The 57,183-nt window shown below is 45.2% G+C and carries 64 protein-coding genes and 1 tRNA gene (1 of these 65 cut by a window edge); 12 read left to right on the forward strand and 53 right to left on the reverse strand.

Going from position 1 to position 57,183, the window contains the following annotated elements:
- Positions 1-133: 133 nt before the first annotated feature.
- The 5 genes from leuB to ilvB form a co-directional block, all read right to left on the reverse strand.
- Complete coding sequence (gene leuB, locus BN1546_RS04185; protein ID WP_013370082.1) at positions 134-1,210, reverse strand: 3-isopropylmalate dehydrogenase; 1,077 nt, start codon at positions 1,208-1,210, stop codon at positions 134-136.
- A 200-nt stretch (positions 1,211-1,410) separates the two neighbouring features.
- Positions 1,411-2,952, reverse strand: coding sequence for a 2-isopropylmalate synthase (locus BN1546_RS04190; RefSeq protein ID WP_013370081.1), 1,542 nt, complete (start codon positions 2,950-2,952; stop codon positions 1,411-1,413).
- A 124-nt stretch (positions 2,953-3,076) separates the two neighbouring features.
- Positions 3,077-4,069, reverse strand: coding sequence for a ketol-acid reductoisomerase (gene ilvC / locus BN1546_RS04195; protein WP_013309387.1), 993 nt, complete (start codon positions 4,067-4,069; stop codon positions 3,077-3,079).
- A 163-nt stretch (positions 4,070-4,232) separates the two neighbouring features.
- A complete protein-coding gene (gene ilvN / locus BN1546_RS04200; protein WP_013370080.1) occupies positions 4,233-4,718 on the reverse strand; it encodes an acetolactate synthase small subunit in 486 nt (161 codons plus the stop codon).
- Between the two features lies 1 nt (position 4,719).
- Positions 4,720-6,465: a biosynthetic-type acetolactate synthase large subunit gene (ilvB, locus tag BN1546_RS04205; protein WP_090736083.1), complete on the reverse strand. Its 1,746-nt coding sequence runs from the start codon at positions 6,463-6,465 to the stop codon at positions 4,720-4,722.
- Between the two features lie 613 nt (positions 6,466-7,078).
- On the opposite strand from ilvB, the gene BN1546_RS04210 reads away from it, so the two are divergent.
- Positions 7,079-7,519: a GNAT family N-acetyltransferase gene (locus BN1546_RS04210; RefSeq protein WP_013370078.1), complete on the forward strand. Its 441-nt coding sequence runs from the start codon at positions 7,079-7,081 to the stop codon at positions 7,517-7,519.
- Positions 7,520-7,553: 34 nt separating this feature from the next.
- Here BN1546_RS04210 and BN1546_RS04215 read toward each other — a convergent pair whose 3' ends face one another.
- The 10 genes from BN1546_RS04215 to BN1546_RS27220 form a co-directional block, all read right to left on the reverse strand.
- Complete coding sequence (locus BN1546_RS04215) at positions 7,554-7,889, reverse strand: hypothetical protein (RefSeq protein WP_040101800.1); 336 nt, start codon at positions 7,887-7,889, stop codon at positions 7,554-7,556.
- 258 nt (positions 7,890-8,147) lie between these two features.
- Positions 8,148-9,107 (reverse strand): ABC transporter permease, encoded by a 960-nt coding sequence (locus BN1546_RS04220; protein ID WP_010349245.1) that lies wholly within the window; start codon positions 9,105-9,107, stop codon positions 8,148-8,150.
- A 1-nt stretch (position 9,108) separates the two neighbouring features.
- Positions 9,109-10,188 carry an ABC transporter permease gene (locus BN1546_RS04225; RefSeq protein ID WP_040101801.1) on the reverse strand — a complete coding sequence of 360 codons (1,080 nt, stop codon included), beginning with the start codon at positions 10,186-10,188 and terminating at the stop codon, positions 9,109-9,111.
- Complete coding sequence (locus BN1546_RS04230) at positions 10,181-11,719, reverse strand: ABC transporter ATP-binding protein (protein WP_058712024.1); 1,539 nt, start codon at positions 11,717-11,719, stop codon at positions 10,181-10,183. Before BN1546_RS04230 ends, BN1546_RS04225 begins: the two co-directional genes overlap by 8 nt.
- A 138-nt stretch (positions 11,720-11,857) precedes the next feature.
- Complete coding sequence (locus BN1546_RS04235) at positions 11,858-12,895, reverse strand: BMP family lipoprotein (RefSeq protein WP_013370073.1); 1,038 nt, start codon at positions 12,893-12,895, stop codon at positions 11,858-11,860.
- 367 nt (positions 12,896-13,262) lie between these two features.
- Complete coding sequence (gene rplT / locus BN1546_RS04240) at positions 13,263-13,622, reverse strand: 50S ribosomal protein L20 (protein WP_007429517.1); 360 nt, start codon at positions 13,620-13,622, stop codon at positions 13,263-13,265.
- 53 nt (positions 13,623-13,675) lie between these two features.
- Complete coding sequence (gene rpmI / locus BN1546_RS04245) at positions 13,676-13,876, reverse strand: 50S ribosomal protein L35 (RefSeq protein WP_007429516.1); 201 nt, start codon at positions 13,874-13,876, stop codon at positions 13,676-13,678.
- Positions 13,877-13,896: 20 nt separating this feature from the next.
- Positions 13,897-14,394, reverse strand: coding sequence for a translation initiation factor IF-3 (infC, locus tag BN1546_RS04250; RefSeq protein WP_007429515.1), 498 nt, complete (start codon positions 14,392-14,394; stop codon positions 13,897-13,899).
- Positions 14,395-14,715: 321 nt separating this feature from the next.
- A complete protein-coding gene (locus BN1546_RS04255; RefSeq protein WP_090736085.1) occupies positions 14,716-15,954 on the reverse strand; it encodes a glycosyltransferase family 2 protein in 1,239 nt (412 codons plus the stop codon).
- Positions 15,955-16,010: 56 nt separating this feature from the next.
- Entirely contained in the window at positions 16,011-16,148 is a 138-nt protein-coding gene (locus BN1546_RS27220) for a hypothetical protein (RefSeq protein ID WP_013370070.1), read from the reverse strand.
- A gap of 405 nt (positions 16,149-16,553) precedes the next feature.
- Here BN1546_RS27220 and BN1546_RS04260 point away from each other — a divergent pair, with 405 nt between their 5' ends.
- Positions 16,554-17,081: a phosphatase PAP2 family protein gene (locus tag BN1546_RS04260; protein ID WP_090736088.1), complete on the forward strand. Its 528-nt coding sequence runs from the start codon at positions 16,554-16,556 to the stop codon at positions 17,079-17,081.
- Positions 17,082-17,126: 45 nt separating this feature from the next.
- Positions 17,127-18,266: an MGDG synthase family glycosyltransferase gene (locus BN1546_RS04265; protein WP_176702319.1), complete on the forward strand. Its 1,140-nt coding sequence runs from the start codon at positions 17,127-17,129 to the stop codon at positions 18,264-18,266.
- Between the two features lie 44 nt (positions 18,267-18,310).
- On the opposite strand, the gene trmB is transcribed toward BN1546_RS04265, so the two are convergent.
- Complete coding sequence (gene trmB / locus BN1546_RS04270; RefSeq protein WP_090736093.1) at positions 18,311-19,024, reverse strand: tRNA (guanosine(46)-N7)-methyltransferase TrmB; 714 nt, start codon at positions 19,022-19,024, stop codon at positions 18,311-18,313.
- Between the two features lie 104 nt (positions 19,025-19,128).
- The gene (locus BN1546_RS04275; RefSeq protein WP_013370066.1) at positions 19,129-19,326 is read right to left on the reverse strand and encodes a hypothetical protein; all 198 of its coding nucleotides are present in this window, start codon (positions 19,324-19,326) and stop codon (positions 19,129-19,131) included.
- 307 nt (positions 19,327-19,633) lie between these two features.
- On the opposite strand from BN1546_RS04275, the gene BN1546_RS04280 reads away from it, so the two are divergent.
- The 4 genes from BN1546_RS04280 to BN1546_RS04295 all read left to right on the forward strand — a co-directional run bounded on the left by BN1546_RS04280 (position 19,634) and on the right by BN1546_RS04295 (position 23,354).
- Entirely contained in the window at positions 19,634-20,587 is a 954-nt protein-coding gene (locus BN1546_RS04280) for a tRNA modification radical SAM protein MnmL/YtqA (RefSeq protein ID WP_090736096.1), read from the forward strand.
- The gene (locus BN1546_RS04285; RefSeq protein ID WP_058829238.1) at positions 20,588-21,169 is read left to right on the forward strand and encodes a tRNA 5-(aminomethyl)-2-thiouridylate-methyltransferase MnmM; all 582 of its coding nucleotides are present in this window, start codon (positions 20,588-20,590) and stop codon (positions 21,167-21,169) included.
- A gap of 180 nt (positions 21,170-21,349) precedes the next feature.
- Positions 21,350-22,324 carry a type I phosphomannose isomerase catalytic subunit gene (locus tag BN1546_RS04290; protein WP_058829237.1) on the forward strand — a complete coding sequence of 325 codons (975 nt, stop codon included), beginning with the start codon at positions 21,350-21,352 and terminating at the stop codon, positions 22,322-22,324.
- 25 nt (positions 22,325-22,349) lie between these two features.
- Entirely contained in the window at positions 22,350-23,354 is a 1,005-nt protein-coding gene (locus BN1546_RS04295; protein WP_013370062.1) for an alpha/beta fold hydrolase, read from the forward strand.
- Positions 23,355-23,455: 101 nt separating this feature from the next.
- Here the strand turns inward: BN1546_RS04295 and BN1546_RS04300 are convergent, their stop codons facing one another.
- The 3 genes from BN1546_RS04300 to BN1546_RS04310 all read right to left on the reverse strand — a co-directional run bounded on the left by BN1546_RS04300 (position 23,456) and on the right by BN1546_RS04310 (position 28,326).
- Positions 23,456-23,986, reverse strand: a complete 531-nt coding sequence (locus tag BN1546_RS04300; protein WP_090736097.1) for a YfiT family bacillithiol transferase — start codon at positions 23,984-23,986, stop codon at positions 23,456-23,458.
- A gap of 141 nt (positions 23,987-24,127) precedes the next feature.
- Positions 24,128-25,423, reverse strand: coding sequence for a 2-oxoglutarate dehydrogenase complex dihydrolipoyllysine-residue succinyltransferase (gene odhB / locus BN1546_RS04305; RefSeq protein WP_090736100.1), 1,296 nt, complete (start codon positions 25,421-25,423; stop codon positions 24,128-24,130).
- 5 nt (positions 25,424-25,428) lie between these two features.
- Complete coding sequence (locus tag BN1546_RS04310; RefSeq protein WP_090736103.1) at positions 25,429-28,326, reverse strand: 2-oxoglutarate dehydrogenase E1 component; 2,898 nt, start codon at positions 28,324-28,326, stop codon at positions 25,429-25,431.
- Between the two features lie 590 nt (positions 28,327-28,916).
- Here BN1546_RS04310 and BN1546_RS04315 point away from each other — a divergent pair.
- Positions 28,917-30,188, forward strand: coding sequence for an MFS transporter (locus BN1546_RS04315; RefSeq protein ID WP_040101805.1), 1,272 nt, complete (start codon positions 28,917-28,919; stop codon positions 30,186-30,188).
- Between the two features lie 247 nt (positions 30,189-30,435).
- Here the strand turns inward: BN1546_RS04315 and BN1546_RS04320 are convergent.
- A tRNA-Pro gene (locus tag BN1546_RS04320) sits at positions 30,436-30,509 on the reverse strand.
- Between the two features lie 130 nt (positions 30,510-30,639).
- On the opposite strand from BN1546_RS04320, the gene BN1546_RS04325 reads away from it, so the two are divergent.
- Entirely contained in the window at positions 30,640-30,945 is a 306-nt protein-coding gene (locus BN1546_RS04325) for a hypothetical protein (RefSeq protein ID WP_040101806.1), read from the forward strand.
- A 91-nt stretch (positions 30,946-31,036) separates the two neighbouring features.
- Here BN1546_RS04325 and BN1546_RS04330 read toward each other — a convergent pair whose 3' ends face one another.
- Complete coding sequence (locus tag BN1546_RS04330; protein ID WP_040101807.1) at positions 31,037-31,843, reverse strand: barstar family protein; 807 nt, start codon at positions 31,841-31,843, stop codon at positions 31,037-31,039.
- Between the two features lie 95 nt (positions 31,844-31,938).
- Positions 31,939-32,427 carry a HEAT repeat domain-containing protein gene (locus BN1546_RS04335; RefSeq protein ID WP_058829233.1) on the reverse strand — a complete coding sequence of 163 codons (489 nt, stop codon included), beginning with the start codon at positions 32,425-32,427 and terminating at the stop codon, positions 31,939-31,941.
- Between the two features lie 205 nt (positions 32,428-32,632).
- Between BN1546_RS04335 and BN1546_RS04340 the strand changes: the two genes are divergently transcribed.
- Both BN1546_RS04340 and BN1546_RS04345 read left to right on the forward strand, forming a co-directional pair.
- Positions 32,633-33,391: a DUF2087 domain-containing protein gene (locus BN1546_RS04340; RefSeq protein WP_058829232.1), complete on the forward strand. Its 759-nt coding sequence runs from the start codon at positions 32,633-32,635 to the stop codon at positions 33,389-33,391.
- Positions 33,392-33,424: 33 nt separating this feature from the next.
- Positions 33,425-33,766, forward strand: a complete 342-nt coding sequence (locus BN1546_RS04345; RefSeq protein ID WP_058712465.1) for a GIY-YIG nuclease family protein — start codon at positions 33,425-33,427, stop codon at positions 33,764-33,766.
- Positions 33,767-33,768: 2 nt separating this feature from the next.
- Here BN1546_RS04345 and BN1546_RS04350 read toward each other — a convergent pair whose 3' ends face one another.
- The 12 genes from BN1546_RS04350 to BN1546_RS04400 form a co-directional block, all read right to left on the reverse strand.
- Positions 33,769-34,329 (reverse strand): GNAT family N-acetyltransferase, encoded by a 561-nt coding sequence (locus BN1546_RS04350; protein ID WP_090736105.1) that lies wholly within the window; start codon positions 34,327-34,329, stop codon positions 33,769-33,771.
- A 28-nt stretch (positions 34,330-34,357) separates the two neighbouring features.
- Positions 34,358-34,915 carry a hypothetical protein gene (locus BN1546_RS04355; RefSeq protein ID WP_090736107.1) on the reverse strand — a complete coding sequence of 186 codons (558 nt, stop codon included), beginning with the start codon at positions 34,913-34,915 and terminating at the stop codon, positions 34,358-34,360.
- Positions 34,916-35,193: 278 nt separating this feature from the next.
- Positions 35,194-36,138, reverse strand: a complete 945-nt coding sequence (locus tag BN1546_RS04360) for a methyltransferase domain-containing protein (protein ID WP_090736109.1) — start codon at positions 36,136-36,138, stop codon at positions 35,194-35,196.
- A gap of 114 nt (positions 36,139-36,252) precedes the next feature.
- Positions 36,253-37,464: a rhamnogalacturonan acetylesterase gene (locus BN1546_RS04365; RefSeq protein ID WP_090739125.1), complete on the reverse strand. Its 1,212-nt coding sequence runs from the start codon at positions 37,462-37,464 to the stop codon at positions 36,253-36,255.
- Positions 37,465-37,524: 60 nt separating this feature from the next.
- Positions 37,525-38,007 carry a ribosomal maturation YjgA family protein gene (locus BN1546_RS04370; protein ID WP_058829229.1) on the reverse strand — a complete coding sequence of 161 codons (483 nt, stop codon included), beginning with the start codon at positions 38,005-38,007 and terminating at the stop codon, positions 37,525-37,527.
- A 194-nt stretch (positions 38,008-38,201) separates the two neighbouring features.
- Positions 38,202-38,789, reverse strand: a complete 588-nt coding sequence (locus BN1546_RS04375) for a GNAT family N-acetyltransferase (protein ID WP_013370048.1) — start codon at positions 38,787-38,789, stop codon at positions 38,202-38,204.
- Positions 38,786-39,499, reverse strand: coding sequence for an HAD family hydrolase (locus BN1546_RS04380; protein WP_025676341.1), 714 nt, complete (start codon positions 39,497-39,499; stop codon positions 38,786-38,788). Before BN1546_RS04380 ends, BN1546_RS04375 begins: the two co-directional genes overlap by 4 nt.
- Before the next feature lie 34 nt (positions 39,500-39,533).
- On the reverse strand, positions 39,534-39,704 hold the full coding sequence (locus tag BN1546_RS27225) for a hypothetical protein (protein WP_013370046.1): 171 nt from the start codon (positions 39,702-39,704) through the stop codon (positions 39,534-39,536).
- Positions 39,705-39,759: 55 nt separating this feature from the next.
- Complete coding sequence (locus BN1546_RS04385) at positions 39,760-40,317, reverse strand: SMI1/KNR4 family protein (protein ID WP_013370044.1); 558 nt, start codon at positions 40,315-40,317, stop codon at positions 39,760-39,762.
- A gap of 59 nt (positions 40,318-40,376) precedes the next feature.
- A complete protein-coding gene (locus BN1546_RS04390; RefSeq protein WP_013370043.1) occupies positions 40,377-40,772 on the reverse strand; it encodes a hypothetical protein in 396 nt (131 codons plus the stop codon).
- Positions 40,773-40,902: 130 nt separating this feature from the next.
- On the reverse strand, positions 40,903-42,003 hold the full coding sequence (locus BN1546_RS04395) for a saccharopine dehydrogenase family protein (protein WP_090736112.1): 1,101 nt from the start codon (positions 42,001-42,003) through the stop codon (positions 40,903-40,905).
- Positions 41,990-42,805, reverse strand: a complete 816-nt coding sequence (locus tag BN1546_RS04400) for a class I SAM-dependent methyltransferase (RefSeq protein ID WP_090736114.1) — start codon at positions 42,803-42,805, stop codon at positions 41,990-41,992. Before BN1546_RS04400 ends, BN1546_RS04395 begins: the two co-directional genes overlap by 14 nt.
- A gap of 174 nt (positions 42,806-42,979) precedes the next feature.
- On the opposite strand from BN1546_RS04400, the gene BN1546_RS04405 reads away from it, so the two are divergent.
- Positions 42,980-44,071, forward strand: a complete 1,092-nt coding sequence (locus BN1546_RS04405; RefSeq protein WP_090736117.1) for a LuxR C-terminal-related transcriptional regulator — start codon at positions 42,980-42,982, stop codon at positions 44,069-44,071.
- Positions 44,072-44,150: 79 nt separating this feature from the next.
- On the opposite strand, the gene BN1546_RS04410 is transcribed toward BN1546_RS04405, so the two are convergent.
- From BN1546_RS04410 to BN1546_RS04495, 18 genes are all read right to left on the reverse strand, one after another.
- A complete protein-coding gene (locus BN1546_RS04410; RefSeq protein ID WP_013370039.1) occupies positions 44,151-44,330 on the reverse strand; it encodes a hypothetical protein in 180 nt (59 codons plus the stop codon).
- Positions 44,331-44,406: 76 nt separating this feature from the next.
- The gene (locus tag BN1546_RS04415; RefSeq protein ID WP_090736120.1) at positions 44,407-45,408 is read right to left on the reverse strand and encodes an NAD(+)/NADH kinase; all 1,002 of its coding nucleotides are present in this window, start codon (positions 45,406-45,408) and stop codon (positions 44,407-44,409) included.
- A complete protein-coding gene (locus BN1546_RS04420) occupies positions 45,405-46,466 on the reverse strand; it encodes an SPFH domain-containing protein (RefSeq protein WP_090736123.1) in 1,062 nt (353 codons plus the stop codon). The genes BN1546_RS04415 and BN1546_RS04420 overlap by 4 nt, the downstream gene beginning before the upstream one ends.
- Before the next feature lie 229 nt (positions 46,467-46,695).
- The gene (locus tag BN1546_RS04425) at positions 46,696-47,466 is read right to left on the reverse strand and encodes an alpha/beta hydrolase (protein ID WP_064963942.1); all 771 of its coding nucleotides are present in this window, start codon (positions 47,464-47,466) and stop codon (positions 46,696-46,698) included.
- Positions 47,467-47,584: 118 nt separating this feature from the next.
- Positions 47,585-48,607, reverse strand: coding sequence for a FecCD family ABC transporter permease (locus tag BN1546_RS04430; protein ID WP_013370034.1), 1,023 nt, complete (start codon positions 48,605-48,607; stop codon positions 47,585-47,587).
- On the reverse strand, positions 48,600-49,607 hold the full coding sequence (locus tag BN1546_RS04435; protein WP_013370033.1) for a FecCD family ABC transporter permease: 1,008 nt from the start codon (positions 49,605-49,607) through the stop codon (positions 48,600-48,602). The genes BN1546_RS04430 and BN1546_RS04435 overlap by 8 nt, the downstream gene beginning before the upstream one ends.
- A gap of 10 nt (positions 49,608-49,617) precedes the next feature.
- On the reverse strand, positions 49,618-50,598 hold the full coding sequence (locus tag BN1546_RS04440; RefSeq protein WP_013370032.1) for an ABC transporter substrate-binding protein: 981 nt from the start codon (positions 50,596-50,598) through the stop codon (positions 49,618-49,620).
- Positions 50,599-50,765: 167 nt separating this feature from the next.
- A complete protein-coding gene (locus BN1546_RS04445) occupies positions 50,766-51,449 on the reverse strand; it encodes an HD domain-containing protein (protein WP_090736126.1) in 684 nt (227 codons plus the stop codon).
- A 3-nt stretch (positions 51,450-51,452) separates the two neighbouring features.
- Positions 51,453-52,223, reverse strand: coding sequence for a HEAT repeat domain-containing protein (locus BN1546_RS04450; RefSeq protein WP_090736128.1), 771 nt, complete (start codon positions 52,221-52,223; stop codon positions 51,453-51,455).
- A 198-nt stretch (positions 52,224-52,421) separates the two neighbouring features.
- A complete protein-coding gene (locus tag BN1546_RS04455; RefSeq protein WP_013370029.1) occupies positions 52,422-53,456 on the reverse strand; it encodes an NAD(P)/FAD-dependent oxidoreductase in 1,035 nt (344 codons plus the stop codon).
- 153 nt (positions 53,457-53,609) lie between these two features.
- Entirely contained in the window at positions 53,610-53,843 is a 234-nt protein-coding gene (locus BN1546_RS04460) for a hypothetical protein (RefSeq protein WP_025676329.1), read from the reverse strand.
- Between the two features lie 98 nt (positions 53,844-53,941).
- Positions 53,942-54,391 (reverse strand): hypothetical protein, encoded by a 450-nt coding sequence (locus BN1546_RS04465; RefSeq protein ID WP_090736131.1) that lies wholly within the window; start codon positions 54,389-54,391, stop codon positions 53,942-53,944.
- A 25-nt stretch (positions 54,392-54,416) separates the two neighbouring features.
- Positions 54,417-54,938 carry a GNAT family N-acetyltransferase gene (locus BN1546_RS04470; RefSeq protein ID WP_090736134.1) on the reverse strand — a complete coding sequence of 174 codons (522 nt, stop codon included), beginning with the start codon at positions 54,936-54,938 and terminating at the stop codon, positions 54,417-54,419.
- A 54-nt stretch (positions 54,939-54,992) separates the two neighbouring features.
- Positions 54,993-55,484, reverse strand: a complete 492-nt coding sequence (locus BN1546_RS04475; protein WP_013370025.1) for an 8-oxo-dGTP diphosphatase — start codon at positions 55,482-55,484, stop codon at positions 54,993-54,995.
- 93 nt (positions 55,485-55,577) lie between these two features.
- Positions 55,578-56,039: a hypothetical protein gene (locus BN1546_RS04480; protein WP_040101824.1), complete on the reverse strand. Its 462-nt coding sequence runs from the start codon at positions 56,037-56,039 to the stop codon at positions 55,578-55,580.
- Positions 56,040-56,050: 11 nt separating this feature from the next.
- On the reverse strand, positions 56,051-56,479 hold the full coding sequence (locus tag BN1546_RS04485) for a GNAT family N-acetyltransferase (RefSeq protein WP_025676324.1): 429 nt from the start codon (positions 56,477-56,479) through the stop codon (positions 56,051-56,053).
- Between the two features lie 233 nt (positions 56,480-56,712).
- Positions 56,713-57,066 (reverse strand): FlxA-like family protein, encoded by a 354-nt coding sequence (locus BN1546_RS04490; protein WP_090736136.1) that lies wholly within the window; start codon positions 57,064-57,066, stop codon positions 56,713-56,715.
- A gap of 84 nt (positions 57,067-57,150) precedes the next feature.
- Positions 57,151-57,183, reverse strand: partial view of a hypothetical protein gene (locus BN1546_RS04495; protein ID WP_090736139.1) — the end only. Its footprint extends 804 nt past the window's final position; the window shows 33 of its 837 coding nt (coding positions 805-837); its start codon lies beyond the right edge, outside the window; it ends in the stop codon at positions 57,151-57,153.

Here is a 57,183-nt window from a genome sequence, read left to right on the forward strand (position 1 = left end):
AGAGCTTTCTGATATGCAAGTAGCTCCTGATTACTCAGGAGCTACTGTGTCAAACATTTGCTATAAAATTATACTGTATAACCTCACTATATAATAGGAAGCTTTTTTCAGAACAAATACGTTTCTGGGGACTTTAGCGAATAGCTGCTGCGATCAAATCGCCCATTTCAGTTGTCGAGATCGCTTGTGATTTATCCACCGCGATATCTGCCGTACGGTGTCCTGCATCCAGTACCTCAGCTACCGCCTTCTCGATAGCGTCAGCTGCTTTCTCGTACCCGAAGGTGAGGCGGAACATCAAAGCAACGGACAAAATCGTTGCAATGGGGTTCGCCAGTCCCTGACCAGCAATATCAGGTGCTGAGCCGTGCACCGGCTCGTACAGACCGAAGCTGCCTTCTCCCAGTGATGCAGAGGAGAGCATACCGATGGACCCAGTCAGCATAGCTGCTTCGTCACTAAGAATGTCACCAAACATATTTTCGGTTACAATGACGTCAAAACTGGATGGACGACGCAGCAATTGCATGGCACAGTTATCGACCAATACATGCTCAAGCTCGACATCTGGGTAATCTACAGCGACCCGGTTAACAACTTCACGCCATAAACGGGAAGTTTCCAGTACATTAGCCTTATCCACCGATGCGAGCTTTTTGCGACGCTTTTGTGCAATTTCGAAAGATTGGCGAACAATACGCTCTACTTCTGTTACATTATATGCGCAAGTATCGACCGCTTCTTCCCCCTGAGCACTCTCTCGTCTGTACTTCTCACCGAAATAAATGCCGCCCGTCAGTTCGCGCACTACGATCAAGTCCGTTCCTTCCAATACCTCTGGTTTCAATGTAGACGCGTCCTTGAGACAATCGAAAACGACAGCAGGACGAAGATTTGAAAATAGACCGAGCTCTTTGCGAATACCGAGCAATCCGGTTTCAGGACGAAGCTCCTTAGGATTGTTGTCCCATTGTGGTCCACCTACCGCTCCCAACAGCACGGCATCTGCAGATTGACATACGGCCAGTGTTTCTTGCGGCAATGGAGTCCCCTTCTTATCAATGGCAATCCCGCCGAACAGCGCATGCTCTGTTTCAAATGAGAGGCCAAACACTTCTTCCGTACGTTTCAAAATTTTCTCTGCCTCTGCGACCACTTCAGGTCCGATTCCGTCTCCCGCTATTACTGCAATCTTTTTAACGTCTGCCATCACGTACACTCCTCTTGTTATACAGCCATACAGCCGTATTTCTCATACCTTCTTTGTAACATATTTGGGAGGGCTTTGACCAAGATATAGAATCTATCAATTCAATAGGCTTAGCCTATAAGCTGATTTTTTCATCAGAGAATAAGAAAACAGGACCGATACCGATCCTGTCTATACTCATTCCTTGGGCCTGTATAAAATTAGGATTTATAGTCTACGCGATTGCTGTAATTTTTACGCTTGTCGATCAAACCGTTCAGTGCATCCACATAAGCCCGTGCACTTGCTTCCAAAATATCGGTGCTTACCCCACGTCCCTGTACAGATATTCCGTTCTGAGTCAGCACCACATGTACTTCCCCTAGAGCGTCCTTGCCATGGGTAACAGATTTAATGGAGTAATCAGAAAGTACAACACTCTCGCTGCTGGCTTGATCAATCGCGTTATAGATCGCATCGACTGAACCATTCCCTTCAGCTTCTGTCTCAATCACCTGACCTTCATCGTTAACCAGTCGCACTTGTGCGGAAGGCGTAGCCTTGTTCCCATAAGTTACGAAAATGGTTTCCAGCTTGAAGACTTCAGGTGCATCGGCCAATTTTTCTTCCAGCAATGCCAGGATATCATCGTCCGATACTTCCTTCTTCTTATCAGCCAAATCCTTAAACTGCCCAAAAGCGCGATTCAGATCTTCTTCGTTCAATTCGTAGCCCAACTCAACCAAACGCTCCCGGAAAGCATGACGCCCTGAATGCTTGCCCAGCACCAGCTTGCTTTCTTTCAGACCGATACTTTCCGGTGTCATAATTTCATAGGTCGTCTTTTCCTTCAGCATGCCGTCTTGGTGAATACCTGATTCGTGCGCAAAAGCGTTAGCACCCACGATCGCCTTGTTGCCCGGCACTACCATCCCCGTCAAACGGCTAACCAATCGGCTCGTGCGTGCAATTTCAGACAATTGCAGAGACGTTTTGGCTTGGAAAAATTCCTGTCTCGTCTCCAGTGCCATGGCGATTTCCTCAATGGCCGTGTTTCCAGCACGTTCACCGATACCGTTAATAGTCCCCTCGATCTGATCTGCACCGTTCAGGATCGCAGCAAGCGTATTAGCAGTAGCCATTCCCAAGTCATTGTGGCAATGTGCACTCAACTGAATCTTCTCCACATCAACCACATTTTGCTTGATATGTTTGAATATATTTCCGTATTCGTAGGGTGTTAAGTAACCTACCGTGTCTGGAATATTGACGACAGAAGCCCCTTCCTGTACAGCCATGGTGACCATTTCAACCACAAAATCAAGCTCCGTACGTCCTGCATCCTCCAATGAAAACTCCACTTTTGGCAAATACTTCAATCCATAACGAATGGCTGCACGGGCAGTTTCCAATACCTGTGCCTTCTCCATCCGTAGCTTATGCTGACGATGAATTGGAGAGGTTGCCAAAAAGATATGGATACACGGGTCCTGTGCTCCCTTAAGCGCCTCGCGAACCGCATCAATATCTTGTTCCCTTGCACGCGAAAGGCCAATAACGGTCGAATTTTTTACAGCTTTTGCCACTGCATTAACAGCCGCCAGATCACCCGGAGAAGCAGCCGGGAACCCAGCCTCCATACGATCGATTCCCAGCTTTTCCAACTGATGAGCGATCTCTACTTTCTCACGAGTATTCAAGTTCACGCCAGGTGACTGTTCTCCGTCTCTCAACGTTGTGTCAAATATATATATTTTGCGCAACCTAACGCACCTCCTCAGGATTTGGACCCTTAAATTACAATGCGGCTCACGCAATAAGCAGGGCCGCATTGTAATTAATATTTATAAATAATTCATGTTGTCGAGCTTATAGTACAAAAGGTTGTTACTTTTTGATCCAATGCATCATTTCACGCAATTGTCCGCCCACCACTTCAATCGGATGGTTAGCTTCATTACGACGAGTAGCCGTCAGGAATGCACGTCCAGATTGATTTTCAAGGATGAAGTCACGAGCAAATTTACCTTGTTGAATGTCAGTCAATACATCCTTCATGGCTTTCTTCGTATCTTCTGTTACCACACGTGGTCCAGTTACATAATCGCCATATTCTGCTGTATTACTGATGGAATCACGCATTGTTGCCAATCCACCTTCATACATCAGGTCAACGATCAGCTTAAGCTCATGCAAACATTCGAAGTATGCCATCTCAGGAGCATATCCGGCTTCAGTCAATGTTTCAAAGCCCGCTTTTACGAGTGCGCTCACACCGCCACACAATACCGCCTGCTCACCGAACAGGTCCGTCTCCGTTTCTTCACGGAAGGAGGTTTCAATTACGCCTGCACGTGTACAGCCAATGCCTTTTGCGTAAGCAAGACCGATTTCTTTGGCTTGGCCTGTTGCGTCCTGTTCAATTGCGATCAATCCCGGTACACCAAACCCTTCCACATAGGTACGACGTACCATATGTCCTGGGGATTTTGGAGCAACCAGCAATACATCGCTATCTTTAGGAGCTACGATTTGTCCAAAATGAACATTGAAACCATGGGAGAACAAAAGTGCTGCGCCTTTTTTCAGGTTAGGTTCGATTTCGTTTTTGTAGACAGAAGCTTGAGTTTCATCAGGCAACAAAATTTGAACCACATCTGCACGGCTTGTTGCATCAGCTACGTTCAGAACTTCAAAACCGTCGTTTCTTGCGACATCAGCTGATTTGCCTTCACGCAAACCAATAACAACATTTACACCACTGTCACGCAAGTTTTGTGCTTGAGCATGTCCTTGGCTACCGTAACCAATTACGGCCACTGTTTTTCCTTTCAATACGCTGAGTTCTGCATCTTTTTCGTAGTACGTTGTAACTGCCATGGTTAATTTCCTCCTTTTAATTGGACCCTTCATAATGAGCGGGTACTCCAAGAGACTTCGCCTCATGATTGGTATCTAAAAATCTCTTCGAGCACCCGCTCTTATGCGGGCGGTTCTTTAATGATGTAATGCGCTATAAGCGGTAAATCGTTAAAGCTTTATATTATGCATTTCCACGTATCATAGCTGTAACCCCGGTTCGGGTCAACTCGCGAATACCGTAAGGCTTCAACAACTCGATCATCGCATCGATTTTTTCAGTATCGCCAATGACCTGAACAATCAAGCTTGTCGTTCCAACATCAATTACAGCTGCTCTGAACGTTTCTACCACGCCCATAATTTCTGGTCGCTGAGGCGGTTCAGCCTTTACCTTAATCATTGCCAATTCCCGAGCAACCATCGGCTTGGAACTGAGATCGATGACCTTGATCACATCAACCAGCTTGTAAAGCTGCTTTTCAATCTGCTCCAGGTTGTTCTCATCTCCTACAGTCACAATGACCATACGGGATAATCCAACTTCTTCCGATTGACCCACAGTTATGCTCTCAATGTTGAAGCCACGGCGACCAAACAGTCCGGACACACGTTGCAAAACGCCGGGATGATCATTTACCAGTACAGCAATGGTATTTTTTGTCGTCATTTTACTCGTCCCCCATCAGCATTTGATCAATTGTCGAACCTTGCGTCACCATCGGATATACATTCTCTTCCTTGCTGACTACAAACTCGACAACGACCGGTCCGGGTGTATCAAGCGCCTCCTGCCAAGCCCGACGTGCTTCTTCCTTATTCGTAGCACGCAGTCCTTTGACACCGTATGCTTCGGCCAGTTTCACAAAATCCGGGCTTCCAGCCAGGTCAATGTGACTGTACCGATTGTTATAGATCAATTCCTGCCATTGGCGAACCATTCCAAGTACCTGGTTGTTGATGATTACGATTTTGACCGGAATGTTATTGATTGCACAGATGGCTAATTCCTGCGAACACATCTGCATGCCACCGTCTCCGTTAATCGATATTACCAATCTGTCGGGATTGGCCATCTGAGCGCCGATGGCAGAAGGGAAACCAAATCCCATCGTACCCAGTCCACCAGAGGTGACCCATGAACGTGGCTGATTAAATTTGTAATACTGTGCTGCCCACATTTGATGCTGTCCTACGTCCGTCGTAACGATTGCTCCGCCCTTGGTCGTTTTATCCAACAATTCAATAACCCATTGTGGTTTAAGCACTGTTTCAGAATCCTTATAAGAAAAAGGTTTCGCAGCTTTCCATTGCTGAATTTGCGCTCTCCATGCATCTGCCAGGTCCGCGCGTTGCACATCCTGATTCAGTAATTCCAATACTGCCTTCACGTCGCCTACGATTGGAATATCCGCGGCAACATTTTTTCCGATTTCAGCAGGATCGATATCAATGTGCACGATTTTGGCTTGAGGAGCAAATCCATCCAACTTGCCTGTCACCCGATCATCAAAGCGGGCACCGATACAGATCAGCAAATCCGACTGTTGAATCGCCTGATTGGAAGTGTATGTTCCGTGCATTCCCGGCATCCCTGTCCAGAGTTCATGTCCACTTGGGAATCCTCCCAAACCAAGCAATGTTGTTGCAATCGGAATTTCCGTTTTACGAACAAACTCGTAAAGTGCTTCATGTCCACCGGAGTATACAACTCCTCCACCTGCCAGAATGAATGGACGTTCTGCTTCGGCGATAGCTTGAGTCAGCTTGTCTAGTTGAATTTTGTTGGGCAACACATTCGGGTTGTAACCCCGCATGGTCACAGGTTCCGTCTGTGGAACAAACAACGTCTGGGCTGCGGAGACATCCTTCGGAATATCAATCAGTACTGGTCCTTTTCTACCTGTATTGGCAATATGAAATGCCTCATGGATGATTCGCGGCAGATCCTCTACATCTCTCACCAGATAGCTGTGTTTCGTAATCGGCATTGTAATTCCCGTGATATCAGCTTCCTGGAAAGCATCTGTACCGATCAGGGAAGATACAACATTACCCGTGATGACCACCAACGGCACCGAATCCATATAAGCTGTCGCTATGCCAGTTACCAGGTTTGTCGCTCCAGGTCCGGAAGTCGCGATACAGACACCAACTTTACCGCTTGCCCGTGCATAACCATCTGCCGCATGAATAGCTCCCTGCTCATGACGAGTGAGGACATGCTTGAAATCCTTGAAGCCGTACATGGCATCATAGATATAAAGCACTGCACCACCTGGATATCCAAAGACACACTCTACTCCCTCCAGCAAAAGGCTACGGAGTAAAATTTCCGAACCTGTAATCACCTCAGGCTTCATCCACTTTTGACGTAATTCATCGGTTGACCTAACTTCAGGAATTTGTGCACTCATTGGTCATCCTCCTTTACAAAATTTACATACAGCTGACATTTGTAAAAACAAAAAAACCTTTCATCCCTAGAACAGACTTGCTGTTACTGAGGGACGAAAGGCTGTAGCTTCCGTGGTACCACCCGTGTTTGCCCGATATTTCGCAATACCGAACCTTGGCAGGTACAGAAATCACAAAGGATCTCCATATCTGGCGTCTGTAACGTAGACCGTACGATTTTCCCTAATAGGCGATTCGGCGCACCGTTAATATCATGGGGCCCAAATACTTTTCAGGAAAACAGCTCCAAGGTGAGCTCGTTAAAAAGGGATTTTGGTGAAGCTTGCAGCTAATGCCTCACTCTCTGAACAAAAGAGCCCTAATCACTTCGTCCTCTTCATTGCCGTTGTGTTCATGTCATTCTTTCAAATGTTTAGACACATTATATGTCCCCCATCTGGGATAGTCAATACCCATATTTCATAAAAATTTATGTTTCTCCGCTTAAACACCTCTGGGTCGCACGCTTGTAAGAGGTACCCGCATATTATAAAAAAGACCGCACAGTGAGATTTTGTACTCCTTCAAAGACCAAGTCATATCTTGTTAAAAGGGTAAAAAGGAGGCCCGTTTATGATTCGCAAACGATGCGCCCAAGATGACAACATGATCTTTCGTCTAATCGAGCAAGAACTTGTCCCTCTATCGCATTTAAGTGCCCAAGAAATGGATCAAATACGTAAAGAATTACCCCGGCGCTTAAACCGGGGCATCACTTTTGTAGCTTGCAGACCGGATAATGCACAGGTTGTTGGCTTCATTCATGTTATGCTGCATGGAGAACTATTATACATTGATTTGATCGCAATCTCTTCGGCTCATCAAGGTAAAAGATACGGAAAAAAGTTGCTGGAGTATGCCGAGCAATACGGCCGATTGCGACGTTGCAAGCGGGCTAAAGTGATGGTGGACGAAGACAATGTGCGAGGGATCCATTTTTATCTACGTCATCAATATCACATGCTACGATATGTGGCTCTAAGCCGATGTCACGAACTCGAAAAGTCCCTGTGAAAAGTATGGTTTTCAGGGTCGTGATTTTGTAAAACTAAAAAAAGTTAGGGTAAAAAGGATAGCCTACCCCTGGGTAGCCCCCGTCTGTATACGGTCCATACTGTGGACCATATCCTGGCCCTCCATAACCTGGACCGTATCCACCGTAGGCACCAACGTATGGAGCTGTGCCAATGGCAAGCAAATCAAAAAGCACCAGAGGAATAATCGCCTTCGTGTTTACTTTTTTCTTACGGTTTGGTTGGAGAATCAGTCGGTTACCTGAAATGCGAATCAGCTTGCCACTGACCCGGGAGCCATCCTTACGTGTAGCGAAGATGACTTTGCCGACAAGCTTCTCCACCTGCTTTCTGGTTACTGCCTGTTTCATCGTATTTCCTCCTTCTTTCTCAACGGATGGACAGATTGAACGGCTCCTTGATAGCTTACCACCACCACAAAATAGACTGGAGCTGACAGGGGCCGAGCGTCCGTCCAATCTGCATAGCACAGTCTATTCCATTCAAGCCAGAAGCGTATGTTTAAATGCCTGCACAATGTAAAAAAATCTGGTACCTGCACATGCAGATACCAGATTTTCATATACACTAACGCGTATATTTAAAAACATTCAGCTGTCTATGAGTTATTAACGCTTGCTTGGATCATACAGTTGACCCAAAGCAGCCGGAGCGCGTGAACGTCCAACTGCCGCCACCAGCACAATAATCGTCAGGAGATACGGCAACATAAAAATAATTTCCTGGGGAATACTTTGCGACCATGCGAACAGCTGCACATAGTTGCGAATGGCTTGTGAAAAACCGAAAAACACTGCCGCGCCAAAAGCACCGAGCGGATTCCATTTACCGAAAATCATAGCAGCAATAGCAATATAGCCCTGTCCCGAAACGGTATTATGTGAGAACATATTGGTTGTAGTCAAAGTGATTGTTGCTCCACCAATCCCAGCCAACGCACCACTAATCATAACACCGATATAACGAAGGCGATTGACCTTGATTCCCACGGTATCGGCTGCACCCGGATGCTCCCCTACTGAACGCAAACGCAAGCCAAACGGAGTTTTATACAAAGTAAAGTAGCCAATAATAACTAATAGAATAGCTAGATATGTCGTTGGGTAGGCTTGGAAAAATGCTTTTCCTGCAATCGGAATATCCACAAGATAAGGGATGGATATCTCGTTAAAGCCTTGAATTCGACCGGTGTCACCATCACCCTCGAATAACAGCTTAACCATGTACAGTGTACTGCCTGCTGCCAAGAAGTTAATGACAATCCCGCTAATAACCTGATCGGCTTTAAACGTAATAGAGGCAACAGCATGAATGAGCGAAACCAGAATACCGAACACCGCAGCTGACAGCACACCTACCCAGGCCGCAGAGGTGCCTCCTAGTCCAGCTTGCTCGGCATAAAATCCGCCAACACCTGCCGCAAACGCCCCAAATACCATAAGTCCTTCCAATCCCAGATTCGTTACACCGGATTTTTCCGAAAAAACTCCGCCAAGAGACGCAAAAATAATCGCCGTCGCAAAAACGAGCGTTGTATGGATTAATTCACCAAGTGTTAACCAACTCATTTTACAACACCTTCTCTTTCTTCCGCTTGGAGTGGAGCGGCTTTACAACCCAACGCACAATGCCTTGGGCCGCAATGAAGAAAATAATCGAGCCAATGACTACTCGGATAATTTCTGGCGGTACATCCGCGCTAAAGCTCATCCCCGCAGAACCATACGTAAGTGTTCCGAACAAAACAGAACCGAGCAGTACACCGAACGGATTATTCATCCCGATCAAAGACACAGCGATACCGTCAAAGCCCGTTCCCGGTGACCCTGCCATGACAGATTGATAATGGAAAACCCCCAGCACCTCAAAAGCACCAGCCAATCCGGCAAAAACACCACTAATAAACATCGCTTTTATAATATTGCGATTTACATTCATGCCTGCATAACGGGATGCATCCTGATTAAATCCGACAGCCCGAAGCTCATAGCCCTGCTTTGTTTTCCACATAAAAATATAGAAAAACACTGCCGCCAGCACAGCAATAACTGTGCCCCAATGAACCCGAGCATTCCCCATCATCTGGGACAGCCAATCAATGGAAATGGAAGCGGAAGGTTGGATATCCACAGAGCGATTTTCGCCTTCCATAAGTGCAAACTGATTAATCACCAAATTAGCCAAATACAGGCCGATCCAGTTCATCATAATACAGGTAATAACTTCGTTCACGCCTCGCTTGGCCTTCAAATAGCCAGCAATCGCTGCCCACAAGCCTCCGAAAACTGCTCCTGCGATCACAGCCAGCGGTGCATGAATGATAGCAGGCAGTCCATGAAGTTTGATGCCCACAATCGAAGCAGCTGTCATACCGACCAAAAACTGCCCTTCGCCACCGATATTAAACAACCCGGCACGAGCCGCAAAAGCAAATGCCAATCCTGTTAGAATCAAAGGAGTCATCTCACGGATCGCTTCGCCAAAGTTGTAGGAATCTCCATACACACGGCTAAATAAAGCGGAATAAGCCACAATAGGGTCATACCCGCCAATCATCATCACGATAGCACCCAGAATGAGGCCAAAAATAATAGAGACTAGAGCCAGAACAAAGGAGTCTTTTGTGAATATTTTTAATAAGTTAGCCATTCTCTGCTCCTTTCTTCACTGCACTTCCTGCCATCATCAGTCCCAGTTCCTGGTCATTCGTTTCTTCAGGCAGCACTTCCCCGACAATCTTGCCTTCATAGATAACAGCAATTCGATCGGATACATTCATAATCTCGTCCAGCTCAAAAGAAATGAGCAGTACTGCTTTACCTTGATCCCGCTGGGCAATCAATTGTTTCTGGACAAATTCAATAGCCCCGACATCCAGCCCGCGTGTAGGCTGCGCCGCAATGAGAAGGTCTGGGTTTTTATCAATTTCACGCGCTATGATTGCTTTTTGCTGATTCCCACCAGATAGCGATCTTGCCTTGGTATGAATATCTGGTGTTCTAACATCAAACTTCTCGATAAGACTTTTTGCCTGCTTTTCTATAGCGTCCTTGTTCAAGAAGCCATTTTTACTGTAAGGCGCCTGATAATACGTCTCCAGCACCATATTTTCACTCATGGAAAAATCGAGCACCAATCCATGCTTATGGCGGTCCTCCGGTATATGTGAAACGCCTGCCTCTGAAATTTTGCGCGGTGGCTGATTTGCCAGTTCTTTTCCGAGCAAACGGATACTTCCGCTATCCACCTTGCGTAATCCTGTCAAAGCTTCTATCAGCTCACTCTGTCCATTGCCGTCTACTCCAGCAATCCCCAAAATCTCGCCGGCCTTAACCTGCAGGTTCAATTCATTCAGAACATGAATGCCATCCTTGTTTTTAGAAATTACTTTGTTCATTTCCAGTACAGTTTGTCCTGGTTGAGCAAGCTTCTTATCCACTTTAAAGGACACACGACGGCCCACCATTTTCTCCGCCAGCTCATTTGGTGTTGTTTCGGATGTTTTGACCGTGTCAATAACTTTACCTCGGCGAATGATCGTAACCGTATCTGCAATTTGCATAATTTCTTTGAGTTTATGAGTGATAAGAATGATTGATTTGCCTTCAGCTACTAAGCGCTTCATAATTTCCAGCAACTCAGAGATTTCCTGCGGTGTCAGCACCGCGGTTGGCTCATCGAAAATCAGAATATCTGCACCGCGATAGAGCGTTTTGATAATTTCCACACGCTGCTGCATACCAACAGATATATCCTCAATTTTGGCATTCGGATTTACCTGAAGTCCGTATTGTTCAGACAACCGCTGTACTTCTGCGGCAGCCTTTTTATAATTGATTTTCAGACCTTTACGTGGCTCCGACCCAAGGACAATATTTTCGGTTACGGTAAACGGCTGTACGAGCTTAAAATGCTGATGCACCATGCCGATCCCCAGATCAATCGCCCTATTTGGACTATCAATCTGTACGGGGTTCCCTCCCATTTCAATGGTCCCTTCATCCGGCTGATATAGTCCGAAAAGAATATTCATAAGCGTAGATTTACCCGCGCCATTCTCACCCAAAAGGGCATGAATTTCTCCCTTATGCAGCTTGATGCTGATGGAGTCGTTGGCAACGATGCCGGGGAATCGTTTTGTAATTTGCTTTAACTCAACGACGGGGGTCGCTGCATCCATGAGATCACCCTTATACACTTTATAGTATGTGCTCCAATGAGCTGATATTGACCGTTATAATCTTATAACTCCAGACGTAAGAACAAGGCTAGTCTTATGAACCAGCCTTGTCGCCACCTCTATGTTCTTCAGTCTAACTTATTTCGAAGGGACTGTAATCTCGCCTTTAATGATTTTTTGCTTGTATTGTTCTACAAGATCAAGCACGTCTTTTGGAACGTTTTTTGTAGATGTATCTGCCAAACCAATTCCGTTATCTTTCAGAGCCAGTGTTTCGACACCGCCCTTAAACTTACCGTCAATTACTTCTTGGGATACGCGTTTTACTGCTTCATCTACGCGTTTTACCATGGAAGTTAATGTTACCTCGTCACCAAACTCAAGTGATTGGTCTTTATCTACACCGATAACCCATACTTGCTGACCTTGCTGCTTACGCGCGAGTGCTTCGTTAAATACGCCTGTTCCTGATCCGCCAGCTGCATGGAAAATAATATCCGCACCATCGTTGTAGATCGTTGCTGCTGCAGCCTTACCGAGATCTGGCTTATCAAATGCACCCGTATAGTTCACATTCAGTTGTGCTTTTGGATTAACAGCCTTAATCCCTGCTTCAAATCCTTTTTCAAAACGTTTGATCAGCGGGCTGTCTTGTCCACCCACAAAACCAATTTTGTTTGTTTTAGTAAGTTTACCAGCCACAACCCCCACCAGGAAGGAACCTTCATTTTCAGCAAATACAACCGATTTAACGTTAGGCGCATCTACAACACTGTCAATGATTGCCAAGTTTTTGTTCGGATTGTCTTTTGCTACTTGTCCAATCGCATTAGCCAGATTAAAACCAATTCCCCAAGTCAGGTTGAAATCACCCTTAACGAATTGGTTCAGGTTAGGAATATAATCCTGGTCGGATTTACTTTGCAGGTATTTAACTTTAACGCCTGATTCTTTCTCAATAGCTTGAAGTGCCTCCCAAGCAGATTGGTTAAACGATTTGTCGTTTACTCCACCCACATCTGTAACCATGCCAAGTTGGACATTTGATGTTTTGGCAGAACCGCCTGCTTCTCCACCATTTGCGTTGGACGCACCTTGATTTTTGTTACCGCAGCCTGCGAGAATGACCGAGATCGCCAGCAGCATAACCAAAGACATACTAAACAATTTCTTCATGCTGATACTGTTCCCCCTTAGTGTTAGATCCCTGGACTGTCTCTTTTCTTTAGAAAATGCACATCATTTTCATGTCATTTACTGACGAGACAGATCGTACAGAAGACTTACTTTAGAGATTATACAATTATGATCGGCTAAAATCTAGACAATTAATAACCTTGGGTCAATTTTTTTTAGAATCCCAAAAATGTAAGCGTTACAAAATCGAAAAATCCATACATTCTATCATCACACGTCATATTTATTCGTATTTCGAAGAAAACGAAGTCCTTTTTAGTGTTAAGTATGTACAAAAAAAGGCGTCCCTACACAGCGTACTGCTCGGGACACCTTTGTTACCACTTTCGCGGTTTTTACGCCTTAATTAAGCGTTGATTTTACCTTTAGCAACAGTTGCCAAAGAGTTGAATGCATTAATATCATTGACTGCAAGATCAGCCAAGATTTTACGGTTAATGTCTACACCAGCCAATTTCAGACCGTGCATCAATTTGCTGTAAGACAAACCATTCAAACGAGCTGCTGCGTTGATACGCACGATCCACAGTCTGCGGAAGTTACGTTTCGTCTGACGACGGTCACGGTATGCGTAAACAAGCGATTTCATTACCTGCTCGTTAGCTGTTTTAAAAATGCGGTGTTTGGAACCAAAATAACCTTTAGCAAGCTTCAATACTTTTTTATGACGACGACGAACGACGAATCCGCCCTTTACTCTTGCCATATCAAAAGACCTCCCAAATAATGTTTATACTTTATTTATTTCCGTGCTTAATGCTATTTCAGGTTAGCAAGACCTTGTTTCAGACGTCTAACGTCCCCAGGTGCCATCTCAGGGTTAGTACCCAGAACGCGTTTTGCACGTTTGGATTTGTGGGAAAGCAAGTGGTTTCTGTAAGCTTTGTAACGCGTTACTTTACCAGTACCGGTAATTTTGAAGCGGCCTTTAAGGCTGCTATGTGTTTTCATTTTTGGCATTGAACTTCCTCCTTAATTTGTCATTGACTCTTTGGAGCCAATATCATAATCATGCTGCGTCCTTCGAGCTTGGGTTGGCGCTCCACGGTACAAAGATCAGCAACTTCCGTTTTTACACGTTCGAGAATTTTTTGTCCCACATTAGCATGGGTAATTTCGCGACCACGGAAACGAACAGAGCATTTCACCTTGTCCCCTTCATTCAGGAACTTCACCACATTGCGAAACTTGGTCTGGTAGTCATGTTCCTCGATGTTGGAACGGAACCATACCTCTTTGATGTCAACGATCTTCTGGTTTTTACGGGCTTCCTTTTCTTTCTTCTGTTGCTCATAGCGGAATTTACCGTAATCCATAATCCGACACACGGGCGGCTTCGCTTGAGGCGCCACGTTCACGAGATCCAAGTTTGCATCAATAGCCATTTGCAGAGCTTCACGAGTCGGTTTAATACCGATTTGTTCCCCGTTTGCACCAACTAGACGTACTTCTCTCACTCGAATCTCATCATTGATCATATGTTCCTTACTAATAACCCTCCACCTCCAGAACCTGTTATTGTTGTATTGTGTTTAAGCACAAAAAAGGGATGACGACTATGCAGCCGACATCCCTGTCTGATACTCAATTCATCATGAAAGTTCAATTCACAAATCATTGGATCATGACCAGCCGGCAATACCGGACAGGTGAGAAGTCGGACCTTCTGCTTGTTAATCCATACTTTTCAATTAACATACTCAAATATCATATCATGCTACTACAGAGGCGTCAACACTTTTATAAAAAATTAGGTGTACACATCCGCTGTAGGTTGCATAGTCTTACTTCATTGTTAATTAGCCTTGCTTGCTCTGAACCTCTTCCAGACGAACGACACGCGTATGCTGGGTGTGGCTCCATTGCTTGTTGTTCTGTGTAAAGAACGCATAGAACGTAATCGGATACCACGAAATCAGATAGACTGGGAACAGCAGCAAGTACAGATATACTTTTTTGAACGTGACCTTTTCCAAGATCATCGCAATTAAAAAGGTGATAATATTCAGACTCACAGCCACAAAACCGGTCCAAGCAGGGAATTGTACGTAGATATTTTCAATATTGGGACCACCAAATAATACAATATCTACCCACATCGCTACTGTCATCAAAAAGGTAAACAGTACGATGTACACGTTCAGACCATAAAGAGCCATATCGAATTTAATCAGGCTTCTATGCTTGATACTCTGCCACAGCAACGGGAAGAAATAACGACGAGCAACCGTGAAGTGACCTTGCATCCAGCGCAGACGCTGTCTGGAAGAAGCTTTGAACGTCAACGGCTTCTCATCATACACCTTGGCATCGTAATTAAATCTTGGATATACGTTGCGTTGTGTACAACGCATAGTGAATTCCAAATCCTCTACCAGACTTGTTGCACCCCAGCCCATTTCCTTGAGCAGATTTGTTTCAAAGCACATGCCTGTACCACCGAGGAAATTAGCCATATTCAGGTTGTGACGTGACAACTGCCACAGACGGTTGATGTACCAATAAGATACCCCGTATGCTGCTGTGATCCAAGAGTCCTCAGGGTTCTTAGTATCAATGTATCCCTGGATAACACGAGCACCTGAGCACAAATCATTGTTCATTTCGCTCAGGAAATTGGTATGCGCCAAATTGTCGGCATCAAACATGACAATGGCATCATATTGACGCGGCATAGCCCATAGCTCTTTGAGCATCCACTCAATAGCATAGCCTTTACCACGCAAATTCGGATTCGTACGTTCACAAGCATTCATGCCGTGAGCACGAACGATGTCCGCTGTCTTATCTGTGCAGTTATCACAGATTACGAATACATCGTACAGTTCCTTTGGATAGTCAAGCTGCTTTAAATTTTCCATCAGTGCTCCGACAACTTGTTCTTCATTGTGGGCAGCGACTAAAATAGCAAATGATTTTTCTGGAGCCGCCTGCTCTTTCCTTTTCTTATGAACCAATCCGAACAAGGAGAATGCAAACTGATAGACTGCGATCAACGCCAGTATGATCTGGAGCGTCACGAAAATAGCGTCTAACATGATCTCTTGTTACCCCCTTTTTATACCCCTTTAAAAATCTTGCGTTTGTCTGTTTTCTATCTGTGTAGCGCAAGTTGCGGCGCTTTGTGCGCCTTTTCTGTAGTTTTGACCCGACCCTTGCTTTCTTCTTTGGCTCTGCGCAGCCCCCTTTTGGCTGACACAGGAATGCCATTACGATTTTCGTTGGTTTTCAATCTTTTGTCAAAGCCCCTAAACGGGTCTCAGCAGCAAAAAAACACGACAAATTCCCGTTTGAACCGAGAATGCGGCGCTGGACCTCTCATTCATGACGCTTAGGTCTTATTTTCATCCATTTGCTAACTTTTTATTTCTTTGGTCCCTCCTTTTTGTGGGCCAATTAGCAACCACTTCTAATCACTCTATCTTATTAGACGGATGAACGCAAAGAAAGTTATACAAAACGGCTTATATTCCATTAACATTTTTGTGTAGAATTGAACCAGGTAAGTGGTGATTCTTGAAATGAACAGCGTTTAAAAATATGATGAGAGCAAGAGAATAATTACTTAGATCTAATTCTGTCAAATGGATTCAAAATATTTGCCGACAGACCTGAACCGGCAACCGGAGGAAACCAAATGCAACGTATAGTCGTAAAACTTGTAAATCTGGAGCAGCGATTGTTCAAATGGATCAACGGGCGCTTACACAACCGTTTTTTGAACTTTTGGCTGTATTATCTCACACATTTAGGCGGGGCTACCTTTACAATAGCCTCTACGCTTCTGATTTGGTGGCTCGCTCCGTATCCATGGAAAGATTCCGGCATGAAGGGAGCTATCGCTCTTGCGGTCAGTCACATTCCCGTGGCTATCGTCAAAAAGCTGTATCCGCGGATACGCCCGTACTTGGCGCTACCAGGTACGAATACATTCCGCAATCCCTTGTCGGATCATTCTTTTCCCTCAGGGCATACAACCGCTATTTTTTCGGCTACCGTTCCTTTTATGCTGCAGTCACCCATGCTAGCACTGTTGCTGTTGCCTGTAGCTATAATTGTAGGTTTTTCTCGAATTTACCTGGGGCTTCACTATCCCACGGATGTACTTGCAGGAGCAGTCATCGGAACGTCTGCAGCAATAGGAACGGTTGCATTCTGGCCTTAAAGTCGATATGGTATGATTGAGAACATCCCAGCAGGAACAGGTGAAATGAGAGTGGCTAAAAAACGAGTGTTATTATTATCGGAAGGTTTCGGTGCCGGACATACTCAAGCTGCCTACGCGCTCTCAAGCAGCTTGCGGAAGCTTTCTCCGGATGTGCAGACAAGAGTGCTGGAGCTGGGGAGCTTTTTGAATCCGAGAATGGCCCCGCTTATTATTACAGCATACAAAAAGACTGTTGTATCGCAGCCGCGCCTAGTCGGATTGGTTTACCGTCATCAATACAAAAAATCATTAAACCGTCTTACAACGCTCGCTTTGCACCGTCTGTTCTACACACAGACCCGGAATATTCTTCGGCAGCTTCGTCCCGATTTGGTGGTATGTACTCACCCCATCCCAAGCGCGGTCATTTCACGTTTGAAGCGCTTAGGCTTACATGTCCCGCTGTGTACCGTCATAACAGACTACGATGCACATGGAACATGGATTAGTCCTGAGGTTGACCGGTACTTTGTATCTACGCCTGAAGTCATGCGTAAGCTGCGCGCGCGCGGAGTACCTGTATCAAAAATCCAAGTGACCGGCATTCCGGTTCATCCTAATTTTTGGGAACATCCAGGGCACGATGAAATTAGAGAACAATTTGGACTTAAACCCATCCCGACAGTACTTGTTATGGGCGGCGGCTGGGGCCTGATGAACGACGAAGTCATACATCGTTCGCTTACCGATTGGAGAGAAAAGATTCAATTTATTTTTTGTTTGGGGCATAATGATAAAATTCGTCGTAAAATGGAGCTGGATCCTCGGTTTAATCATCCAAATATTCATATTTTCGGATTTACACGGGAAATCGACAAATTAATGGAAGTGTCGAATCTGCTCATTACCAAACCCGGTGGAATGACATGCACCGAGGGGCTGGCCAAAGGGATTCCGATGCTGTTTCACAAGCCTCTCCCTGGACAGGAAGAGGAAAATTGTCAGTACTTTACGGCTCAAGGCTTCGGAGAACCGATTACTTCGCTGGATGTTGTCGTTAAATGGATGAACCAACTGCTATACGATTTTCCAGAAATCGTTCGCAAGCGACAGGAGCACATCCATAATGTAGCGCGATATTATCCTCTTCAGAGCGCACAGAGTATTTTGGATATACTGGAACCAAACAGGGTGCTTTCCTAAAAGGAAGCACCCTGTCTTGTTTACTTTATTTATTTTGTCCGCTTTTACTTTCCATATTTTTCAAGGCGTATTGTTTCGTACTCTTCCAAAGCGTCTTTACCAATCAGCACCTCGACACGATGAATATTCATACCTTTACCCATGAACTTTTGTTCATACTCTGTCATGACATGCTCCTCATTGATTCCATCACGATGAAGGTTTAACGAAATATTCGTCATTTGTAGACCACTATCAGCGAATGAATTCAGAGAAAACTCAAACAATGTCTCCGAGTCCGTCTTAAAATGAATTTGTCCTTTGCTGTTCAAAAGCTGACGGTACTTGTCCAAAAAACGCGGATGCGTCAAACGACGGCGAGCATGCTTGGCTTTAGGCCAGGGATCGCTAAAATTCAGATAAATGCGTTCTACTTCTCCTGGTTCGAAAACATTTTCGATCTGTTCGATGTTTGCCAGTGCCAATTTGATATTGGGCGGTGTTACAACTTCTGATTCACTCCAGGCCAGACGGGACTTTTCTGTAGCACGGCGAACCAGCTCGTCATACATATCAAAGCCGATATAGTTAACCTCTGGATTACGGTAGCTCATTTGGCTTATAAATTGCCCTTTACCCATACCAAATTCCACATGAATGGGATGATCATTACCAAATAACTGCTGCCATTTCCCCTTATACTGTGATGGTTCCAAAATGACCAGATCTTGCTGTTCTTCCAGACTTTCACGTATTCCTTTTCTTCCGCGTAAACGCATGTTACTCCTCCATATACTCTGTTATCAAGGAAAAAGGAATTTCACCCCCGCTTGAAGATACGGAAATGAAATTCCTTTTTCAATATATTTGGATTGGGGTCCAACTAATTTAATTGTTCATAGTCTACCCCATCAGCAGGTGAAAAATCAATTGTCTTTTGGCAAGCGGCTCTGATTTTTTGACGTGCGGCCGTTCCAATCTGACGATCCTGCCCAAAACGGACACCAGTCAATGCTAACGCCTCATCAAAGGTTAACTCAACAGTAACTTTATCCATACGCGTCTTATCCTGCGTATTCATAAAAGATCACCTCACGGGTTATTTGTGATGGAACCGACGTGCACTTCCCCTAAAGCAGGCGATAGAAACAGCATAGCTGCCTCCCTGAAGAATAGTCATTAGCAACTGATAACTTTTTATCTTCAGGATCAAAAACAGTCCTTTTATCATATGTCTGGTACCGCTTACAATATAACATATTGTGTAACCTTTTTCAATCCGCAAAGCTATAAAATCAGCACTTTTTAATGACTTTCTCGGTCAAGTGATTCCCATTTAAGATTGAATTTTGTTACAATAGGGTGATCGTAAAAAAAGGAGTCCTCCCATGAAAACAGATTTGTTGCCTGCTCCTCTCCTGTGGGGAGATAAACGGTTCCATACATGGAATTACGAAATGCGCGAGCAATTTCAAAATAAAGTGTTTAAAGTCATGCTGGATGCGGGTTTTACTTGCCCAAATCGCGATGGTTCCATTGCCAAAGGGGGCTGTACCTTTTGTAGTGCACGCGGATCAGGTGATTTTGCCGGACGTCGCCGCGATGATTTGGTCACCCAGTTCAATACGATTCGGGATCGCCAGCATTTAAAATGGCCCAACGCTAAATATATTGGCTATTTTCAAGCCTACACCAATACGTATGCTCCGGTTGAGGAACTGCGAGAATATTTCGAGGTTATTTTGGAGCAGCCCGGTGTTGTCGGTCTGTCCATCGCTACACGTCCCGATTGCCTGCCTGATGATGTAGTCGATTATCTAGCCGAGCTGAACGAACGCACGTATCTGTGGGTCGAAATGGGTCTGCAAACCGTTCATGAATCGACCTCTGAGCTGATTAATCGTGCTCATGATACGCAGTGCTATCTGGATGCAGTGGAAAAACTGCGCAAGCGGAATATCCGTGTGTGCGCCCACATCATTTATGGCCTACCGCAAGAGACGCATGAAATGATGCTTGATACAGGACGTGCAGTAGCTGCTATGGATGTGCAGGGCATCAAAATCCATCTGCTGCATCTCATGCGCAAAACGCCAATGGTCAAGCAGTACGAAGCAGGATTGCTACGCTTTCTGGATAAGGACGAGTACATTAAGCTTATTGTAGATACGTTGGAGTTTTTACCCCCTGAAATGATCGTTCATCGGTTGACCGGAGATGCACCACGCGATTTACTGATGGGCCCCATGTGGTCGCTTAAAAAATGGGAAGTGCTCAACAGCATTGATAATGAACTGAAATCACGTGAAACGTGGCAGGGAAAATACTGGAGGAAGTCTTAAATGGGATTTCTGTCTGTTCTGAGCTATGCTCATCAATTGGTAGCTACGCGGGTGCAGCCAGGTGATACTGCTGTAGACGCCACCGTCGGCACAGGAGCAGATACGTTGTTTCTCGCTAAAGCTGCTGGCAAACGGGGCCGCGTCTATGGCTTCGATATCCAGCAGGCAGCTTTGGATTACGCTCGTCGTCGGCTGGAAGAAGACACCTCCCCTTCATTAGCGGAAGTATCACTATTGCTGCAAGGCCATGAGCACATGCGGGAGGCCGTTCCAGACCTGCTGCATGGTAAAGTGGCTGCGGTCATGTTTAACCTTGGCTACTTGCCGTCTGATGGCGCCGACCCTACGGTCATCACGCATACAGACAGCACGCTCGTCGCACTTGAAGCTGCCTTGCAATTGCTGCGACCGCGTGGTATTTTGACTGCCGTATTATATCCAGGGCATGCTGGAGGCAGGGAAGAAGCGGAAGCTGTTCTTCATTGGGCTTCTTCCCTCCCAGTCTCCAGCGGTCAAAGCATTATTTACCGTCAACTACAACGAGACGCTTCACCTTACGTAGTGGCGGTTGAAAAGAAATAATGTCGAGTTGTTAAACTCGCATATTCTCGCATATTTAGGTAATGAGCGGCTTTTTAGCCGCCTTACATATATTTTATAGCGCCATATGGGTCTATTCTTCCGGTTTTTTGCCCAGCGGCACGTTTTGATTGCCTGATTCTGTTAGATCGTACTCATTACTCATTATGGAGGAGAGAAATCATGCTAAAGCCATACCCGCTGCAATTCCAACCTGAGTTCAAAGAGAGAGTTTGGGGAGGACGGGCCTTAGAACAATTTGGTCTAACCCCACCAGAAGGACATATTGGTGAAGGATGGATGATTGCCGATCATCCGAACGGAACAACAACGGTCATCAATGGCGAGCTGGCTGGAAAAGGGCTGGATGAAATCCGCCAGACTTACGGACAGGATTGGCTTGGGGCAAAGGGCGTATCGAAAAAAGGCGGACGTTTTCCACTTTTGATCAAGCTGCTGGATTGCAATGATGATTTATCTGTTCAGGTGCATCCGACGGATGATTACGCCGGACTTCCAGCTGGAGAATTAGGAAAAACCGAAATGTGGTATGTGCTTGATGCCAAGCCTGATGCCAAAATCATTTATGGTCTGACCGAAGGTGTAACCCGTGAAAGTCTGCGTATAGCTCTTGAAAGCGGAGATATCATGGGCAGTTTGCGCCAGGTTCCAGTTGAAGCAGGCGATACATTCTTCATCCCCGCTGGAACCGTGCATGCACTGTGTGCGGGTGTAGTGGTTGCTGAAATTCAGCAAAATTCGGATACAACCTATCGTTTATATGACTATAATCGCCCCGGTCTGGACGGCAAACCTCGTGAGTTGCACATCGAGGACTCCCTTAATGTAACTTCCTACGAAGGTGCAGGCGCAACAACGATGAAAACGGACGGCCTGCAGCCTGGAGAATGGCTCCAACTGGCATCCTGTGAGTATTTTGTTGTGGAAAAGGGTATCGTAGATGGAAGTTGGGCACTTTCTACAACGGAAGACAGCTTCACTATTCTTGTAATTTGCGAAGGCAGTGGGACCATAACATGGGACAATAATACGGATTCTCTTTCCTGTAAAGCTGGAGATTGCTTCCTGCTCCCTGCTAATTTGGGCGGTTACACGCTAAATGACGGAATGACCGTACTTAGATCTTATCTTCCTTAAAGCTTAAAGGATGTGATGTCTAATCATGCGGGAATACACCTTCACCATCGCTGAAGATGACGGAACAGAGCTATTTGCTTATCGATGGCTGCCCGAGCCGAACATTCCCATCAAGGGAATCGTTCAAGTTTCGCATGGCATGTGTGAGACGTCATACCGCTACATTCGGCTGGCCGAAAAGCTTACCGCTTCTGGTTACGGCGTGTATGCCAACGATCATATCGGCCACGGGCGCACAGCTGGTGATCCTGATAAGCTCGGTATGCCGGGAGCCAATGCATTCAACCGAATGGCAAAAGGCATGCTGGAGCTAGGCGAAATTGCGGCCAAGGAATTCCCTGATCAGTCTCGTTTTTTACTGGGTCACAGCATGGGCTCCTTTTTAACCCAGAAAATTATGTATGATGATCAACAGGCGTATCACGGGTTTATTTTATCGGGAACCAACGGACGACGTAGTCTGCTGAAACTCGGAGAACAGGTTGCTCTGCTGCAAGCCAAACTGCAAGGAATGGATCATCGTAGCATGCTGCTCAACGCTATGGTCTTTGGCGGCTTTAACCGTGCTTTTCGTCCTGTGCGCACAGCGTTCGACTGGCTGTCCCGTGATCCTGAGGAAGTAGATCAGTTCGTGCACGACCCACTATGTGGAGCTATTTGCACGACAGGCTTTTTCCTCGATTTTTTCAGGCTTTTGCAAGAAATTCACTGGCCTTCCTCGTTGAAAAACATTAATCCCAAACTGCCCGTTTATATTTTTGCCGGGGATCGTGATCCGGTGGGCTTGTTCGGAAAAGGTGTGTTGTCGCTAGTGGATATGTATCGAAGCCTGGAGCTTCAAGACTTGGAGTATCGCCTTTATCCTGACGGTCGCCATGAGATGTTGCATGAAACAAATCGCGACGAGGTAATGAGTGACATCGTGGACTGGCTCGACCGTCATATTAACACAGGGGCAACCTCTGTTTCCGTTGGGTCTGGAGCCTCCGAAGCATCCGCTTTATCAGCTTCGCCCAAGTCATCTTCCTAGTGAGAAATTAGCAAAAGAAGCCTTTAAAGCATGATAAAAGTGGCTTTAAAGGCTTCTTTTGTATTCCTTTATTTTTCATCAGGGCATCATTTTGGAGTTAATTACCATGCATTTCGTTCTTTCAGCGAAGTAATATGAGCTGTGTGATGCTTGCCATGCCAGGCATAGATGCCAATGTTTCGTTCCAGACGGATCGTCTGGAACGATTCAGGATGAATAAATGTTCGGTGTAGCTGATCTTCCCCCAATGAACGCAACATGGTCACCCACCGTTCATGAAGTCCTTCCAGCAATTGCAACGAAGGTTCCAGTGGAAGCTCTCTAGCGTCTGGTATTTCAGCCCAACGCCCCTCATCATAGGGTTTGATTGTCGGTGTATCTTCTGTCAGCGCTAGCTTAAAACGGATATAGCTGTTCATATGGCTGTCTGCCAAATGATGAACAACCTGCCGAATCGTCCATCCTCCTTCACGATAAGGCGTATTTAACTGCTGCTCATTTAGTCCTTCGACCGCCTGACGCAATTGTCCAGGCAATTCAGCAATGTCGTCTATCCATGTGGTTAACTGTTCTTCTGTAATGGTATCTGGAACCACGAACGGTCCAATCGGGTAGCGCAAGTCTTTGTCCAAAACAGTTCCCGCCCTTCTCTGTATCTGAATGTCTGCAATTGTCTATAGCCTTATGTTATAACTATGCAGGAAAAAAAGCAGACCCGCAAGAGTCTGCTTTTGTCATGCATGTACAAGGGAGATGCACTCGAATGATATATTTTATCCTTCCAGCAACAATGATTCGGGATCTTCCAGCAATTCTTTGACCGTTACCAGGAAGCGGACCGCCTCGCTACCATCAATAATGCGGTGGTCATAGGACAACGCGATATACATCATTGGACGATTTTCCATACGTTCCTCGTCGATGGCAATCGGGCGAAGTTGGATTTTATGCATTCCCAAAATACCCACTTGCGGCGTATTCAGAATTGGCGTAGACAGCAGGGAACCGAAAATACCTCCATTGGTTATGGTAAAGGTTCCTCCTTGCAAGTCTGCCAGAGAAAGTGAATTGGAACGAGCTTTGCTAGCCAAATCGGCAATGCTCTTCTCAATTTCAGCAAAACCAAGCCGATCAGCATCCCTGACAACAGGAACGACCAAACCTTCCTTGGCAGATACAGCAATCCCGATATCATAGTATTTTTTCAGTACGATATCATCGCCATTGATTTCTGCATTCACAGTAGGGAAGCGCTTGAGCGCGCCAACCACTGCCTTCGTAAAGAAGGACATAAAACCCAGCCCTACATCATGTTTCTCCTTAAACTTATCTTTACGGCGTTTGCGCACATCAAGAATAGCGGTCATATCCACTTCATTAAAAGTCGTAAGCATGGCGGCTGTTTGCTGTGCTTCAACAAGACGCTTGGCAATCGTCGCTCTCCGACGGGACATCCGCTGCCGTTCCACAGGCTTGCTGTACTCTGTTTGAGCTGGAGACGGTGACACAGACTTGCCAGCAGCGGGAGACGCAGGTACAGATGCTGTAAGTGATACTTCAGCGCTGTTATGCGTTTTTACGTCCTCCTGAAACACACGTCCAAGCGGGTCCTTTCCTTGTACCTGCTCAAGGTCAATCCCGCGCTCACGCGCCAGCTTCCGGGCGGATGGTGATGCCGTCTGACCATTCCCGTCACTATTGGAGGGGATGGGCGGCGCAGACTTTTCTACTGCTTTACCGCCGCTTTCTACAGAAGTCGGTGAAGTTGCTACGGACGGCGCTTCAGGCGCTTGAGTCGCTGCGGCTTCTCCGGCACCAGTTGCTTCCGCACCACTGTCGTTTCCGATCAAGCCAACAGCTTCGCCGATAACCACAGTATCCCCCTCTTGACGAAGGATTTTCTGGACTACACCTGCTTCTTCGGCGCTAATTTCCAGATTGACCTTATCCGTTTCCAGCTCCAGTAGAACATCTCCCTGTCCTACGGAATCTCCTTCCTTTACAAGCCATTTGGAGATTGTTCCTTCCGTGATGGATTCTCCCATTGCTGGCACTATAATATCACTCACAGCCGCTACCTCCCCAGTGTAATATTGTTTTTGGAATCCTGCTTCAACGCCGATTGAATAATTCGCTGTTGTTCTAGGCTGTGTACTTGCTGATAACCGCTCGCCGGGCTGGAACGGTCCGGTCTGCCTGCGTAACGAATTTCCGCTCCCTGTGGCACAACCTCCCGCAGACGAGGCTCCATATAACTCCAGGCCCCCATATTTTTAGGTTCTTCCTGAGCCCATACGAACTCCTTAACATGTGGGAAGCGACTAAAAATATTCCGAATTTCCTCTGCCGGGAAAGGATATAGCTGCTCCACACGAATAATGTGCAAACGCTCCTCTGCTTCATTCCCGTTTTTATCCTTCTCCAACGCTTCCTCCAGATCAATGGCAATCTTGCCACTGCACAGTACAATGCGCTCTACCCGATCCGGACGTGATCCCAGACCAGATTGCTCCAACACAGGACGGAATGTTCCCTCACTGAATTCAGAAGCAGGTGAAGCGACACGATTGTTGCGAATCAGGCTCTTCGGCGACATCATCACAAGCGGGCGAGCTTCCTCACTTTCGCTTAATGCAGCCTGACGGCGCAGCAGATGGAAATACTGTGAGGCGCTACTCAAATTGGCGACAGTCCAGTTATTTTGTGCAGACAACTGGAGGAAACGCTCCAGACGTGCACTCGTATGCTCAGGTCCTTGTCCTTCACTACCATGCGGTAACAGCATCACCAGACTGGATTTCTGTCTCCATTTGGCACGGCCAGCGGAAATGAATTGGTCGAAAATAACTTGCGCACAGTTGGCAAAATCACCGAATTGCGCTTCCCAAATGACCAACGTCTCAGGAGAAAACACGTTATAGCCATACTCGAAGCCGAGGACTGACGCCTCAGACAATGGACTGTTATGAATACTGAACGAAGCACGTGCTTCCGGCAATGTATGCAGCGGGCAATGGGTACGCCCGGTTTCAGGCTCATGCAGCACAAGGTTACGGTGAGCAAAAGTAGCTCGCTCTGCATCCTGACCTGTCATACGAATAGGCTTGCCGTCTGCTAGAATGGTAGCTAAAGCGAGTGTCTCCGCCAAGCTCCAATCTACCTTTTCACCCTCGTTCAGAGCGGTTTTTCTACGCTGTAAAATTCGTTCCAGCTTCGGATATACATGAAAAGCCTGTGGCCATTTGAGTAAATTTTCATTAATTTGACGCAGTTTTTTCATTTCAACCGCAGTACGGACCGGTGTGCTCTGATTCTTTTTCACCTTCACAGCAGTAAATTCAGGCTCCTCCTCCGGTTGATTCTTCACATGCTCATGTGCTTCCTTCAGTCGGTTTTGGACCTTCTCAATGAGGCCAGCACTAAATGCTTCATCCACTATGCCCTGCTTCATCAGCTTTTGAGCATATAATTTGCTCACCGTTGGATGATTCTTTACCTTGCGATACACCAGCGGTTGAGTTGTTTCCGGATCATCGGATTCATTGTGACCATAACGTCGGTAACCAATCAGATCAATCAGAAAATCCTTCTTGAAGCGATTACGGTACTCACCAGCCATACGAGCCGCTGCAATACAAGCCTCAGGATTATCCGCATTCACATGTACAATTGGAATTTCGTAGCCCTTGGCCAGATCGCTGGCATAACGGGTCGAACGTGAATCAACACTCTCTGTCGTAAAGCCCAGACGATTGTTCACAATGATGTGCACTGTGCCACCATTACGGAAGCCGCGCAAATTGGTGAAATTGAGTGATTCGGCTACGATACCTTCACCCGGGAACGCCGCATCACCGTGCATAATAATGGTAGCTGCCTTGCTAACGTCCAGCTTCGGATAACCAGCCTCACTGCGATCTTCCTGTGCCGCACGCGAAAATCCCTGCACCACCGGATTCACATATTCCAGGTGACTTGGGTTGTTCGCCAATGTCAGACGGGCCTGAACGGCTTCCCCATCTTTTACAAAACGATCCGCACCCAGATGATATTTTACATCCCCAGTCCAGCCGTAGTTAATTCCAGTGGAACCTTCCGACGGAATCAGATCCTTATTCGGGGAATGATGAAATTCAGAGAAAATTTTGCTATAAGGCTTGCCCAGCACATGTGCCAATACATTCAGACGACCACGATGCGCCATCCCCATCAGGACATGACTTGCTCCTGCATTGGTGGTTAGACGAATAACCTCGTCGAGTACCGGGACAAGCACATCATTACCCTCGATGGAAAAACGCTTCTGCCCGACGAATGTTTTATGCAAAAACTCTTCGAACTGTTCTACTTCTACCAATCTGCCCAGCAACGACTTGCGTTCCTGTGTTGTAAGTGGCTTGGAGGACCAGCCGGATTCTGCATAGCTGTTCAGCCAGCGGCGTTCCTCCTCGTTATGAATATGACTAAATTCATAGGCAATCGGTCCTGTGTATGCTACACGTAGCCGTTGAATGGCTTCCCACCCGTTCAGTGTTCCCGCTGGAGCGTTATCCCATATTAAAGAGGCTGGAAAAGCCTTTAGGTCTTGTTCAGTTAAACCGTAAGATGCTGGATCAAGCAGACGTGTATCCTGCTCTGCATCCAGTCCCAGTGGATCGATTTGGGCGGCCAAATGTCCGTATTCACGGATATTCCACACCATTTTGCCCGCTGTAACCGCTTTCTGTAATGTGTTCGAATCAAGGTGCCCCAAAGCATTTACGGGGGGGCCTTGTAATTTGTTGTCTATCATGGAAGCAGCCGAATATTCGGATTGTGGCGGCTCGCCCCATTGATCAAACAGCTCGCGGTAAGCCGGATCAACCGTTCCGGGATCCGCTACATACTTTTCATACTGGTCCTGCACATAACCTAGATTAGGTCCGTAATACGTCTGCCAAGGTACCTGTCTGCTGCTCTCTTCCATTGTCATCTCGTTCCCTCCGTCAAATTTTGAAATTCATAGCTGGACGGAAATCATTTCCATTTTGTCGTTTTGTTAAATCTCTAATTTAAGCAATTCACATTATGTTCACATTATATGAAATCCATGATCAAAAGTCGAATTTCACAGTGCTTATTTCTCTTTCATTGTATAAAGTTTTCTAGCTATGAGCATTTCCTTTTTCTCAACATATCCATGCGTAAATGAGATGAATCGGGCTATTCTGTAATTCTGTAGTCTTTATCATTTAAAGATCTAGGATGTGATATAAACGGATATCCTAATCACGAACTTAAATCTGTGACTGGTATATAAAAGTAATCGCTATAAATGGCGAGGATTTAGCTTAATTAAGATTGGAGATTGACACCCTTTTGTGATTCAGAAATCAAGCACATGGCAACTTAAATAACCAGCTGTCGGATATCAACCGATGGCTGGTTATTTAAGTTGCCGATACGATGCAAATTCAAACTTAAAGTGACATTAAAGTCACTTTTCTGTACAATTTTCCTACTTTTCACTATTATTTTACTTAGGCATCTAAAAACCGCTTTGAAAGCGAAAGGGATGGAACTGTGACTGGACTAAAACAAATACTCAGAAACAAGAATTATGTCAGATTTTTTCTGGCAACCTTCGCCTCACAAATGGGAGGAATTATCGGAGTTACTGCATTCATGTTTTATTTGTTGAAACGGTTTACAAATCAGCCTTACTATGCAACACTTGCCGAGTTAATGTATTCGCTCCCGATGCTGGTAGTATTTCTCGTGGTTGGAGTGCTGGCAGATCGGATGGACAGACAAAAAATTGCTGTTAATTGTGACTGGATTAGCGCCTTTTTATCCTTATGCTTGCTTGTTTTTATTTGGATCGATTCGATTCCTTTGGTATTTGCCCTCCTCTTCATCCGTAGTGCTGCCTCCAAGTTTTTCTTTCCAGCCGAAAGTGCCATTATACAGGGGATATTAAGCGAAGATGATTACACCATTGCCGCAGGCCTCAATCAAATGATGGGGAGTCTTTTCATGTTATTTGGAGGAACTCTGGGGGCCGTCGTTTACTGGCACTTTGGAATTACTGGAGCCATCCTCATTGATGCTATTTCTTTTATTGTGTCTGCACTGCTCATTCGTTCTTGCAAAATTCCCAAGGAAGTACGCCTTCCGAACGGTGCACATCAATTTAAACAATTAAAATTCAAACTTGTCATGATCGATTTTAAACAAGGGTTTCTTTACATATTACGCAACAGACTATTGCTTTGGTTGGTTTCAGGCTTTTTTATGTTCGGTATTTTAAATGGTGGTTTTAGCGTTTTACCGATGTTTATCCTTAAATATAAGCTAGCTCCAGGCAACTATGAGCAGTATATGGTTTGGACAGGTATTATTTTTGGAGCTGGTGTGTTGCTTGGTACACTAATCGCTTCGCTCATCTCCGCCAAGCTAAAGCTACACCAAATGATTGCAGCCGGAGTTCTGGTAGCTGGAATAGGCATGTGCATACTTGGTTTTGTTAACCACCTCTATGCTTTTATGATTATCAATTTTGTCATTGCACTGATCCTTCCGTTCATTAACATTGGTATAGGAGGATGGCTGCCTCGTATTGTAGATCCTCAAATGATGGGGCGTGTGCAAGGTTTGATTAATCCGTTAATGATGCTGTCTCAGTCTCTTACATTAGGTTTCATTGCTGTAAGCTTTCCTTCATTTATTTCAATTGAGCTCTTGTTTTTATTAGTTGGGGTCTGTACCGTTATGGTAGGCATATACTACACTATTGTGCTTCCCCGTTATGCTGATTACAGCACTTCTTCTAAGGCCCTTCAGGAATCTTTATAGACAAATAGAAAAAGCGTACATCCGACCGTTCCGCCAGCGATTGTTGATTTGCCACTTCTGCCTCCCAATCCCGTGCAGAAGTGGCTTCATCCTATCTCCCCTCAATGCCCTCACAAGTACATACATTCGTTACATACGGCTAGCTCGTCAAAACCCAGTAGCGACAAAGAGCGATAGGATATATGTAATATACAAAAAAATGCCCGGCAGGCGCATTATCTGCACCAGCAGGACATTTGGATTATAATCGGAGTAGCGGGATTCGAACCCACGACCTCGCCCACCCCAAGGGCGCGCGCTACCTAGCTGCGCTATACCCCGATAAACCAGTGTATGTCAATCGTTGCTGTTATTTACCATTATAATCTGGTCACAAAAACCTGTAAAGGAATTATTTAGTCTGAGTGACGCAAAAAGTATAGGCCAAAATTGGAGATCACAGGAGCTATCCATGCAGAGCAAAAAAATAATTATCGGAGCAGTAGTATTACTTTTTTTAGTACAGCTAAGCATTCCTATGTGCTTCACCTTTGCACAGAATGACCTTGTCATAGATCAAAAAACGAAAGAGAGACTAGCAGAGCAATATGGCTTGGAAGAACCTCAGCCACCTACATCTAAGCAGAAGCAAAACATATTATTGGGAGCTGATTGGGGTTTTAGTTCTCCTGCTGGTGCTGTTGTGGTGGAATTCACCATATTAATTCGAAATCCGCTCATATTTATTAGTCAGCAACTGTTACGTTCGCTAAAATAGTCATACGCAAACTTTAAATATATTCCTCCCTGTATAAGATGGATGCATTAATTTATATTCAATTTCAAAATTCCCTTTTTGCTTTGCTATCTTAATTCGAAGAAAAATTCACGGTAACACCACCTGATACTAAGATCGTTAAAAGATCCATAAAATATTGCTGTGGTGAAAATCTATAGTATCTCTCTTCTTGATCCCATTCTTCCTCGAATCTTTCCAAGAAATAATGTGCGTTTTGCCAATGGATTGTGAACGGTCCTACTGCCCCAAAACCTCCACAGAGACAGTCCGATATACTGTCCAAGCTAAATCCAAAGTACCCTCCAGGCCCATTAATCGCTTCCCCAAGTGCTATAAAAAATGTTGTAAAATCAAATATGTGTTTCCCGTCTAAGGTGTAGACTTCTCCTCGTTTATCCAGTCTGGAAGATTGAAAACAATTAGATGCAGAATGTATTCTAGTCACGTTTAGCCATCCAGACCGTTCTTCTTTAGAAAAGCCTTGCCATATATTATTTTCAAGCGACTGAGCGCACTTTAATAACTCCCATAATCTTAATTCCACAGAGGAGGGCTTCGTTTCAAGTATGCCTGTTAACTCCAGATTGAAGTTTCCTTTATTGTAATTTAGTTTATGGATTATATAGGATTCAGGTAGGTGATAATGATAGCTTCCAATCACTTTTTCTTCATCATCTAAAATAGCAATGTACAAGTTGGATACAGATTGTTTTGTCTTTGCTATGTTTTCTATGAATTCTTCGTTAAATTCAAATTGCTCAAAAATGACCTTTTCATTCGTTCCAACCATAATATCACCCGTTAACCCAACCACATCTCGACAATAACCAACTGTGAGCCCACTTTCATCGTCCATAACAGCAAATCTCTGTCTCAATTTATATCATACCTCCCAACAATAATTTTAAGGAATATAGCATTTCAGGATAGAGCAATAATCAATTAATTTGAAGCCAATAAGGTTTAAAGGCCTCATGTAAAAAGCTCTAAAGATTCTAGCAAAAAGTCACGCTTATATTTATTTTTATGATCGCCCAGCTTTCTTCTTATCATTTGTCTACATAGCCCCTTTTGAGCCTCAGAGATTTTATCTTGCACTGTACTTATCAGTTGATAGGATTGTCTACTCGCTTCAAAGGTATCATCCAGTAAATCTACCAGCACCACAACATGAGTAGATACGTCAAAAAATTCTAGAGCATATAACAGTGTTCCTCTATTCCCTTTCGTCTTAGGACTTCTTAACAAGTCAATAAGTGGCAGCACCGCTTCACTGTCTCCTAGATCAGCTAACGTAATGGCGATTACATTTCTGAGCAATGCACTATCCGTTGTTGCCAAATAACTCAATAATATTGGAGTGAATGTATGATCCAGCTTTTCACCCACATCCTCTATAATCCTTATCGCTTCCTTTAAATCTCCACTCTCTATGACTTCTTCTAATCGGAATTTATCCATTGTTTACCAACCCATCTTATTACAATATATAGAAACTATCCAGTCTTAATACAATTCAATAGTTTACATATAATAACAAGCCTATTTCTCTTTTGTATATAGCGAACATTGTCGAGATCTAAAAAATATCCACTCATTGATTTAAAATAAACAAAATGTTATATTGTCTATAAAATAATCATCATTTGATTGAGGTGTTTGCTAAATGGATCATTCCGAACTATTCTGGAATGCTGATATTGAAGAACTGAAGCGTGGATATATTCGCCAAGGAGAGCAGGTAGTTTGCCTCTTGGACGGACAACGATACGAGCAAGGCATCATATATCAGGATCAAGGGGTATTTTATGACGCGGAGCGGTATATGCGTCTTCATATTGAGCGGATGTACGGTTCCGTCTTTGACTATTTGATCGGTCTGGATAAAAAGCTGACTGGACTGACGGATCATCAAAATCGGTTGCTTCAGTTATTTTATCAAGGGATGGGCGATGCGGATATTCAAAAGGAAACCGGAATCGGCAGTGCATCCACCATACGCAATCATCGCTTTGGTCTCAAGGAAAAAGAACGGCAGGCCAAGGTATTTCTCACATTAATGGAACTGTTAAAGGAGAAAGATCGCCACGCTCCCGCCATGGTAGAAGTACCCGTACAAGCACGGATGGTAGACGAACGTTACAACATTACAGAAGACGAAAGGCAAAAGGTACTCACGAAGTATTTTCCGAATGGGACAGACGGGCGCCTAAAGACCTTTAAAATGCAAGAAAAACACAAGCTGATTGTGCTGCGTGAAATTACGGGTCGTTTTGTGAAGGGACAAATATATCATGAGAAAGATATCAATGCGATTTTACAGGAAGTATATGACGATTATGTCACGGTGCGAAGATATATGATTGAATACGGTCTATTGGATCGCAAACCGGATGGCAGTGAATATTGGTTGAAGGAATCTTGAAGCTAGGCGCTTATAAAATAGGAGGATTCGACAATGGATCGAAGAAAAGAACTAGTGCAGCAATACATGGAGATGAAGACAGAGGCAGGAATCTATTGCATTCGCAATACACATAATGGAAAAATTTTCATTGCTTCCACGCCGAATTTAAAATCGCTGAATGGACGCCGTTTTGAGTTGCAAATGGGTATGTTTAAGAATAAACCGCTACAACAAGAATGGAATGAGTATGGCGAAGATTCGTTTGAATTTGAGGTGCTGGATGTTTTGAAAAAAAAGGATTCGGAGTTCTTTGATGTCAAAGATGCGCTGGCAAAGCTGGAGCAGACCTGGCTTGATCGACTCCAGCCTTACGGGGACAAAGGATATTTGTAAACTTACTGCTCCGCAGAAAACTCCTTGCGAAGATAGCCAAAAACAACAGCGTCAACAAACTGACCTTTTTCATAAAAGTAATCTCTCAAGTGCCCCTCTTTAGTAAAGCCACTTTTGAGCAGCAGCCGTCTGGAGCCTTCGTTATCTGGATCAATGAAGGCTTCTATACGGTGAACCTGCGGCAATTGAAAGCCGTAATCCACCACCACCTTCATCGCTTCTGTCATCAGGCCTTGCCGCCAGTATTCCGGTGCCAGCTCATAGCCGATTTCGATACGGGAGTGTTCCTTCTGCCAGTTATGAAATCCAATTGTGCCCACGATCCGCTCAGGAGCTTCTTTTAGCGTAATCCCCCAGCGAAAGCCCTCTTGCTTCTCATATCTGGTTAGCATGGAACGAATAAATTTCTCAGCTTGCTCTACCTTCGTAAAGCTTTCCAAATCATAATATTTTGTGACCTCATCTCTGGAAAAATAGTTGAATATGTCCTCCGCGTCTGCTAATGTAAGCTGTCTTAAATAAAGCCGATCGGTTACCAAAACCGGAAACGTTTCCATTGTCATTATTCATCTCCCCTTCACATCGAAGAACCTATCTTGTCAACCACCAGCCGATCCCCACCATTACTCCATTGATGAAGAATAATGCCGTGCATGCTCTCCACTTGTTGATTTCACTTGTTTGAAAAAAGCTGGTCACGGTACTACGACACATAAACAACGAAAAAAATAAATTCCAAATAATACGCATACCATATTTAATGTAGTAAAAAGCAGGACTTAGCTGCACACCGCCTAACGCTGGAGAGATATCGGGAATAAACAGAATTGCACACGCATAACGCATGGTCTCATATGTAAAATAAAATAATGCCAGCCACCAAGCCCACTTCTTACCGAACAACATACCAATACCGGCAGCCGTTCCTGCCAGACCGAGCAACGCGATAAATCCTTGAAACATGCCCCTGCACATGCCTAACAACGTAGAAGCCTCATTTAATGCATTAAGCGTCAATAGCTGTGTCACCAACAGGAGTGCTCCATTAAAAATCAGTAAAATAGCTGAAATGCTTACACCTAAAGGTCGTTCGAAAGCCACGTTCGTTACATAATCTTCTACTTCTTTTTTTGTATACAGATCGGACACTTCTTCTACTCTCCTAACCCAATTATTACATCCATTTTGCGGCGGGCATAATAACAGTGTGTTTTCGCCTCATTTCCATATATCGGCTTTTAGGAAAATATGGTTTAATCTTCCCTGAAAAATTCCGTTATCTATACAATAATTTATTATTCAGGGCAACTATGCTATCAAATCAACGACATGAGAATCCTGATCATTAACAGAATCCCAAATAGAGTAATATCTATCCTTATACTACCATTCAAAGAGTGAATCTGACAAATGGCTGATACTAGCACTTATGAATGTATACGCGTTATCTTCGTAGCTCTATAACCTTCATATGACTGGATATACTCTACTTGATAACCCATTTGGGCATCCAAAAGCTCTTCCATAAACGGGAGGCACGGGCTGTAGATAAAGCTCCCTCCTGGCCGAATGGCTTTAAGCAATTCCATATATTTACGAGCGTACTCATGGATATTACCATCTGCCTTCAGATGATGATGCATAAAATGATTGGAGAATGCCATATGTGAAACGATCGTTCCCCATGTACTTTCTCCATAAGTGCTCTCTAACCAATCTCCTTGAATGACACAACCTTCTGTCTCAGCCAGCCGATCTGTTCCGTAAGCCTCAAATCCCAAGGAACGTAAATAGGTAACCAACCGTGCCTCTGATCCGCAACCAACATCTAGAACAGGCTCTTGCAAACGAGCAAGGTCCAATCCTAGCAGATTGACTTGCAGCTCCGGCGTATATTCCTCACAAGGTATCCAAAAGGTATACTCACTCTCTGCATACTTAGCGAATATTTCACGTCCATTGGTACGAATAAGGAAATCTCTCAAATGCCCATAATGCTGCTGAAGCAGTAAGTCCAGAGTTGCTCCAGCTATAGCTTTCTTTTGAAACAGCTTTTCAATCCGGGTGAAGAATTGATCATACAGCTTTGCAAGCTCCCTCGCATGATTTGTGTGAAAATGTAGATACTGATTGGTATTTACAAACTGGGACAGTATTTTGGCCGCTACATCTTTCACAAAAGCATGATATGTATGTTGGCGCTTCAAGCTTTGAAGCATGAGGATCAGTTCCGGGCTTCGCTGCGTCAGCCAGTACGTCATTTCCGTTGAAGGTCCTAGCAGAACAGAACCCTCGTGCATGTAAAATAAACTCCGATGCTGATTATGCAGGAGTTGACCGTTAATAAGATTATGAAGTTGAGCGACTGTCATACTACTTCCTCCTTAAAGTCCAGAACATTAAAGCCCCACCCAAGCCTAAATCATGCTGGGTTTGGGTAGGGCCAGCTTATTTTCTGAGTATATCATGGTTATGGAAACTCGGTGCTATTGCAGATTCTCTGCCTTTACATAAGAGGATAGAGGAATATTCAAATCACGAACCCCTTGGGCTACCAAGCGGGCTATTTGCTCCGCACCATACTCCTGAAAATGTGTATCATCCTTCACGCCATCAGGAAATGCAGAATACACACCTGGCTCCAAATGTAAAAATAGTGGAAGTGTTCCTTCCAGTCCTAATGTATCATAGTAGGCTACACTCAATTGACTAAGATCGACCAGTGCAACACCCGTCTCTGATGCTGTTTCCTTCATGGCCTGCACATATTCCGGGAAACTAATCCGAAACGAAGCACTTGCTGCATCATAATCGCGGCGGCCTACAGGAGTAATTAGCACAGGTACCGCACCGCGTTGAGTGGCTCCTTGGATGTACGTTTTCAAGTAAACTTTATAGTCGGCAGGTGAAACATAACGCTCCTGATTATTGATCGCGGCATCATTATGCCCAAACTGTATGAACAGATAATCTCCTGGACGGATATTCCGTAAAATATCATCTAACCGCCCTTGAACCAAAAAAGTCTTCGTGCTACGTCCACCAATAGAACGGTTCACAAAAATAGTCTCATCTGTAAAAAACGGCGCAATCATTTGCCCCCAGCCTGCCTGAGGCTTCATCGAGGATTTATAGGTTTGAACCGTAGAATCTCCCGCAAGGTATACGGAAGGATGTTCTCCAGCCGTTCGAGCTCCCTTGGGAGTGATAACCAAAGCGTTGATCTTCGCTTCATTTCCTGAGAAATACAATTCGAGCTGACCGTCGATGAGTGCAAGCTCAAACGCAGCCTCGACAAATTGTCCTGCTGTTTTGGCAGTAGGCTCTACTTTAACAATGGATTCGGCTTTAACCGTAATGTCCGTGTTTCCGGCAATATCTCCGGCAATCAGAGAAAGCGTGTAATCCGCAGGTGGTAAATTGACGACAAATGATGAGCCTTGAACACGAACAAAATCTGAGCGGATAGCATCACTTCCACCACGGTTCTCTTCATTTACCTTGGAAAGATCGGTAAATCCATAGCCACGCTCAGGCGTGTAAGCATCCTTAGCAGTGACCTGAGTGTAGCCGTCAGCTACATCCCCAGGACCAAAATCAAAACGAAGAGGCGCCGCAAGCTGCTTTTCCGCTAATGCCTGCCCTGGAATAAGTATGGTTGCAAACAACAAGCTGAACCCTACGCATAACCCAATCATCTTACCGAACGACCTGTGATGCTTTCCCTTTTGTTTCAAGCGCAACCCTCGCTTCTCAGATTATTTGAGTGGTTTGTCATCGTCCATACGTCTATTGATCCCCACCAGCCTTTGGCAGCCTTGGTCCAGTACCCAGGATACCACAATACCAACCGTGTACCTGATCAGATCCACGGTCAGAAACCCTTTGCCAAGCACTAGGCCGCCCAAGGTGGTCGCCCGAATGTGGTTAATCCAAGGAGCCTGGTACATCTGACTGAATTCAATAGCGAAGCAAAACAGCACACTGCCCCAAAGGGCTACAGACAACTGACGGTTCACCCACAACATTCTCAGCCCAAAATAAATCATGCACGCCCACAAGGCATCCCCAAAGTGATTGGCAACGAATGCAGGTAACTGGGTGGAGAAAGCCCTGCTTCCCAAGCCCAACAAGATCATGACCAGCACGGCAACCAGATACGCAGCGCGAGCCTTCCAGTGGAACTTTTCCTTTATTTCCTGATTAATTCCCCTACTGCTGCTCTTACTAAATTTTCTCATACTAAATTACCTTTCCTAACACCGGAAAATACCTGCCAAGCTTCTAATAAAACTTCGTAAAGCATCCTCTTGGGATAGCGCTTGCAAGATTGCTGAACCTTAAGCTGATGTCACATTGTATGCACACCAACTTGTCTGTATTTTTCGTCATATTATGAATCATATAAGCTCCCGCAATATCGTACAATCGCTTGCTAAAATTCAATACCACGTACTTTCGCAAAAACCATATGGTGTACCATATTCCCCTCTTCATCACACTCGACATTCCTTAAAATCCCCTCTAATGTAAAACCTGCCCGTTCCGCTACCTTGGCGCTGCGCGTATTTCTGGAATCACAAAGAATCTCCAACCGATTAGCATGTAAATGCTGTATGGCAAAATCCGTAACACCATGCACGGCCTCTGTTATAATACCTTTGCCAGTCCATGAGGTTCTGAGCCAATATCCAATTTCAAATCTTCGTGCATCCCAATTCATTCGATGCAGACCGCTGCTGGCTACAAATTGTCCTGAAGCCGTATCAAATACGTACAGCACCATGTCAGACCGATCCAGAAATTTAAGTCTGGCTTGGCGTGAACGGATTTCAGATTCCTCTACCGTAGGGAGATTTCTCGCAAAAGGAAGCCAAGGCCGCAGCTCATGTACACTCTCGCGTATCGCCTCATTGACCGCCGCACCATCGCCCCACTGTGGAGCACGTATGGTCAATCGCTCCGTCTGGAATTGTTCCGGGAACGATAACAGAATGGGATTCGGTTGCTGCTCCCTACTCATGATGCCCCCTCCTCCATATTCGATGGATAGCTGAGACGATCCAGCCAGCCAGTGATTTCACGTAGACTCCCAATCTGATGATCCGGTACAATGTCCATTTCATTCCACGTCATAAAGCCTTCCAGCCAGATGGTATGCAGCCCTGCACTTTGCGCACCACGAATATCATTCGTCGGATGATCGCCTACGTAACAGGCATGACCAGGTTCGGCAATGTCCAGCTCTTTCAGTGCCAACTCGAAAATACGAGGATTAGGCTTCTCGACGTTGACGCCACCCGATACGATAATGGAATCCACATAATCTCTCAGCATAACCCGGTCAATCTTAGCCTGCTGCGTACGAAGTGAGCCGTTGGTAATAATACCAAGCTTCAAGCCCCGAGACCGTAGTTCGGACAACACTTCCTTGGCTCCATCCATCAATACCGTAAACTTATGAAATTCCCCATACCAAAAGCCCAGCATCTCCTGGACTGTCGTATCGGGATTTTTCAGTTTCAGGTTTGCATGCAGCTCAGTATACAGCTCCTTCTTATCCCGGTAGCCGTCCTGATCTGCCAGACGTATTCGTTCAACGACAGCCGCACGGCTGGCTGGTTCTTCTGCCACAATAAATCGTTCTATAAAACGCTCCGTATATGCAGCAAATGCCTGTTTGCGATGAATCAGTGTATTATCCAGATCAAAAATAATGGCTTCTATAGACATAACGAGCTCCTTTCTGTCCGTAAATTTATAACGATCAGCTTGAGACGAATTGAAGAACTCCGATCACAAGAAGCAAGAAAAAAATAGACAAGAAAATGATGACCATATACTTCAGGATTTTGCTAGAAGTCGACTTTTGTTCGAGTTTTGTCTCGATTTGGGTTAGCCTTTCCTTGATTTCTTCCAAATCCTGTTCCATCGTCACCTTATGCTCTCCTTCCTTTGCCTCGACTTATTTAACTTCCTAGCGATTCGACGCTTCAACTACATAAATCACTCCAAAAGCGAACTGTTTTTACGGCCTCAAAATCAATCTGTTCGTAAGTCTTCTCTCCAAATTCCTGCTTGAAATATTCCTGCAAACTTTCTCCATACACGATAATATCCGTTTGATACACTGAAAATACCGGATTTCCTTCTTCACAAGGCTGCTCTGGGATATATCGGTGACCATAGATGGGGATGAGCTTGGGCACGTGCAAAAACTCACGTTTACACGTATCAATGGCTTCCTGCAAATCTGTTGGTCTTTCTCCCCATTCGGAAGGCCAGAATATATTCTGCTCCACATCAAAAATCATACCTTCGAGCGGCCAATTCAGCCTTTCCCAAATGACACCCATTCGCTGTGGTGACGTATCTCTCCAAGGAATAAAGCTTTTACCGATTGGAAGAACGTTCATCAGCAGCTCTCTTAAATCGGGCGGAAAGTGAATATCATACCTGTCTTCGACTTCAGTAATCTCCTGGGTGGATAAGCCTGGGGTTAAGGTTACATCGTCTTTACGTAATAGATCGATAATATAAGCGACATCCATCTTCGATTGAACACCTCTATTCGCTGTCTGATTGCACCTTCTGATTGAATTCTAGGAGCTTAGTCGAGCGGATTGGTCAAGAGGCCTACCAGACTTGTAACTTCAACTTCACCGACTCGGCGTGGGCCTTCCATAAAATATCCCCTAGTTCCTACATGTATCCGGTGTCGGTGTACCTTTTCCCTCATTTCTCCAAACAAAATCCACATTCTTGCCTGACCTTCCCGGTGAACCGGGTGCCTGGTATCCATGATCAATTGACCCTCTTCATCTTCAAACTCAGGATGTATTGCATAAATTCCCGTTGTTGTAATATCATCGCCCTCATAGGAAAAATCGCAGCGATAACCCTGAATAGGCAGTTGTTTCCTGCCTCCTTCTTCCGGTGTGTAAAATCGATATTCTACTATAAAATCGTGCGGATGCTGCCTACTATGTTCATAGGGATTCCACATTTCATATCATCCCCTCTGGTCTTTCCCAAAAATATGTACTTCCTTCTAGTGTAATCCAATAGGAAAAGAAATCCAAGACCTATCCGCAAGGCATTGCCGAATAAGCTTGGATGATATGAGAGTCCTTTTTTCAGATATATGACTTTTGTACTTGCTGTCCGTTCACCTGAATATCTACGTCTACCTGCTGTCCCAGCCAAGCCCGCATGCGATTCCACGAAAAAACCTGCTCCATGTGAAAAACACCATATGGAAGTTCTGAACGATACAGGGCAAGCGCCGCAAAAACGGCGGCTTTAGCAGTCAAATCAGACTGATGATGTCCCCTTAGCCTGCATTCAACCCTCGTCTCCTTGCCATTGCGAGTTCCTTGGGCGTCTACCTTGACCGCTACAGCATTTCCTCCCAGATGCACTTTGCCAAAGCTGCGAACTACTGCATCACGAACAGTTGGCTGTCGGAGAAGACCTAATATTCCTATCGTCCGGAGCCCTGCCAGAAGACGGGTGGTCAAGCGCGAATCGAAGCACAGGCGTGTACTGACTGTAGGAATACCGAGCGTACGTGGAAGTGTCTGCTGATCCGAAAAGGGAAACCGATACGCCCGATGACGACCCACTCCTACACCAAAGTCTGCTACTATGCCGTCGGTAAAGCTTCTTCGAGTCACTGGACGTCCCTGTTCTATCACCTCCAAGTCGGTATGAATCTGATCTACAGTCCACTCAATCGCAGCCTGACCGTGTTGATCACCCAAGCCCAGCATCAAAGATATGTTCAATTCATCCGTCTGATCCATGAGTTGTGTCGCTTGCAGAGCCAATAGATTGGTTAGCCCTGGAGCTAATCCTACACTTAACAATGCAGTGACCTGATAAGCTCGGGCCTCCTGATGACACTGCTCCACCTGACTCAAAAAGGCCGCATTCGCAGTAATATCCATGTAATGCACGCCATGCTGAAGACAGGTGCGTACCAAGGTTGTATTGTCCTGATCCAGACACATAATAATCATTTTAGCTCGCTCTAATATCGACGGGTCTATGGGTTCATGAATATCAAGCTGCAAAGGTCGTATCTTGCCATTCGATTGTTGGCTGAATGCAGTGGCACGTTCCAGACTACGGCCTGCGGCAAATACCTTGCCAGGGAACATTTCACTTAACTCTGTGCATACAATTTTCCCAACATGCCCATACCCGCCAATGATGATGATATTATCCTTTGTCATAAGCCGTCTCTCCCTCTTTAACCGCAAACCATGCATTCACTAAAAAAGCACCATAATACCGGGTAATGCGAGTAAAGCCTGCATCTATCAATAGTTCCTGAATTGCCGCATTGGACACCGGGTTTGACTCACGACCGATAGAAGCAGCGAATCGTTCCCAATCCTCCAGTGAAATGCCCTGACTCAGCATATGGCCTTTCCACGCCTGCATTTGGATGGAAAAAGAAGGATCCTGCGGATTCCCATTAATAGAAGCTAGGCAAAAAGGCGCACCCGGCTTGAGTCGACCGGATATCTGGCGCAGCAATGCCTGTTTATTTTCCAAGCTCTGAAGAAAATGAAGCACCAGCAGGCAGGTAGCAGCGTCATAGACCGGTTCTCTGCATGACTCTTCGCTGCGCTTTTCGTACTGTTCTTTAGGTGATTTTCCAGACAACTCTTCCAACGTACCTGTAACAAATGATATTTTTGAACCGATGCCCGCTTGTGTCACACGTTGACGTGCCAAATCCAGCATGTGCTCAGAGGGATCAACTGCCCTAAAGGACCATGCCTCATGCCGCCCTCCGAGCGTAATCAGTTCCTGACCGCCCCCAGCTCCGACAATCAGCACATTCGGATCAATATTTTTGTTATGAGCCTGCGCTTCAAGCTGTGCGGTTATCAAACAATCTGTCATCTCATACAGATGGGTATATCCAGGTATTTTTAAAGCAATCGTATCCGCGTATTTATGCACATTCGGATGATTCCAGCTCATAGGTTGATTTGAGTCGGTATTTCCAATATGGGGTTGCTTCATATGTGCTCTCCTCCAAACATTTAGCCTTGATCTTCAACGGCCATTCGTTTATTGTAGATTTAATTAAGAATCATTCTCAATTATATAGACAATACGAATAACCACCATCCCACAAATGTGGGATTTAAGAAGATGCGATTGGAGAATCTCCAGCTTTCACGATAGGAGTAAAGGATGAACGCACATAATACACCATTTGCACAGCTTAAGAAGGATCGACAACCAATCATGGAAATGGGAAGTAAGTCACCCTCATCCCCCACCTACAAGCACACGCTAATCGACCGCTTGCGTACTCAGATTTCTTTTGATGCGGCGTGCTGTACGTCAGTAGATCCGCGAACGCTGCTTTCCACGGGGGCATTTACGGAGTCGGGTGTAGAGGGCATTCACAGCAAACTACTAGAATACGAATATCTGCACGACGATATCATGAAATACGATCAATTAGTGCGAGAGGGGCAGTCCATCGCGACGCTTCATGGGTCTACACAAGGCCAACCGGATCGCAGCACACGTTTTAGAAATGTTTTGCAACCCGCCGGATTCGGAGATGAGCTGCGTGTTCCATTTATGTACAAAGGAAGCTGCTGGGGATTTCTTACGTTGTTCCGCCACCATGGAAAGCCTGTATTCAGCACGGAAGAGCAACAACTGCTTGAAGCATTAGCGCCGTCCATAGCCTACCATCTGCGTCAAGATAGTGTCAGTGTATCCCCAGTCCCCGCAATGATTATGGAACATGAACTGGAGCCAGGGGTTCTGACGCTTTCCACTCAACTAACCCCCCTCTCGTCCAATATAGTAGCAGAACAGTGGCTAAAGCTGCTTCGGCAGCAAGAGGGAATCCATGATGGCGAGCTGCCAGCCTCTGTCCGGGCGGTAAGCTTGCGAGCGCTATCCACTTCTACTGCACCAGCCAGACTATGTATCCCTTCCGCTGATGCTGAAACCCCTTGGGTCACGATCAGAGCCACTCTCCTGCAAGGCGGACGCGAGCATATGGGCGAGAAGCAGTTGGCCGTATGGTTTGAGCCTGCTAAAGCAACTGACATGTTGCCGCTTATGGCTGAAATCTACTCATGGACTGAACGAGAGAGACAGCTTGTACGGCTCATTGTCCAAGGCTTTTCTACTAAGGAACTGGCAAGTGCACTTCATATTACGGCCTACACGGTGCAGGATCATCTGAAAGCGATTTTCTTGAAAACAGAGGTAAGCAGCCGTCGTGAGCTAGTATGGAAGGTATATTCCAGATTTAATTAATATATGTAAAAAAAAAGACAGATGACCCGGTTAAGGATCATCTGTCTTTGCATCACTGCTCTATTGAGACGCAAGAGTCTTATTTCTGCGAAGAGGATTTCGTATCATCGTATGATACTGGTGAGGGCTTCGCAATCCATTCATCAGCCTCAGGCTCGATATCCACGCCGTTGTCCAGCTTCGTTTTCTCCATCAAGGAATCTCCGTCCTCGTTCTTCTTGTTGCGGATTTTCGCTTCGTCTTGAGTGTGGTCGCTCATGTTGATTCCTCCTTTTTAATTTCATCTGATGGTTGTACCTTACTCATAATTACCCATTGCCGTCCTGTACAAACCTCTACACGACCAGATGCCCTTTTTTCTCCGCCGGTCCAATGGTCGCCTCAATGCCAGCATTAAACTCCAGAAAGTCGCTTTCCACTCCATCACTAAAAATAACTCCATTCTCCGGCATCTGCGAAGCAATGCGCAGCGGTCTTTCAACAGCCACCTGTCCAAACACCAGCTCCGCAGCAGTCGTCCGACTGGGAAACGGTTCTCTCACCGTAAAATAAAGCGATGGCGAGCTCCATGTTGCACGATGATCCTGCCTCATTCCTTCTACTGTCCCCTCCTGACTAAAAGCAGCACCTGACACCAGGTGATCTGGAGTGAGCGAGACCGGATGCCGTGTAGCACTGCCGACAATACCGGCCGCTCCAGCCAGCACACTGGTCAGCCAGCCTGTCGCCCCCAGTCCCGTGGAAACGATAATACCGCTGGACGATTGCTGCTCTACCTGATCCTCCAATCTCAACTCATATCTCGCAGAAACATGAGTTTTGCGCCCAATGAACAAATCGTTCACGGCATATAAGGATTGGCCATCATTCAGTTGGGCCTTAGCCAACGTAACCTCTTTAATCGGCCGTCTGTTCACGAACACATCCGGCACCACCCAGCGCAGATCAGATACAGTAAATGGCAGCAATACCCCGTCCCAGCGCAATGGATCTGGATTCACGCCGATTAGCGGCTGCTCGGTCAAATATTTTAACGTGTTGGCTACCAGCCCATCCTGACCCAGTACCACCACCGTATCCTGTTCACCAAAAATAAAGTTCGGCACATGCTCCCGTTCCACAATCTGCACACGGCCCAAGGCCGACAACTCGGACGTTGCCGTTGCCACCGCCCTGCGGTAATTTTCATCCTCCAGCACATAATCACTGAAATCCGCACCCAACCGTTCCATAAAGAAGCGAGCCTGCTGCACCGTATTGTATCGGACAATCAGTTCCTCCAATCGCGTTTTACGCTTCACCAAAATAATCTTCTGCTCTGTCATTCGGCTGCTCATCGTGCTCTTCCTCCAGGTCCTCTCGATCCTGCTGAACCGTTTGTTCCCGTATCTGACATGAGACCTTGTAGCAGATCAGGCGTAATATTCAACTGACCGATTTTCCCTGCATTTTCTGCGAGCTCCTGAAATGCGATCGCGATCAGCTTATCCGGGCTCATATCCATATTGGCCATAGCTTGAAGTACGTTGGGCTCGACATCCTGCAATGATTTCATCACCGCTGTCAGCTCATAGGCCTTGGCATCGGCTTCCGCCTTTTTATTCGTTACGGTCAGCTCAATCAGTTCGCGTTTTTTCTCCTCCAAAGCCGTGTCAAACCGCAGCTGCTCCTCCTTCATCTCACTTTGCTTTTGCTTTACGGAACGCTCGGCATCCAGTTGGGTTTCGCGGATTTGCCTCTTTTTCGTCTCCACTGCAATTTCCGTATTCAGCTCATTTTCCTTTACACGGCGCTCCTGCTCAATGGATGCGTTACGACGCTCATACAAAGCGTGATCCGCATTACGAAGAATTTCCTCTCTCGCCTGCGCTTCCAGTGCTCTCATCGTCTCCTTATTGGGTAAAATCGCCAAAATGGACAGCCCCATGACCTCAATGCCCAGTTTCTCCATTTCTGTATGCTGAGCAATATCCTTCGTCATGTTTTGGGCCAGACGTTCACTGGACTGAACTGCTTCTTTGAGTGGGACACGTTCCAAATACTTTTTGGTAAGCACCTTGGCAATGTTAATCACCCGTTGGGCCAGCTTGCTTGGATCGTCCGAAATGTAGCGCCGTTCCTTCAAATCATACGTATAGTTTAAAATCTGCGTCGTTCTGCGGTAATCCACAATCCGATAAGTCAGTTGTCCCTGCACTGTCACTGCCTGGAAATCATTCGTCATATCTTCAAACATGAACGGTACATCAATGGAAGAGACCGGCACGACGACGACCGAGGTGGTCGGGGCGTAGTAATAAAAGGATAACCCGACACCCTCTCGAACCACCTTCCCGTTCTTCACCTTCATGACATATTCACTGGGTTGAAATTTAACAAAATTAAATCCAAACATCGTCGCTTCCTCGCTTTCTTTATCGTATCCATCATCTTGTTAATTATTAATTGTTATTAACAATTTGTTATTAACAATAAAATAACACAACTAAACAATAATATCAATATGACATTTACAAAAAAATAAAGGCTGCTCCCCTCCGATATGCTCGGTTGGGGAAACAGCCTCAGATTTCTTGCATTTTTTTAATAAAAACACTTTCAAAAATGTATACCTATCTGCATATTTAAATAGAATCACTAGCAAAACGAACCGCTCTGCTAACCAAGACCGGCAGCACGGATATATGACCTTCGTCTGCAAATTCCCGGTACTCTACGTGTAGTCCTAGATTGTCCCTAGTCGTTAGACGCGCAGCTAAGTCCCTGGCTTTTTCCTGCATGCCACTAAAATGCCCAGCCTCTAACTCCCCTACAGCAATCAACAGCTTTTTAGTCCAATGCTTCTGAGCTATAGAAGCTACAAACTGTTTCTCTTCATCCTTAATAGCTTGTCCACCCCAGTGTATAGACGGACTTCCCGCCACATACACCTGAAAAGAGTCTGGTCTTGTAAACAGGGTATGTAATACGAACAGTCCTCCAAGCGAATGCCCGAAGATCGTCTGTCGGCTGCGGTCGATAGGAAAATCACGCTCAATCATAGGCTTAAGCTCATCTTCAATAAATGATAAGAAATGCTCGGCGCCCCCGCTTTCTATAGCTGCATCTTCGTTTGGCTTTATTGGAAGCTCCACAGCCGTCCCCGGCAGTGTAAGATCGTAATATCGTGAAGGATGAAATGGAGCCTCTGTTGGATAGCCTATTCCTACAATGATAGCTGGAACAACCCCTGTTTTGTCGGGCCGTCTACCCTGAACGCGCACTGCTTCCACCATGGTTCCAAAAACAGAATTGGCATCCAGCACATAAATAATAGGATAACCAGATACAGGAGGTTCCTCGGCAGGGATGGCAATATAAATATGATACTCGCGGTTTTCAGCCTGCGAGTGCATCACTCGATGCTGACTACGAGGAACGCATACGGCTCCGTGAGCATCGCTGTAATGATTAGCTTGCGTAAATACGTTTTTAATGAAAATAACCTCCTGTAGAACCTGAATTCTAATGAAATCAGGCCGTTTTTTTCATAAGCAAGACTACAAAATAAGGGACCCCGATCACCGCAATAATCAGCCCAACGGGAATTTCCGCAGGCGCAACCACCGTTTTGGCAATAAAATCAGATAATAGCACCAGTACCATACCGACCATACCGCATACAGGAATCACAAAACGATGATGAAGGCCAACCAGCCTTCTGGCGATATGAGGAGACAATAATCCTACAAAGCCTATTCCTCCCGAAACAGACACACAGGCACTCACCAGTCCAATGCTGGACAACAGAAGAATAGACTTTTCCTTTTCGGTCGCAACCCCGAGACTTTTAGCTGTATGTTCATGCAATTGAAATAGATCCAGAACATATGACTTCAGCCAAATAACAGGAATTAAAATGACGAGCCATGGAATTACGGCAGCAACCAGCTTCCAATCAGCACTCCAAATACTGCCCGACATCCATACTGTCGCCATCTCGAAATCCGAGGCTTTCATTTTCAGCGACAGATATAAGCTTAAGGAACCGAAGCCAGAGCCAATCGCGATACCTACGAGAAGCAGCCGCTGCGGATCCAGACGACCTGCTTTCCAAGCAAATAAATAGATCAGCAGCGCTGCCATCAAACCTCCAATCAAGCCGAAAAAGGGCATAGCCAGCGCTGCAGTCCAGCCTGTCGTTTCCATTTGTCCCTGGTAAAAGAACATAAATATGACGATGGCTGCCCCCGCCCCTGCGTTAATGCCTAAAATGCCGGGATCGGCCAAGCCATTTCGTGTAACTCCCTGTACTGCCGCCCCAGCAATCCCCAGACCTAAGCCGACCAAGGCCGCAATCACAATACGCGGTAGCCGAAAATCAAAAATCACCAAATCCAACTGCGGAGTAGGGTGAATACGGAACAAGGTCTGAATTACTTCCTGTAGGGTCATGTCGAACTCTCCATGGGTCAGACTGACATAGGAGGCTGCTAAAATGAGCGCAGCCCCGCCTGAAAGGACGAACCACAGACGTTTCGCACTGATTTTACGCATGCTCTCCCCCTCCTTTTCTACGTATTAAGTACAGAAAGAAAGGGATGCCAATGACCGAGGTAACCACACCAATAGGCGTTTCAAACGGATAATTAAGAAAACGGCTCAACACATCAGACATGCCCAAAAAAAGACCACCGATCAATCCAGAGCATGGAATGACCCAACGGTAATCTACACCGATTAAATATCGGGTAATGTGCGGAATCAACAAGCCAACGAAGGCAATTTTTCCTGCCAGCGCAACAGAAACACCTGTCAGCAATGCTACACAAAGCATGGCCCCCAGCTTGACCGGTAATGCCCGCTGTCCCAGCCCTGTGGCCACGTCGTCGCCCAGCGACAATAGTGTTATTGGCTTGGCCAGCAGCATCGCTCCCACAATTGCCACAAGAGCTAAGGGAATTGCCAATTGAATCATATCGGGATCCATCTGATGCAGACGAGCGTTAAACCAGAAGCTTACATTTTGCGATACATTAAAATAAATGGAAAGAACGGCCGACAGGCTGCTTAAAAACGTGCCGATGATCGTTCCCAAAATGGCCATACGAACCGGAGCAAGACCGCCGGGAATCATCCAGGCTAAACCAAACACAATAGCCACTCCCAAAGCAGACCCCACAAAAGAACTTCCGATCAGGCCCATCGAAGTGGAGTTTGGCGCGAGAATCATCATTAAGGTGATCACAAATGCCGCCCCATCCGACACGCCCATAATTGAGGGTGAAGCCAAGAAGTTCCGCGTCATTCCTTGCATAATGGCTCCTGAAATCGCGAGAAAAGCACCGATTAATATAGAGCCGACCGCTCTGGGCAGACGCGAGTTTAAAACGACCTGATGATCCACATTCCCAGCATCAAAATGAAAAAAGCTAGCAGTTACCGTCTCCCATTCTATCGTTTTGGCTCCATACATCACAGACAGCAGTAGCGTTAATACGATAAATAAGGGAGAGACGAAGATTACAACATAAGGAGAGATCAACTTTTTTCCCATGTTCCTACCTTTACTGCGAAAGTCGGTTCATAACCGCTTCCAAAAAGGCAAGTTTGCTCCATGAAGTACCACCTTGAGCATTGGGATCTACAATATTGACGAAGGTTTTCCCATTCTTAACGGCATTGATGCTGCTCCAAATCGGATTCTTCTCCAAATCTGCCAACGCCTGCGGTTGATCCTTGTTCTCTCCTTCAGAGAATTGCACGAACAGATAATCCGGGTTCATATCAGCCAATTTCTCCAGAGAAACCGCCTCTTGTGCTTTAACTGTATTTAACTCTTCCGGTACTTTAGCTCCTAGATCAGCATACAGCGAAGGATTGAAATATACATCTGCAGGATATACATACAAATTGCCTGTACGAATCCGTACCATGAGTACCTTTTTATTTTCCCATATTGGCTTTAGCTTCTGTTGGGCCGCTTCCGCATCTTGCTTGTACTTATTCAGGATCTCTTTCGCTTTCGCCTCTTTGCCCGTAAGTTCTCCCAACATTAATAGATTCGCTTCCCAGTTCGTTGAAATATGGGATACTGGAATCATTGGAGCGACCTTACCTAGCTGATCTGCCACCGCAGGCCGAAATTTAGAACTTCCCAGAATTACATCCGCTTTCAGTTTGAGGATCGTTTCAGCGCTAGGCTGCATTCGGTCACCAACGTCTGTAGCTCCTTCCATTGCTTTCTCCATGAACTCAGGGAATTTCCCGCCCGAGGTAACCGCCCCAGTTGGTTTCACTCCCAGGACAGCCGCATCTTCCATCGCTTCCAGACTAGCTATAATAATATGATCCGTTTTGGCCAGCTTATAAGTCTTATCTAGATATGTAATCGTCTTGGCACTTTCTCCGTCAGAAACAGACGTTTGTGTCGATGCATTGGTATTCTTTTGGGCTGAGCTATCCACCTCCTGCACCTTTTCACCACATGCCGTCAACAGCAAACTTGCCGATAACAAGGTACACATCCATACTGCAAATTTCTTCATGATCTAAAAGACTCCCCTCTACCTACTTGAATTTACAGATAATAATTATCATTATCATTGATAACTATTATCAATAGTAGGAGAGAAATCGGTGTATTGCAATATTTTTTCTAATATTTATTAAAAAGAGAGCTGACTTCTCCTGAAATCATTGCAATTAGGAAGCATCAGCCTCCCCTGTTCTGTTGGATATCATTCACATTCCATTCTTTATAGAACTGCTCCAAATACATCTCCATCCATTGATGCCGGACCTCCGCTAGCTCTCGGGCATAAGTGGTGTTCATTAAATCCTTGAGCTTGAGCAGCTTTTCGTAAAAATGGTAAATAGCACTTTTACCTGCGGCGCGATATTCATACTGTGAATAGTCCTGACCTGGTTCATGCATGATACTGCCCTTTGAGCCTGCATACATAAAGGTTCTTGCAATCCCAATCGCCCCCAGGGCATCCAACCGATCTGCATCCTGTACAACCTGACCTTCCAGCGTTTCCATAGGCGGGTTTTGTCCACCATTGTAGGACATTGTAGCAATAACGGTCATTACGTGTGTGATCACGTCCGGATCGTTTACATGCAGATGCAGCCACTGCTCAACTTTATCCAGCCCCGCTTGTTTGGAATCATTCAATTTTTCATCCGCTACATCATGCAACAGTGCTGCCAGTTCACACACGAACGGATCTGCACCTTCTTTTGCAGCGATTTCAATGGACAGCTTCCTCACCCGGTCAATATGCCACCAATCGTGACCACTGTGGTCATGCTCCAACTGTTGCTGTACATACGGCTCTGCCTTTTGAATGATATTTACCCTTATCGCTTCCTGTTGCTCTGTTCGTCTGTTCATAAGTCACCTTTCAATCCCGTCTATATTTACTATGTGAGAGGTTGGTTTATTTTTTATATGCTTGTCCATTTGCTTAGTGCGAATCATCGAGAGCGCCTTACGGGCTGCCAGCTTCCCATTTGGGCTTCCATGCTTCACTACTTCTTTTAATATTTCGGTCGCTGGTTCATACCCATGATATCCCAAAAGAATACATGCACGTTCCTGTACATACATATCTTCATCATCCACATAGGAAAGCAATGAATCCACCTCACTGACAGGAGTAATCGCCATTAAGCTGTAAAGAAGCTGACACCTCACGTCATCCTCCATAGATGAATCCTTTTCCAGTATAGCCTGTAATTCATGCATACAGCGAATATCTTCTGCTAGTTGTTCGGTGCTTATGTTCTCGTCAGACGGGTAATCCTTATGCAGCTCTTCCCAATCGAGCTCCGGTTTTTGCTCCAACTCTGCAATCAACGAAGCCGCACTTCGGTATATCGGTGACAAATCTGTTTCCTCGTGATTTATATAACATAATTTATATGCCAACGGTCCTTCTACATATAGGCCTACATAATTAGAATGATCATCCGTCCATAGAGGGACGATATGTTTGAACACCTCGATCTGCGCCATCCACTCAGTACTCTCAGCAAGCTCCTGTTCACTCAGTAATCGTAGCTGAACCTTCTGCCCTTTCTGCTTCTTACTATGGATCAGTAAAGCTTCCAGCGTATCGTCAGGCAGATAAATCGCTAGACGCTCAAACACCTCTCGTAAGCTCATTTTTTCACACTCCTAATCTTTTCTACTCCAAATCTACTATTTAAGTCCCGAAAAAGACAGGCTTTCTTCATTTTATTCTATATGTGTGTGGCATCCAACATTAGGTCGAGAAGTCCTTAACTATGCAAAAAAAGAACCTCCTCAACCACATCAGCTGTAGTTAACGGAAGTTCTTTATTAAACACTGATTCCCTTATCTTACTCCAAGACACCAAGCTCGCGGTTTTTTTCCTTGAATCGGCTGTTATGAGAAGATACATATGCCGCTTTGTCAGCTGTCGGATCAATGTACAGCTTGGCGCTGTTGAGGGCAAGGGCGGCGTCTGTGAACGTACCTGCAATCAGATACAGCTTGCTTCCGTACTCGACAAAATCGCCTGCAGCAAAAATCCCCGGTAGATTCGTTTCCAGCTTGTCGCTCACGCGGGCATGCCACTCTCCCATATCCAGTCCCCAATCTCGCAGAGGACCGAAATCGGATTTTAGACCATGATTTACGATAACTGCATCAACATTCAGTATCTCTGTTTCGCCCGTATCTACATGATTGATCGTCACCTGCTCAATCGTCTCTCCGTTGTTGCTATGTAACTGACCTACCGCGTAAGGTGTGAGAACACGAACCGAAGAGGATTTCATACGGGCTACATTTTTCTCATGTCCGCCAAAATGATCCCGACGATGTACAACTGTCACACTCGCCGCAATAGATTCCAGCTCATTCGCCCAATCTACCGCCGAGTTGCCTCCACCGGAAATCAGAACATGTTTGTCCCGGAACGGCTCCAGCTCTTGTACGGTATAATGCAGATTTGTAACCTCGTAACGGTCAGCGCCTTCAATCTCCAGTTTAGCCATTTTGAGAATACCATAGCCTACGGCCAGAACGATCGTACGCGTCCAATGCTGTTCCCCTGTGGCAGAAGTCAGCAGGAACGTACCATCTTCTTGCCGATCCAAACCCGTAATCTGTTGCCCCAGTACAATGGTAGGCTCGAACGTTTTTGCCTGCTGCTCCAGCTGGTCGATCAGCTTTTCACATAAAATCGGGGTAACGCCTCCAACATCCCATATCATCTTCTCAGGGTATATGCGCATCCGTCCGCCTAGCTCATGCTTGGCTTCGATCAGCTTGGTTTTCATATCTCTCATTCCACTGTAAAACGCGGTATACATACCGGCAGGACCGCCGCCGATGATCGTTACATCATATAATTCCAAGGACTCTGTCACTCTGCAACTCTCCCTATCATAACTTAATATGTCTGCTTCTATTATAAGTGATAATAATTATCAATATCAATTAAGAAATAAAAACATATCTGTGACAGAGGTTTTTGTGATTTTGGAACTACATTTTATACAGTTATCTGGCTATTGCTTTTGTTAATCTTGTGTATTAGGCAGGGATTGATTCACTATTGCATGCAATGCTTTTTCATTCAACCCAGTCTGTACAAATTGAAAACGGTGACCTGCCAGTCTCTGAACTCGATCTATGATCTGCCCCAAATGATAAGCTGTATGCTCTACCACATGGTAAACATCATACATATTTATATAGCCTGTATTATCCAATGCTGCACAGAAGGCAGAAAAAGCATCTTCAACTTCATCCATAAGTTGCTCACCAAGTATTGATCGTACATTCTGTGCTTGGATATGATCGTAAATTCATGCATGGAAGAATTCATATGTTCATTTCCTCCTTCATCTTTTCAGCTGTATTTTTTGAAAAAGTCACTTCCGTGGATTATCCAATATCGTTCAGCAGGAGGGACCTCTTCCAAAAAGTTCTGATATTCCCCTTTCCACCCCACCGGGACATAATGTTCGAAAGAAGCTGGCTCTGGAAATAGTGAGTAGAGAATTTTCTGGTCAAAATCAACATATAAAGCAGGACAGAATTCCAACACTTCATCCTTATGCTGAATTGCATCATCTAGCATCTGGAGCATTGTAGTGAGTTCTCCCGCATCTACCTTATATTCACAGATGTGTTCCAAAAATGCTCCCGCTGTAGTCTCATCCAAAATAGCGATACCAAACCGTTCCTCCATCTCGGTATTCAAAAACCAATACTCTCTTTCCGTCACATACCAATTCCATTGTCCCTGAAAAATGACACCGACAATAATATTTTGTGCATATTCAGGCCATATTTTCATGAGCTTTTGTGTTCCCCTCCCTCACTTACAGCTCGATCCAAAACCGGTTTACACGGTTTCCATCTTCCTCTATGTAATCCTTGTCTGGTGTTCCGCCGTTTCGCAGAATCGTTCTTTTGGAACTGATATTATCGGAGTCGCATACGACGAGGGCTCTGGAAACACCCAACTCTTTTGCTTTGCCCAATGCCAGACTCAGCATAGTCACAGCGCACCTGTTCCCTCGTGCAGAAGGACGGATACCATAACCGATATGACCGCCAGCATTTAACAGATGCTCATTAAGATCATGACGGATATTCACTGCTCCGACGACCTGGTCATCTGCATCCATCAGCCAGTATGTCGAACTTTTAACCCAGCCTTCAGACAAGCCAATTCCATTTTTCTGTTGATTTAAAAACGTCAGCATACCTTCAAAATCATATGGTTCTATAGAAATCACCCAAGGCACCATTTGCTCCTGGCTTTTTTTCCATTCCTCATAAAATGAAAGATAAGCATCCTTCCAGCGCCGATCCGGCTCAACCAATCTTACAGTCTGCATCCCGCTCACGACCTCCTCTTTAAGCGCTCCATATATCTCTAATGGTCGTCATCTCTACACCCCATAGTTCTTAGTCGTTGCTTCCAGGGTTTCATCCGTCTCCGCAAGCCACACGGAACTAACCTCAAACGTCCCCGGCTCGAAAAACAAGGGAAATCTCCGCTTAAACCAATCCTGCATCGGCAAATTTAGTGCTTCCTTCATATCCACCCACAGCAGATCTCCCTCAGGGGGATTCTTTAATAGTTCACCTTCCGTTGCTGTAGCCAAATAGTTAAAGACCATGTATCTCAGCCCTTGATTTGGATCACAATATTCGTCGATTCCTTTAAATACAATTTCCGTAACCGTTAAGCCCGTTTCCTCCTTTACTTCGCGAATGGCTCCGTTCACAATGCTCTCTGGGAACTCTACTTTTCCTCCTGGAGCAATATAACCTGGAAACCCCTTTCGATTGGGTCTATTCATAAGCAATACCTTGGTTCCGTCTTGAATCATGCACATGGTATATATTTTGTGTGTCACTTCTGTAGCCAATCCAATCATACCTTTCTTTATTCACGATTCTCTATGATCTAGCTTTTGACTTTCTCACCGACATATTGTAATTGGTTAAATATAGTATTCCAATCAGAACAATCACAGTCCCTCTTCAAACAACTGCATACCTATAATTTCAAAGGAGACGCCGTCGCCTGCTTTAACGTTGGTATCACCATTCATTTCTTCCGAATCTAAAACAAACGTTGCATCTCCTACAACAATCTCCAGACATTCTATCCCGCCTGCTTCGCCTTGCATCACTTGTTGTATCATTCCTTGAATCCAATAGTCGCCTAGCTTTGGTTGAGGGCGAACAACGCCTGTCTTTTCAGTAGGCCTCAGTCTTCTGAACCCTTCTATACTGGATTGAGAAATCTCAACCGAAATGACACAGCCAGGAATTAACTTGTCCAAGCTTTGTTTATACGGAACAACATACGCATATCCCGAGGTCAGTTCACACCAAAAAGATGTCCAGTAACCGTATACCTTTTCCTCGCCAATACTACGAATGATGATCTTTTCATCTTTATTTACTTCCTTGATCTGTACGCGCATATTCGGAGTCCTCAGTAGATATTTTTCTTATAATAATAGTGTTTAAAGCCTCTAGGAGCCTCCTCAATGACACCGACTACTTCATACCCATGTTTCTCATAGAATTCAGGCGCTTGAAAAGAAAAGGTATTTAGTTGTATAAAATCACATCCTTTATCTCTAGCCATTTGTTCGATTTCACCAAGCAATTGCGAACCGTAGCCCTTTCCTCTATGGACCTGATCTACCCACAAAATATCAACCTCCACCCAGTTCCAACATAGTACACTTAGAAGACCGCCGATGACCTGACCTTCTCCATTTTTGAGCGTAAGATTAATCTCTTCATATTGGGTTTGAATATCTGCTGGGACGTGTTTTGCATTAAACTCAATCAACTTGTTTCTGACGAAACGAGCTTCATCCTTACTACTTCGACTCATTTGAGGTTCCAGCGTCATGGCTTAAATCCTCCAATTTAGAATGTATACTAACACTACTAATTCAATCTATAAAATACTAAAGTTAGAAACCTTTCATCTTCCCACTGTTATTTATTGTATATACTTTTCTAAGTTTAGTCACATGATTCATTTTAACCCGACGTAAACGCAAAAAAGCAGGCTCCCTATGAAACAGAGAGCCTGCTGTCTTTTGTATCATCGTCAGGCTTACAGAAGAAGAGATGGGATGATCAGATAGAAATATCCAGTGATTTTCCAACCCCAGTAATATCACTGCCATTCGAGCTGCTGGCGCGAGTCATTTCCATATTGCTTGGAGTGGACTTTTCCATTTTTGGTGTTGACGTGCTGCTGGATTGAGAACTTTGCTGTGCAATCTGGGCTTCAATTTGTTTAATTTGCTGCTGAAGCTGCTTCATTTTTGTTTCTTTTGTATCTTTATTATCTTTGCTTTGTTGTACCTTGTTGTACTCTGCTTCAAGCTGAGCTTTTTGCTTTTCCAGACTGGCTGTATTGTTGGCACTGGATGAAGATGAAGTACTTGCAATAGATATAGAATTGCTGGAAGTCGCTGAAATATTCATAGAAAAATTCCCCTTTTTAAAAGTTAAGTTTGAGTTACAGATGTGGGCTAACCGGTTCTAAGGTACGCTATTGCACCCTAAAGATTATGACGAAGATGATAGAGATTGTTCGAAAAT

This window comes from Paenibacillus sp. Mc5Re-14 (assembly GCF_001049835.1).
Taxonomy (GTDB): Bacteria; Bacillota; Bacilli; order Paenibacillales; family Paenibacillaceae; genus Paenibacillus; species Paenibacillus polymyxa_C.

Excerpts from the sequence above, each read along its gene's own strand:
- leuB (WP_013370082.1), bottom strand. The coding sequence starts at position 1,210 with ATGGCAGACGTTAAAAAGATTGCAGTAATAGCGGGAGACGGAATCGGA.
- ilvC (WP_013309387.1), bottom strand. The coding sequence starts at position 4,069 with ATGGCAGTTACAACGTACTACGAAAAAGATGCAGAACTCAGCGTATTG.
- ilvN (WP_013370080.1), bottom strand. The coding sequence starts at position 4,718 with ATGACGACAAAAAATACCATTGCTGTACTGGTAAATGATCATCCCGGC.
- ilvB (WP_090736083.1), bottom strand. The coding sequence starts at position 6,465 with ATGAGTGCACAAATTCCTGAAGTTAGGTCAACCGATGAATTACGTCAA.
- BN1546_RS04210 (WP_013370078.1), top strand. The coding sequence starts at position 7,079 with ATGATTCGCAAACGATGCGCCCAAGATGACAACATGATCTTTCGTCTA.
- BN1546_RS04215 (WP_040101800.1), bottom strand. The coding sequence starts at position 7,889 with ATGAAACAGGCAGTAACCAGAAAGCAGGTGGAGAAGCTTGTCGGCAAA.
- BN1546_RS04220 (WP_010349245.1), bottom strand. The coding sequence starts at position 9,107 with ATGAGTTGGTTAACACTTGGTGAATTAATCCATACAACGCTCGTTTTT.
- BN1546_RS04225 (WP_040101801.1), bottom strand. The coding sequence starts at position 10,188 with ATGGCTAACTTATTAAAAATATTCACAAAAGACTCCTTTGTTCTGGCT.
- BN1546_RS04230 (WP_058712024.1), bottom strand. The coding sequence starts at position 11,719 with ATGGATGCAGCGACCCCCGTCGTTGAGTTAAAGCAAATTACAAAACGA.
- BN1546_RS04235 (WP_013370073.1), bottom strand. The coding sequence starts at position 12,895 with ATGAAGAAATTGTTTAGTATGTCTTTGGTTATGCTGCTGGCGATCTCG.
- rplT (WP_007429517.1), bottom strand. The coding sequence starts at position 13,622 with ATGGCAAGAGTAAAGGGCGGATTCGTCGTTCGTCGTCGTCATAAAAAA.
- rpmI (WP_007429516.1), bottom strand. The coding sequence starts at position 13,876 with ATGCCAAAAATGAAAACACATAGCAGCCTTAAAGGCCGCTTCAAAATT.
- infC (WP_007429515.1), bottom strand. The coding sequence starts at position 14,394 with ATGATCAATGATGAGATTCGAGTGAGAGAAGTACGTCTAGTTGGTGCA.
- BN1546_RS04255 (WP_090736085.1), bottom strand. The coding sequence starts at position 15,954 with ATGTTAGACGCTATTTTCGTGACGCTCCAGATCATACTGGCGTTGATC.
- BN1546_RS04260 (WP_090736088.1), top strand. The coding sequence starts at position 16,554 with ATGCAACGTATAGTCGTAAAACTTGTAAATCTGGAGCAGCGATTGTTC.
- BN1546_RS04265 (WP_176702319.1), top strand. The coding sequence starts at position 17,127 with ATGAGAGTGGCTAAAAAACGAGTGTTATTATTATCGGAAGGTTTCGGT.
- trmB (WP_090736093.1), bottom strand. The coding sequence starts at position 19,024 with ATGCGTTTACGCGGAAGAAAAGGAATACGTGAAAGTCTGGAAGAACAG.
- BN1546_RS04275 (WP_013370066.1), bottom strand. The coding sequence starts at position 19,326 with ATGAATACGCAGGATAAGACGCGTATGGATAAAGTTACTGTTGAGTTA.
- BN1546_RS04280 (WP_090736096.1), top strand. The coding sequence starts at position 19,634 with ATGAAAACAGATTTGTTGCCTGCTCCTCTCCTGTGGGGAGATAAACGG.
- BN1546_RS04285 (WP_058829238.1), top strand. The coding sequence starts at position 20,588 with ATGGGATTTCTGTCTGTTCTGAGCTATGCTCATCAATTGGTAGCTACG.
- BN1546_RS04290 (WP_058829237.1), top strand. The coding sequence starts at position 21,350 with ATGCTAAAGCCATACCCGCTGCAATTCCAACCTGAGTTCAAAGAGAGA.
- BN1546_RS04295 (WP_013370062.1), top strand. The coding sequence starts at position 22,350 with ATGCGGGAATACACCTTCACCATCGCTGAAGATGACGGAACAGAGCTA.
- BN1546_RS04310 (WP_090736103.1), bottom strand. The coding sequence starts at position 28,326 with ATGACAATGGAAGAGAGCAGCAGACAGGTACCTTGGCAGACGTATTAC.
- BN1546_RS04325 (WP_040101806.1), top strand. The coding sequence starts at position 30,640 with ATGCAGAGCAAAAAAATAATTATCGGAGCAGTAGTATTACTTTTTTTA.
- BN1546_RS04335 (WP_058829233.1), bottom strand. The coding sequence starts at position 32,427 with ATGGATAAATTCCGATTAGAAGAAGTCATAGAGAGTGGAGATTTAAAG.
- BN1546_RS04340 (WP_058829232.1), top strand. The coding sequence starts at position 32,633 with ATGGATCATTCCGAACTATTCTGGAATGCTGATATTGAAGAACTGAAG.
- BN1546_RS04345 (WP_058712465.1), top strand. The coding sequence starts at position 33,425 with ATGGATCGAAGAAAAGAACTAGTGCAGCAATACATGGAGATGAAGACA.
- BN1546_RS04350 (WP_090736105.1), bottom strand. The coding sequence starts at position 34,329 with ATGACAATGGAAACGTTTCCGGTTTTGGTAACCGATCGGCTTTATTTA.
- BN1546_RS04360 (WP_090736109.1), bottom strand. The coding sequence starts at position 36,138 with ATGACAGTCGCTCAACTTCATAATCTTATTAACGGTCAACTCCTGCAT.
- BN1546_RS04365 (WP_090739125.1), bottom strand. The coding sequence starts at position 37,464 with ATGATTGGGTTATGCGTAGGGTTCAGCTTGTTGTTTGCAACCATACTT.
- BN1546_RS04370 (WP_058829229.1), bottom strand. The coding sequence starts at position 38,007 with ATGAGAAAATTTAGTAAGAGCAGCAGTAGGGGAATTAATCAGGAAATA.
- BN1546_RS04375 (WP_013370048.1), bottom strand. The coding sequence starts at position 38,789 with ATGAGTAGGGAGCAGCAACCGAATCCCATTCTGTTATCGTTCCCGGAA.
- BN1546_RS04380 (WP_025676341.1), bottom strand. The coding sequence starts at position 39,499 with ATGTCTATAGAAGCCATTATTTTTGATCTGGATAATACACTGATTCAT.
- BN1546_RS04385 (WP_013370044.1), bottom strand. The coding sequence starts at position 40,317 with ATGGATGTCGCTTATATTATCGATCTATTACGTAAAGACGATGTAACC.
- BN1546_RS04390 (WP_013370043.1), bottom strand. The coding sequence starts at position 40,772 with ATGTGGAATCCCTATGAACATAGTAGGCAGCATCCGCACGATTTTATA.
- BN1546_RS04395 (WP_090736112.1), bottom strand. The coding sequence starts at position 42,003 with ATGACAAAGGATAATATCATCATCATTGGCGGGTATGGGCATGTTGGG.
- BN1546_RS04400 (WP_090736114.1), bottom strand. The coding sequence starts at position 42,805 with ATGAAGCAACCCCATATTGGAAATACCGACTCAAATCAACCTATGAGC.
- BN1546_RS04405 (WP_090736117.1), top strand. The coding sequence starts at position 42,980 with ATGAACGCACATAATACACCATTTGCACAGCTTAAGAAGGATCGACAA.
- BN1546_RS04410 (WP_013370039.1), bottom strand. The coding sequence starts at position 44,330 with ATGAGCGACCACACTCAAGACGAAGCGAAAATCCGCAACAAGAAGAAC.
- BN1546_RS04415 (WP_090736120.1), bottom strand. The coding sequence starts at position 45,408 with ATGAGCAGCCGAATGACAGAGCAGAAGATTATTTTGGTGAAGCGTAAA.
- BN1546_RS04420 (WP_090736123.1), bottom strand. The coding sequence starts at position 46,466 with ATGTTTGGATTTAATTTTGTTAAATTTCAACCCAGTGAATATGTCATG.
- BN1546_RS04425 (WP_064963942.1), bottom strand. The coding sequence starts at position 47,466 with ATGCACTCGCAGGCTGAAAACCGCGAGTATCATATTTATATTGCCATC.
- BN1546_RS04430 (WP_013370034.1), bottom strand. The coding sequence starts at position 48,607 with ATGCGTAAAATCAGTGCGAAACGTCTGTGGTTCGTCCTTTCAGGCGGG.
- BN1546_RS04435 (WP_013370033.1), bottom strand. The coding sequence starts at position 49,607 with ATGGGAAAAAAGTTGATCTCTCCTTATGTTGTAATCTTCGTCTCTCCC.
- BN1546_RS04440 (WP_013370032.1), bottom strand. The coding sequence starts at position 50,598 with ATGAAGAAATTTGCAGTATGGATGTGTACCTTGTTATCGGCAAGTTTG.
- BN1546_RS04445 (WP_090736126.1), bottom strand. The coding sequence starts at position 51,449 with ATGAACAGACGAACAGAGCAACAGGAAGCGATAAGGGTAAATATCATT.
- BN1546_RS04450 (WP_090736128.1), bottom strand. The coding sequence starts at position 52,223 with ATGAGCTTACGAGAGGTGTTTGAGCGTCTAGCGATTTATCTGCCTGAC.
- BN1546_RS04460 (WP_025676329.1), bottom strand. The coding sequence starts at position 53,843 with ATGGATGAAGTTGAAGATGCTTTTTCTGCCTTCTGTGCAGCATTGGAT.
- BN1546_RS04465 (WP_090736131.1), bottom strand. The coding sequence starts at position 54,391 with ATGAAAATATGGCCTGAATATGCACAAAATATTATTGTCGGTGTCATT.
- BN1546_RS04470 (WP_090736134.1), bottom strand. The coding sequence starts at position 54,938 with ATGCAGACTGTAAGATTGGTTGAGCCGGATCGGCGCTGGAAGGATGCT.
- BN1546_RS04475 (WP_013370025.1), bottom strand. The coding sequence starts at position 55,484 with ATGATTGGATTGGCTACAGAAGTGACACACAAAATATATACCATGTGC.
- BN1546_RS04480 (WP_040101824.1), bottom strand. The coding sequence starts at position 56,039 with ATGCGCGTACAGATCAAGGAAGTAAATAAAGATGAAAAGATCATCATT.
- BN1546_RS04485 (WP_025676324.1), bottom strand. The coding sequence starts at position 56,479 with ATGACGCTGGAACCTCAAATGAGTCGAAGTAGTAAGGATGAAGCTCGT.
- BN1546_RS04490 (WP_090736136.1), bottom strand. The coding sequence starts at position 57,066 with ATGAATATTTCAGCGACTTCCAGCAATTCTATATCTATTGCAAGTACT.